The 56,849-nt window shown below is 68.6% G+C and carries 57 protein-coding genes (2 of these 57 cut by a window edge); 32 read left to right on the top strand and 25 right to left on the bottom strand.

Annotation, left to right across the window (positions count from 1 at the left end):
- Positions 1-253, top strand: partial view of a hypothetical protein gene (locus tag AOM45_RS01410; protein WP_030465724.1) — the 3' portion only. It extends 188 nt beyond the left edge of the window; only the last 253 of its 441 coding nucleotides appear in the window; the start codon falls outside the window, past its left edge; the stop codon is at positions 251-253.
- On the opposite strand, the gene AOM45_RS01415 is transcribed toward AOM45_RS01410, so the two are convergent.
- Entirely contained in the window at positions 238-606 is a 369-nt protein-coding gene (locus AOM45_RS01415; RefSeq protein ID WP_030465723.1) for a GntR family transcriptional regulator, read from the bottom strand. The genes AOM45_RS01410 and AOM45_RS01415 overlap by 16 nt on opposite strands.
- Entirely contained in the window at positions 603-1,277 is a 675-nt protein-coding gene (locus tag AOM45_RS01420; RefSeq protein WP_051782835.1) for a hypothetical protein, read from the bottom strand. The genes AOM45_RS01415 and AOM45_RS01420 overlap by 4 nt, the downstream gene beginning before the upstream one ends.
- Positions 1,278-1,392: 115 nt before the next feature.
- Between AOM45_RS01420 and AOM45_RS01425 the strand changes: the two genes are divergently transcribed.
- Both AOM45_RS01425 and AOM45_RS01430 read left to right on the top strand, forming a co-directional pair.
- Positions 1,393-2,568: a sensor histidine kinase gene (locus AOM45_RS01425; protein WP_308202591.1), complete on the top strand. Its 1,176-nt coding sequence runs from the start codon at positions 1,393-1,395 to the stop codon at positions 2,566-2,568.
- 9 nt (positions 2,569-2,577) lie between these two features.
- Positions 2,578-3,234: a response regulator gene (locus AOM45_RS01430; protein ID WP_030465720.1), complete on the top strand. Its 657-nt coding sequence runs from the start codon at positions 2,578-2,580 to the stop codon at positions 3,232-3,234.
- A 399-nt stretch (positions 3,235-3,633) separates the two neighbouring features.
- On the opposite strand, the gene AOM45_RS01435 is transcribed toward AOM45_RS01430, so the two are convergent.
- Genes AOM45_RS01435 through AOM45_RS01445 form a run of 3 tightly spaced genes read right to left on the bottom strand, consistent with a single transcriptional unit; the run spans position 3,634 to position 5,544 of the window.
- On the bottom strand, positions 3,634-4,530 hold the full coding sequence (locus AOM45_RS01435) for an SDR family oxidoreductase (RefSeq protein WP_030465719.1): 897 nt from the start codon (positions 4,528-4,530) through the stop codon (positions 3,634-3,636).
- A 7-nt stretch (positions 4,531-4,537) separates the two neighbouring features.
- The gene (locus AOM45_RS01440; protein WP_030465718.1) at positions 4,538-5,017 is read right to left on the bottom strand and encodes a pyridoxamine 5'-phosphate oxidase family protein; all 480 of its coding nucleotides are present in this window, start codon (positions 5,015-5,017) and stop codon (positions 4,538-4,540) included.
- Positions 5,017-5,544 carry a TetR/AcrR family transcriptional regulator gene (locus AOM45_RS01445; RefSeq protein ID WP_030465717.1) on the bottom strand — a complete coding sequence of 176 codons (528 nt, stop codon included), beginning with the start codon at positions 5,542-5,544 and terminating at the stop codon, positions 5,017-5,019. Before AOM45_RS01445 ends, AOM45_RS01440 begins: the two co-directional genes overlap by 1 nt.
- Before the next feature lie 47 nt (positions 5,545-5,591).
- Here AOM45_RS01445 and AOM45_RS01450 point away from each other — a divergent pair, with 47 nt between their 5' ends.
- A complete protein-coding gene (locus AOM45_RS01450; RefSeq protein WP_156093595.1) occupies positions 5,592-6,380 on the top strand; it encodes an HAD family hydrolase in 789 nt (262 codons plus the stop codon).
- Here AOM45_RS01450 and AOM45_RS01455 read toward each other — a convergent pair.
- Positions 6,377-7,243 (bottom strand): LysR family transcriptional regulator, encoded by an 867-nt coding sequence (locus AOM45_RS01455; protein WP_030465715.1) that lies wholly within the window; start codon positions 7,241-7,243, stop codon positions 6,377-6,379. The two genes, AOM45_RS01450 and AOM45_RS01455, sit on opposite strands and share 4 nt — an antisense overlap.
- A gap of 75 nt (positions 7,244-7,318) precedes the next feature.
- On the opposite strand from AOM45_RS01455, the gene AOM45_RS01460 reads away from it, so the two are divergent.
- On the top strand, positions 7,319-7,669 hold the full coding sequence (locus AOM45_RS01460; protein ID WP_030465714.1) for a darcynin family protein: 351 nt from the start codon (positions 7,319-7,321) through the stop codon (positions 7,667-7,669).
- On the opposite strand, the gene AOM45_RS01465 is transcribed toward AOM45_RS01460, so the two are convergent.
- Entirely contained in the window at positions 7,666-8,100 is a 435-nt protein-coding gene (locus tag AOM45_RS01465) for a PPOX class F420-dependent oxidoreductase (protein WP_030465713.1), read from the bottom strand. The two genes, AOM45_RS01460 and AOM45_RS01465, sit on opposite strands and share 4 nt — an antisense overlap.
- A 130-nt stretch (positions 8,101-8,230) precedes the next feature.
- Between AOM45_RS01465 and AOM45_RS01470 the strand changes: the two genes are divergently transcribed.
- The 3 genes from AOM45_RS01470 (at position 8,231) to AOM45_RS01480 (ending at position 10,899) form a co-directional block, all read left to right on the top strand.
- Positions 8,231-9,142 (top strand): ABC transporter ATP-binding protein, encoded by a 912-nt coding sequence (locus AOM45_RS01470; protein WP_030465712.1) that lies wholly within the window; start codon positions 8,231-8,233, stop codon positions 9,140-9,142.
- A 5-nt stretch (positions 9,143-9,147) separates the two neighbouring features.
- On the top strand, positions 9,148-9,903 hold the full coding sequence (locus tag AOM45_RS01475) for an ABC transporter permease (protein ID WP_030465711.1): 756 nt from the start codon (positions 9,148-9,150) through the stop codon (positions 9,901-9,903).
- 93 nt (positions 9,904-9,996) lie between these two features.
- On the top strand, positions 9,997-10,899 hold the full coding sequence (locus tag AOM45_RS01480) for an ABC transporter ATP-binding protein (protein ID WP_030465710.1): 903 nt from the start codon (positions 9,997-9,999) through the stop codon (positions 10,897-10,899).
- Here AOM45_RS01480 and mycP read toward each other — a convergent pair.
- Positions 10,865-12,013: a type VII secretion-associated serine protease mycosin gene (mycP, locus tag AOM45_RS01485; protein ID WP_051782834.1), complete on the bottom strand. Its 1,149-nt coding sequence runs from the start codon at positions 12,011-12,013 to the stop codon at positions 10,865-10,867. The two genes, AOM45_RS01480 and mycP, sit on opposite strands and share 35 nt — an antisense overlap.
- A 293-nt stretch (positions 12,014-12,306) precedes the next feature.
- Here mycP and AOM45_RS01490 point away from each other — a divergent pair, with 293 nt between their 5' ends.
- The 4 genes from AOM45_RS01490 to AOM45_RS01505 all read left to right on the top strand — a co-directional run bounded on the left by AOM45_RS01490 (position 12,307) and on the right by AOM45_RS01505 (position 16,090).
- Entirely contained in the window at positions 12,307-12,678 is a 372-nt protein-coding gene (locus AOM45_RS01490) for a hypothetical protein (protein WP_236703043.1), read from the top strand.
- A gap of 68 nt (positions 12,679-12,746) precedes the next feature.
- Positions 12,747-13,391 carry a tRNA (guanosine(46)-N7)-methyltransferase TrmB gene (trmB, locus tag AOM45_RS01495; RefSeq protein ID WP_236703096.1) on the top strand — a complete coding sequence of 215 codons (645 nt, stop codon included), beginning with the start codon at positions 12,747-12,749 and terminating at the stop codon, positions 13,389-13,391.
- 132 nt (positions 13,392-13,523) lie between these two features.
- On the top strand, positions 13,524-14,630 hold the full coding sequence (locus AOM45_RS01500; RefSeq protein WP_269083622.1) for a nitric oxide synthase oxygenase: 1,107 nt from the start codon (positions 13,524-13,526) through the stop codon (positions 14,628-14,630).
- 302 nt (positions 14,631-14,932) lie between these two features.
- On the top strand, positions 14,933-16,090 hold the full coding sequence (locus tag AOM45_RS01505; RefSeq protein ID WP_030465705.1) for a sensor histidine kinase: 1,158 nt from the start codon (positions 14,933-14,935) through the stop codon (positions 16,088-16,090).
- Here the strand turns inward: AOM45_RS01505 and AOM45_RS53400 are convergent.
- The gene (locus tag AOM45_RS53400; RefSeq protein ID WP_269083623.1) at positions 16,087-16,218 is read right to left on the bottom strand and encodes a hypothetical protein; all 132 of its coding nucleotides are present in this window, start codon (positions 16,216-16,218) and stop codon (positions 16,087-16,089) included. The genes AOM45_RS01505 and AOM45_RS53400 overlap by 4 nt on opposite strands.
- Positions 16,219-16,516: 298 nt before the next feature.
- Between AOM45_RS53400 and AOM45_RS01510 the strand changes: the two genes are divergently transcribed.
- A complete protein-coding gene (locus AOM45_RS01510) occupies positions 16,517-17,824 on the top strand; it encodes an amidohydrolase family protein (RefSeq protein WP_030465704.1) in 1,308 nt (435 codons plus the stop codon).
- Here the strand turns inward: AOM45_RS01510 and AOM45_RS01515 are convergent, their stop codons facing one another.
- Positions 17,825-18,502, bottom strand: a complete 678-nt coding sequence (locus tag AOM45_RS01515; protein ID WP_030465703.1) for an SDR family oxidoreductase — start codon at positions 18,500-18,502, stop codon at positions 17,825-17,827.
- Between the two features lie 14 nt (positions 18,503-18,516).
- Between AOM45_RS01515 and AOM45_RS01520 the strand changes: the two genes are divergently transcribed.
- Positions 18,517-19,692, top strand: a complete 1,176-nt coding sequence (locus AOM45_RS01520; RefSeq protein ID WP_051782833.1) for an MFS transporter — start codon at positions 18,517-18,519, stop codon at positions 19,690-19,692.
- Here AOM45_RS01520 and AOM45_RS01525 read toward each other — a convergent pair.
- The 4 genes from AOM45_RS01525 to AOM45_RS01540 form a co-directional block, all read right to left on the bottom strand.
- Complete coding sequence (locus tag AOM45_RS01525) at positions 19,665-20,204, bottom strand: DUF3455 domain-containing protein (protein ID WP_030465701.1); 540 nt, start codon at positions 20,202-20,204, stop codon at positions 19,665-19,667. The two genes, AOM45_RS01520 and AOM45_RS01525, sit on opposite strands and share 28 nt — an antisense overlap.
- A gap of 124 nt (positions 20,205-20,328) precedes the next feature.
- Entirely contained in the window at positions 20,329-22,422 is a 2,094-nt protein-coding gene (locus tag AOM45_RS01530) for a PhoX family protein (RefSeq protein ID WP_030465700.1), read from the bottom strand.
- 129 nt (positions 22,423-22,551) lie between these two features.
- Entirely contained in the window at positions 22,552-24,570 is a 2,019-nt protein-coding gene (locus tag AOM45_RS01535; protein ID WP_030465699.1) for a PhoX family protein, read from the bottom strand.
- Positions 24,571-24,634: 64 nt separating this feature from the next.
- Complete coding sequence (locus tag AOM45_RS01540) at positions 24,635-25,801, bottom strand: MFS transporter (RefSeq protein WP_030465698.1); 1,167 nt, start codon at positions 25,799-25,801, stop codon at positions 24,635-24,637.
- 65 nt (positions 25,802-25,866) lie between these two features.
- On the opposite strand from AOM45_RS01540, the gene AOM45_RS01545 reads away from it, so the two are divergent.
- Positions 25,867-26,496: an HAD family hydrolase gene (locus AOM45_RS01545; RefSeq protein ID WP_030465697.1), complete on the top strand. Its 630-nt coding sequence runs from the start codon at positions 25,867-25,869 to the stop codon at positions 26,494-26,496.
- On the opposite strand, the gene AOM45_RS01550 is transcribed toward AOM45_RS01545, so the two are convergent.
- Positions 26,445-27,026: a hypothetical protein gene (locus tag AOM45_RS01550; protein ID WP_051782832.1), complete on the bottom strand. Its 582-nt coding sequence runs from the start codon at positions 27,024-27,026 to the stop codon at positions 26,445-26,447. The two genes, AOM45_RS01545 and AOM45_RS01550, sit on opposite strands and share 52 nt — an antisense overlap.
- A gap of 121 nt (positions 27,027-27,147) precedes the next feature.
- Here AOM45_RS01550 and AOM45_RS01555 point away from each other — a divergent pair, with 121 nt between their 5' ends.
- Complete coding sequence (locus AOM45_RS01555; RefSeq protein WP_030465695.1) at positions 27,148-27,882, top strand: SDR family NAD(P)-dependent oxidoreductase; 735 nt, start codon at positions 27,148-27,150, stop codon at positions 27,880-27,882.
- Positions 27,883-27,952: 70 nt separating this feature from the next.
- Here AOM45_RS01555 and AOM45_RS01560 read toward each other — a convergent pair whose 3' ends face one another.
- Both AOM45_RS01560 and AOM45_RS01565 read right to left on the bottom strand, forming a co-directional pair.
- The gene (locus AOM45_RS01560; protein ID WP_030465694.1) at positions 27,953-29,038 is read right to left on the bottom strand and encodes an inositol-3-phosphate synthase; all 1,086 of its coding nucleotides are present in this window, start codon (positions 29,036-29,038) and stop codon (positions 27,953-27,955) included.
- A gap of 30 nt (positions 29,039-29,068) precedes the next feature.
- Positions 29,069-29,605 (bottom strand): PadR family transcriptional regulator, encoded by a 537-nt coding sequence (locus tag AOM45_RS01565; protein ID WP_030465693.1) that lies wholly within the window; start codon positions 29,603-29,605, stop codon positions 29,069-29,071.
- A gap of 164 nt (positions 29,606-29,769) precedes the next feature.
- Between AOM45_RS01565 and AOM45_RS01570 the strand changes: the two genes are divergently transcribed.
- The 3 genes from AOM45_RS01570 (at position 29,770) to AOM45_RS01580 (ending at position 34,872) form a co-directional block, all read left to right on the top strand.
- Positions 29,770-30,168: a DUF5318 domain-containing protein gene (locus AOM45_RS01570; protein ID WP_162185611.1), complete on the top strand. Its 399-nt coding sequence runs from the start codon at positions 29,770-29,772 to the stop codon at positions 30,166-30,168.
- A 386-nt stretch (positions 30,169-30,554) separates the two neighbouring features.
- Positions 30,555-33,017, top strand: a complete 2,463-nt coding sequence (locus AOM45_RS01575) for a transglycosylase domain-containing protein (protein ID WP_082157626.1) — start codon at positions 30,555-30,557, stop codon at positions 33,015-33,017.
- 166 nt (positions 33,018-33,183) lie between these two features.
- Positions 33,184-34,872 carry a glycosyltransferase family 87 protein gene (locus tag AOM45_RS01580; protein ID WP_081901861.1) on the top strand — a complete coding sequence of 563 codons (1,689 nt, stop codon included), beginning with the start codon at positions 33,184-33,186 and terminating at the stop codon, positions 34,870-34,872.
- On the opposite strand, the gene AOM45_RS01585 is transcribed toward AOM45_RS01580, so the two are convergent.
- Genes AOM45_RS01585 through AOM45_RS01595 form a run of 3 tightly spaced genes read right to left on the bottom strand, consistent with a single transcriptional unit; the run spans position 34,784 to position 37,981 of the window.
- On the bottom strand, positions 34,784-35,791 hold the full coding sequence (locus tag AOM45_RS01585; RefSeq protein WP_030465689.1) for a GDSL-type esterase/lipase family protein: 1,008 nt from the start codon (positions 35,789-35,791) through the stop codon (positions 34,784-34,786). The genes AOM45_RS01580 and AOM45_RS01585 overlap by 89 nt on opposite strands.
- Before the next feature lie 19 nt (positions 35,792-35,810).
- On the bottom strand, positions 35,811-37,187 hold the full coding sequence (locus AOM45_RS01590; protein WP_236703044.1) for a glycosyltransferase family 87 protein: 1,377 nt from the start codon (positions 37,185-37,187) through the stop codon (positions 35,811-35,813).
- Positions 37,188-37,210: 23 nt separating this feature from the next.
- Positions 37,211-37,981 (bottom strand): deoxyribonuclease IV, encoded by a 771-nt coding sequence (locus AOM45_RS01595; RefSeq protein ID WP_030465687.1) that lies wholly within the window; start codon positions 37,979-37,981, stop codon positions 37,211-37,213.
- Positions 37,982-38,115: 134 nt separating this feature from the next.
- Between AOM45_RS01595 and AOM45_RS01600 the strand changes: the two genes are divergently transcribed.
- The 8 genes from AOM45_RS01600 to AOM45_RS01635 all read left to right on the top strand — a co-directional run bounded on the left by AOM45_RS01600 (position 38,116) and on the right by AOM45_RS01635 (position 45,156).
- Positions 38,116-39,042: a hypothetical protein gene (locus AOM45_RS01600; RefSeq protein ID WP_035909155.1), complete on the top strand. Its 927-nt coding sequence runs from the start codon at positions 38,116-38,118 to the stop codon at positions 39,040-39,042.
- 101 nt (positions 39,043-39,143) lie between these two features.
- Complete coding sequence (gene rpsF / locus AOM45_RS01605) at positions 39,144-39,452, top strand: 30S ribosomal protein S6 (protein ID WP_081901884.1); 309 nt, start codon at positions 39,144-39,146, stop codon at positions 39,450-39,452.
- 29 nt (positions 39,453-39,481) lie between these two features.
- Positions 39,482-39,985 (top strand): single-stranded DNA-binding protein, encoded by a 504-nt coding sequence (locus tag AOM45_RS01610; RefSeq protein WP_059362156.1) that lies wholly within the window; start codon positions 39,482-39,484, stop codon positions 39,983-39,985.
- Positions 39,986-40,043: 58 nt separating this feature from the next.
- Positions 40,044-40,283 (top strand): 30S ribosomal protein S18, encoded by a 240-nt coding sequence (rpsR, locus tag AOM45_RS01615; RefSeq protein WP_030465683.1) that lies wholly within the window; start codon positions 40,044-40,046, stop codon positions 40,281-40,283.
- 18 nt (positions 40,284-40,301) lie between these two features.
- The gene (gene rplI, locus AOM45_RS01620; protein ID WP_030465682.1) at positions 40,302-40,760 is read left to right on the top strand and encodes a 50S ribosomal protein L9; all 459 of its coding nucleotides are present in this window, start codon (positions 40,302-40,304) and stop codon (positions 40,758-40,760) included.
- A gap of 857 nt (positions 40,761-41,617) precedes the next feature.
- A complete protein-coding gene (gene dnaB, locus AOM45_RS01625) occupies positions 41,618-43,576 on the top strand; it encodes a replicative DNA helicase (RefSeq protein ID WP_372497456.1) in 1,959 nt (652 codons plus the stop codon).
- A 54-nt stretch (positions 43,577-43,630) separates the two neighbouring features.
- Complete coding sequence (locus AOM45_RS01630) at positions 43,631-44,554, top strand: hypothetical protein (protein ID WP_063756977.1); 924 nt, start codon at positions 43,631-43,633, stop codon at positions 44,552-44,554.
- Positions 44,555-44,571: 17 nt separating this feature from the next.
- Positions 44,572-45,156, top strand: a complete 585-nt coding sequence (locus AOM45_RS01635; RefSeq protein ID WP_030465679.1) for a GNAT family N-acetyltransferase — start codon at positions 44,572-44,574, stop codon at positions 45,154-45,156.
- On the opposite strand, the gene AOM45_RS01640 is transcribed toward AOM45_RS01635, so the two are convergent.
- On the bottom strand, positions 45,153-45,749 hold the full coding sequence (locus AOM45_RS01640; protein ID WP_030465678.1) for a TetR/AcrR family transcriptional regulator: 597 nt from the start codon (positions 45,747-45,749) through the stop codon (positions 45,153-45,155). The genes AOM45_RS01635 and AOM45_RS01640 overlap by 4 nt on opposite strands.
- 118 nt (positions 45,750-45,867) lie before the next feature.
- Here AOM45_RS01640 and AOM45_RS01645 point away from each other — a divergent pair, with 118 nt between their 5' ends.
- Genes AOM45_RS01645 through AOM45_RS01660 form a run of 4 tightly spaced genes read left to right on the top strand, consistent with a single transcriptional unit; the run spans position 45,868 to position 48,320 of the window.
- Entirely contained in the window at positions 45,868-46,722 is an 855-nt protein-coding gene (locus AOM45_RS01645; protein WP_030465677.1) for an SDR family oxidoreductase, read from the top strand.
- Positions 46,723-46,739: 17 nt separating this feature from the next.
- Complete coding sequence (locus AOM45_RS01650; RefSeq protein ID WP_035909152.1) at positions 46,740-47,210, top strand: GNAT family N-acetyltransferase; 471 nt, start codon at positions 46,740-46,742, stop codon at positions 47,208-47,210.
- A complete protein-coding gene (locus AOM45_RS01655; RefSeq protein WP_030465675.1) occupies positions 47,201-47,917 on the top strand; it encodes an MBL fold metallo-hydrolase in 717 nt (238 codons plus the stop codon). Before AOM45_RS01650 ends, AOM45_RS01655 begins: the two co-directional genes overlap by 10 nt.
- Positions 47,918-47,963: 46 nt before the next feature.
- Positions 47,964-48,320, top strand: coding sequence for a nucleotidyl cyclase domain-containing protein (locus AOM45_RS01660; protein WP_051782829.1), 357 nt, complete (start codon positions 47,964-47,966; stop codon positions 48,318-48,320).
- Positions 48,321-48,404: 84 nt separating this feature from the next.
- On the opposite strand, the gene AOM45_RS01665 is transcribed toward AOM45_RS01660, so the two are convergent.
- The 3 genes from AOM45_RS01665 to AOM45_RS01675 all read right to left on the bottom strand — a co-directional run bounded on the left by AOM45_RS01665 (position 48,405) and on the right by AOM45_RS01675 (position 54,672).
- On the bottom strand, positions 48,405-51,413 hold the full coding sequence (locus tag AOM45_RS01665) for a chaplin family protein (protein WP_030465674.1): 3,009 nt from the start codon (positions 51,411-51,413) through the stop codon (positions 48,405-48,407).
- Between the two features lie 190 nt (positions 51,414-51,603).
- Positions 51,604-52,356: a hypothetical protein gene (locus AOM45_RS01670; RefSeq protein WP_030465673.1), complete on the bottom strand. Its 753-nt coding sequence runs from the start codon at positions 52,354-52,356 to the stop codon at positions 51,604-51,606.
- A gap of 138 nt (positions 52,357-52,494) precedes the next feature.
- Positions 52,495-54,672, bottom strand: a complete 2,178-nt coding sequence (locus tag AOM45_RS01675) for a translocation/assembly module TamB domain-containing protein (protein ID WP_030465672.1) — start codon at positions 54,670-54,672, stop codon at positions 52,495-52,497.
- A gap of 78 nt (positions 54,673-54,750) precedes the next feature.
- Between AOM45_RS01675 and AOM45_RS01680 the strand changes: the two genes are divergently transcribed.
- On the top strand, positions 54,751-55,902 hold the full coding sequence (locus tag AOM45_RS01680; protein ID WP_030465671.1) for an AI-2E family transporter: 1,152 nt from the start codon (positions 54,751-54,753) through the stop codon (positions 55,900-55,902).
- Here the strand turns inward: AOM45_RS01680 and AOM45_RS01685 are convergent.
- On the bottom strand, positions 55,899-56,849 hold the 3' portion of the coding sequence (locus AOM45_RS01685) for a GGDEF domain-containing protein (protein ID WP_030465670.1). It continues 246 nt past the right edge of the window; 951 of the gene's 1,197 nt are visible here — the last part of the coding sequence; the start codon falls outside the window, past its right edge; its stop codon occupies positions 55,899-55,901. The two genes, AOM45_RS01680 and AOM45_RS01685, sit on opposite strands and share 4 nt — an antisense overlap.

Genomic DNA, 56,849 nt, shown 5'->3' on the forward strand with positions numbered 1-56,849 from the left:
GGTGTCGATCATCAACATCGAGACCGGCGACGCCGTGAAGAACGTGGTCGTGAAGCTGGGCATCGTGCTGTTGCTGCTGGCACTGGCTCACGGCGTCACGATGGCGATCCTGGCCAGGATTCGGGATCGCCAGCTCCAGCAGCAGCTCGCGGACCAGATGGCCGAGGAGCACCGCATCTACGAGGAACGCCACGCGCACGTAGGCGAACCGCGACCCGCGCCCAAGATCGAGTCGCCTTACTCAGCCCCGTAAAGGGCACGCACGGCGTTCAGTGCCTCCCCCTCACTGGCGCCGAGCGACCGAGCGACGGCGACGAACTCCGCCGCGGCGGCGGAGAGCGGGTCCGGTGCATGCGAAGGCAGGGCAGCCACCACGGTGCCCTGCCTTCGTCCTGTCGTGAGGACCCCCGAGGTCTCCAGCTCCCGGTACGCCCGCGCGACCGTCCCCGCCGCGAGCCCGAGGTCCGCGGCGAGCTGCCGGATGGTCGGCAGCCGCGACCCGACGGGCAGCACACCACCGCTGATCAGCAGGACCAGCTGGTCGCGAACCTGACGCCAGGGCGCGACGCCGTTGTCGACGTCGACGACGATGCGGGGACCGGTCACTGGTTGATCTTCGTCGACCGCGGCTTGGTGTGCGCCATCGCGATCCACGCGAGGAGCCCGAAGAACCCGTACTTCCCCGGTATCAGCACAGCGGCCACCGCAGCCCCGAGACCAGCCGAGACGTGCACGCTGCGGGTGCGCAACGCCATGTCGACGCGCCCGTCACCGGTGGCAGGACGGGCGACCGCCGCCCAGGTGACCACCGCGACCGCCGCCACGGACGCTCCGAGCCACGACATTCGTTGCCACTCCCGCTCGATGCCGAGGTGGACCAGAACGCCGAGGACGATCACGGCGTACGAACCCAACACGGCCTTCGACGCGATGTCGAAGAGCCCGCGCGGGACGAGTGACGCCACCCGCTGGGCACTGCGAGACGGCCGCAACGCGATCAACTCGGCCAGCAGCGCACCACCGAGCACGATGATCACGAGGTGAGTCATGTCGTCGTCGAAGTCCGGGCCCAACCCGCCCGCCAGGTAGATCCAGGGGTAGAGCAGCCGACGCTTCCGCAGGTATCGCACGGCGTCCGTGACCTGCGCCTCCGTGGGATCAGCCACCTCCCACTTCTTCAGCAGACGCTTGCCCGTCGACGGCGTCGGCCAGAGCATCATCGTCAGCACCAGGCCGGCGGCACCCATGATCACAGCGGTCAAAGCCCACTCGCGCATCGAGCCCCCAAAGCTTTGTATCAACCCCTCGGCACAATAACTCACACTCAGGTAGTACGGTGCGTCAACCCGTGGCGCGACGCGCAGAAGTTCGACCCGCACCTAACCTTGTCCGGTGCGGCGGTTCAGCCTGTGGATGAAGGCTCATCCGGCGTTCGGGGACTCCCTGATCGCCGGGCTTTTGCTGATCTTCGACATGGGCGTCGGCCTCAGCACAACAGACCGCGGAGTGTCGTTCTCCGCGTTCTTCGCCGTGACGCTGCTGATGCTCGGCCCCCTGCCGTTCCGCCGCTACCACCCGATGGGCACCAGTTACCTGATCCTCGCGGGCGGGTTCCTGCAGCTGTTCACGCACGGCGGCGAGGCAGGCATCCCCGTCCGGATGTCCGACTTCGCGCTGGCCATCGCCCTCTACACCCTCGTCGCCTACATAGGCCGCAGGTCTGGCCTGATCTACTCGGCCTGGCTCCTCGCGGGCACGCTGCTCTGGGCGATCTTCCAGGTGGGCGAGATCCAGGCCGTGTTCCTCGTGTTCATGGTCTTCGTGATCTTCGGCTTCAGCTGGGCCATGGGCGAGTTCGTAGGAGCCCGCCGCGCCTACCAGAGCGAGCTGGAACAACGCCTCAAGCTCCTGGAAACCGAACGCGACCAGCAAGCCAAGATCGCAGTGGGCGAGGAACGCTCCAGAATCGCCCGCGAACTCCACGACGTGGTCGCCCACGCGGTGAGCGTGATGATCGTCCACGCCGACGGCGCCGCCTACACCATCAGGTCCCAGCCAGAAGTGGCCGAGAACGCGGTCCGCACGATCGCCGAAACCGGCCGCCTCGCCCTGACCGAGATGCGCCGCCTCCTGGGCGTCCTGCGCAGCGAGGACGCAGAAACCCAGTGGGCTCCCCAACCAGACGCCCGAGGGGTCGTCGAACTGGCGGAGAACACCAGAGCAGCAGGCGTCCCGGTCCGTCTGGAGATCAGCGGCGACGTGGACGACCTCCCAGCAGGCGTGGGCCTGAGCATCTACCGGATAGTGCAGGAAGCACTGACCAACACCATCAAGCACGCCGGAGCCGGCACCACAGCGATGGTCAAACTGGCCCGCACACCGGAAGAACTCCGTCTGGAAGTAACCGACAACGGCTTCGGCACACCACACGACGTGGTGAAAATCTCCGGCGGCAACGGCCTGATCGGCATGAGGGAAAGGGCAGCGGTCCTGGGAGGAGAGTTCGAGGCGGGCCCCAACCCAGGCGGTGGCTGGCGTGTCCGCGCGATCTTCCCCCTGGCCGCATAGGGTGATCGAGTGATTCGGGTGCTGCTGGTCGACGACCAGGAACTCATGCGCATGGGCTTCCGCATGGTGCTGGGAGCCCAAGAGGACATCGACGTCATCGGCGAAGCAGCCGACGGCCTCGACGCCGTTCAAATGGCAGACAAACTCCGCCCCGACGTAGTCCTGATGGACGTCCGCATGCCCGTCCTGGACGGCGTGGAAGCAACCAAACGCATCACCGAAGCCGACACGGCCAAGGTCCTCGTCATGACCACCTTCGACATGGACGAGTACGCCCTCTCGGCCCTGCGCAACGGCGCCAGCGGCTTCCTCCTGAAGGACACCCCACCGTCAGACCTGGTCTCAGCGCTGCGCGCGGTGGCTTCCGGCGACGCGGTCGTCTCGCCGTCGGTGACCAAGCGACTGCTGGGCCGCTTCCTGGGCGACGGCGGCGGCGAACTGCGCGACGCCACCGTCCTGGACGTCCTGACCGAACGCGAGCGAGAGGTGCTAGTGCTGATCGCGAAGGGCCTTTCGAACACAGAGATCGCCCGAAAGCTCTTCCTGTCCGAGGCAACGGTGAAGACCCACGTCGGACGAATCCTGGCAAAGCTGGAACTGCGAGACCGCGTACAAGCAGTAGTACTCGCATACGAAACCGGCCTGGTCCGCCCAGGTGACGCCTGATCAACCCGATGCCGAAGGCGAGGCGACCGTCAGTGCCGAGGCCGAAGGCGAGCCGACGCGAGGCCGAAGGCGAGCAGTCCTTGCCCTAAACGCAAGGTTCCGGCGGTGTGGTCCCGTCACGAGTCGTGCCACAGCCCTTGTCGCGCCCGAGGGGAGAGGTCAAGTCGCGAAAAGCGTGCGACTTGACCTCTCCCCTCGGGTGTGACCAGCTCCTGGTACGGCTCGTGACGGGACCACACCGCCCGAACCGCACCACCTACGCAACCGCAAGCCGCCGAAAGCAACCGGCGTGCCATCAACCCGCAGACGGCGCTGGCCGGTCTTTGATCAGATTGGCGGGGTAAGGGCAGAGCCCCAATCTTGAAACCGGCACCGAACACGGCGACGCAACCACCACAATCACCGATACGCCAACGGATCAGCCTCCACGACGACGCCGGCGATCCGAGGCTTCACGACGTCATCCCACCACCGCCCCCAGTCAGGCTGAGACCCGTCCAGGTCGGTAAACCCGTACTCCCTCTTCAACCGCCAAGAAGACAAACACTGCCCAGCAAACCGCCGCCGATCAGGATCCGCCGCCAGGTGGACAATCCCCCGCCCGAGATAGTGCGGCGTCTCAGACAACGCGTAGTCCGGCACCTTCTCGCACGCGTCCCGCCAATTGGCCTCAGTAACCCCGAACGTCTCCAACATCTGCTCAGACCGCAAAAACCCAGGCGTAGCAGCCACAGCAGTGACGTTCGGAACGTCACGAAGATCCTTCGCCAACACCTCCCCGAACCGCCGCACAGAGTTCTTCACAGCGTCATAGGCGAGGTTCACAAAATAGGCCTCGCCGTCCTCGCCATCAGTCACCTCAACGACAAGCCCGTCCGAGGACTGCACGACGAGAGGCATCAACCGGTGCAGCGCAACGAGATGTGACTCGACCCCGTTCCGCCACATCCGCAACTGCCGCTCCAGGTCGTGCTCCCAGAACTTCCCCCACTCGACGAGGTTCTCCCCGCCCCAAGCGTTGTCCACAAAGATGTCGAGCCGATCGAGCCGCGCCACCAAAGCGTCCACATCGGACGGAACGGTGAAGTCGCACCGAACCGCGATCCCCTTGCCCCCAGCGGCATCCACCAGTGAGGCAGTCTCTTCAATCGTCTCCGACCGCCCAACCGGCGACTGCTGAGCACGCGTAGTCCGCCCCGCAACGAACACCGTCGCCCCAGCCGCCCCCAACTCGACAGCGATCGCCCGCCCAGCCCCACGCGTGGCCCCGGTGACCACAGCGACCTTCCCGCTCAGATCGGGCTCACTTCTTGGCGACACGCTTGGTTCCCCTTCCCTCGTGCCAGGACAGGACGACCATCTCGTCCCCTTCGACGGTCAGTTGCACGACCTCGGTGACGTCGAACCGGAACAGGTCGAGCTCACCACCGTCCGGCATCCACCCGGTCCGGTCGTACAGGTCCTTCAGGTAGTCCGTCTTGTCGGCCCAGAACTCGGCAGTCCCGCTGATCTTCGCGTCCCCCGCCTCCGTGACCGACGCGGTGGTGCTCATGCAGTGCAACGCGAACCGCGGATCCCTCCGCAGGTCCCGCGACTTCAGCGAGTCGAGCATCATCCCCGCCCACAGCTCGCCGCGCGTGAAGTCCGGTTCCACACCGCTGATCCGCGGTGAGCCGTCCTTGCGCAGCGTCGCGATCAACGCGTGCCGGTCCGCGGCGAACCTGCCCTGCACGAACGCGGCCATGTCCGGCTGTTCCGCCGCGAACTCCGCCCAGGTAGCCATCAGCGCATCCCCTTCAGCACCAGATCGATGTCCTCCGTCATGCGTTTCACCAGCTCGCCCCGCGGCCGGACCGACCAGTCCATCGCGGTCCCGTACACCAGCGCGGCGAGGACGCGGGCCGCGTTCGGCGGCAGGTCCTCCGCCGCGCACAGGGTCTCGAGCTCCGACTCCAGCACCGCGTAGTGCCTGGCGAGCAACGCGCGCAGTTCCGGGTCGATCAGGTCGACCCCGAGTTGTGCCAGGTTGTTGGTCGCCACCACCGGATCCGCCAGCCGGTCGAACCACGTCAACAGCGCGTCGCGGACGGTGCCGGCCTCGCGCATCCGGCGCGTGACCTCTTCCGTGCCCGCTCTCGTCAACGCTTGCAGCAGCCCGCTCTTGGAACCGAACCGCTTCGCCACCGCCCCCACGGACACCCCCGCCTCCGCCGCCACGTCCGCGACGGTGAACTCGGGTCCGCGCCGGTCGATGACCGCGGCCACGGCGGCCAGGATCCGTTCGTCGGTGATCGTGCGAGGTCGTGCCACGTCATTAGTGAACCACAATTCACTAACCTTCGCATAGGGTCGTGCCAGTGAACTGGAGACCGCGCCTGGTCGCGTTGGACATCGACGGAACCCTGACCCCTGTCGGCTCGAACGACATCGCACCCGCCGTGAAAGCGGCGATCACGCGCGTGACGGAACACGGCTCGCACGTCGTGCTGTGCACCGGCCGCAGCCTGATCGGCACGACCCCGATCGCCGCGCAGCTGCCCGCCACGTTCGCCGTGTGCTCGAACGGCGCCGTGTGGTGGGACCCGGTGAAGAACGAGGTCACCAAGCGCACGACGTTCGATCCCGGCCCGACGGTCAAGACGTTGCAGGCGCTGCTGCCCGGCGCCGTGTTCGCGGTCGAGCAGACCGGTGTCGGCAACCTCTCGCTCGGCGACTTCCTGCCCGGCGACCTGTGGGGCGTGACGAGCAGTGCGACGTTCGACGAGATCGCCGCGACCCCGACGCCGCGGCTCGTCATGCGCTGGCTCGACCGCACGCCCGCCGAGCTGTCGTTCGCGGTCAAGGACCTGGAGCTGCCCGGCATCGAGTGGTCCGTCGACCACACCGAGGCGTGGCTGACCGCGGTGCCGCAGAACGTCACGAAGGGCTCAGCGCTCGACGAGCTCACGCGGGAGCTCGGCATCGGCGCGGAGGACGCGCTCGCGATCGGCGACGGGTCCAACGACGTCGAGATGCTGAAGTGGGCGGGTCTGGGCATCGCGATGGGGCAGGCGCCCGCGCACGTCCAGTCGGAGGCGGACTCGGTCGCGCCCACCGTGCTGGAGGACGGTGCGGCACAGGTGCTGGAGCGGTTCTTCCCCTCTTAGACGCAGGCCTGGATCGTCTCGCGGAGCCAGCGCTGCGCCGGGTCGGCGTCGAGGCGCGCGTGCCAGCGCATCCGGATCTCGACCTCCGGCAGCTCTGCCCTGATCGGGAACCAGCGCAGACTCGCCGGGTACTGCTCGGCGAGGCGTTGCGGGATCAGGCCGACGTGGTCGCTCGACGCCACCAGCTGGGCAGCGGCCGAGAAGAAGGGGACGACCGCGGCGACGTGTCGTTGCAGGCCGGCGGCTTGCAGCGCCACGTCCAGCGGTCCGCGCACCCGGCCTCGGCGCGACGCCGAGACGTGCGGGTACCGGCAGAGCTGCTTGAGCGTCGGGCGGTTCGGCAACGGGCTGTCCGCGCGGACGATGCCGACCAGCCGCTCGGAGAACAGCACGACGGACCTGATGTCGGCCTCCGTGTCGTGACCGGCGCCGATGTCGAGGTCGACCGACCCGTCCCGCAACGCCTCCACGCTCTCTTCGCCCTCGGCCACGAACCGCAGCACCACGCCGGGTGCCTGCGCGGCCACCGCGGTGACCAGCGGCGTCACCACGCCGTCGCTCACCCTGATCGTGAACGTCCGCCGGAGTTGTGCGGGGTCCAGCTCGGCGGCGTTGACCAACGCCGCGGCCTCGTCCAGCAGCGAACGGACTCGCGGCGCGATGCGGAGCGCGAACGGCGTCGGCACCATCCCCCGTCCCGCGCGGACCAGGACCGGGTCGCCCATCGCTCGTCGCAACCGCGCGAGCGCCCTGCTGGTCGCCGGGATGGACAGGTGCAACCGCTCGGCCGCCGCCGTGACGCTGGAGTCCTGCAGCAGGGCGTCGAACACGCGCAGCAGGTTCAGATCGAGCTGATCAGGCACCTTTGCATCGTAGGCAACTCTGCCTTGCAAAAGTTGCGTCGCACGAAACAGTCGCGGCCTTTTAGCGTCCCCACCATGACTTTCGAAACGAAGCTGACCGCGTTCATGCTCATCAAGGCCACCCCGAAGTGGCTGTCCCTCACCGTCCCGCAGCGGTTCGAGGCGTTCGAGACCGAGATCCTGCCGGTGCTGCGGGAAAAGGTCGACGGCGTGCGATCGCGCTTCTACGACACGGAGTTCTACTCGGTGCGCGTGAGCGACATCTGGGTGTGGGAGGCGCGCGACCACGAGTCGTACGAGCGGCTCGTGGACGCGCTGCGGGAAACGCCGTTCTGGGACAACTACTTCGAGGTGGTCGACCTGCTGATCGGTGTCGAGGACGCGTACGCGAAGAACAACGACCGCGAGCCCGTCGCCACCTTCTAGTCGGACACGTTCGTCTTCGCGACGATCTTGTCGATCTTGACCCGGACCACCATCTCGCCGGGCACGCCGTTGCGTTCGGCGTAGTGGTCGGCCTGGTCGGCGCCCATGTAGCGGGCGGCGGTGCGACCGGCCCAGTACTTGAGCTGCTCCGGGTCCTCGTCCACCTGCGCGCGGCCGGTGATGGTCACGAAGTTGAACGGCGGCGTCTCGTCGTCGAAGCACAGGGCCACCCGGCCGTCGCGCAGGATCGACTTGCCCTTGATCGTCTCGCGCGAGGTCAGGAAGACGAGATCAGGACCGTCGAGGTCCACCCACACCGGTGCGACGTGCGGCGAGCCGTCCTTGCGGGTGACGGCGAGTTTTCCGGTGCGCGCGGGCGTGGCGAGGACGAACTCGCGCCACCAGCCTTCGGGAGCTTCCGTGTATCCCATGCGGCTCATTCAACTACGACGGAGGTAGCACCACAGAACAACGGAAGTTGACGGGTTCGCAGACCGCAGAGCGATGTGCCCGACCCCCTCGGAGCAGGACAGTTGTCGCACCACCGAGAGGGGAAAGCTGATGATCGAGGCGATCGGCCTCACCAAGAGATACGGCAGGACGGTCGCGGTCGACGACCTGTCGTTCACCGTCCAACCTGGACGGGTGACCGGATTCCTCGGTCCCAACGGCGCAGGCAAGTCCACCACCATGCGGATGATCCTGGGGCTCGACCGTCCGACGGCAGGCCGCGTGCTGATCGACGGCAAGCCCTACACCGAGCTCGACCGTCCACTGCGGACGGTCGGTGCGCTCCTCGACGCGAAGTGGGTGCACCCCAACCGTTCCGCCCGCGCACACCTGCGCTGGCTCGCCAAGTCCAACGGACTGCCGGATAACCGCGTGGACGCGGTGCTCGACGCCGTCGGCCTCACGCAGGTCGCGGGCAAGAACGCGGGCGGATTCTCGCTCGGCATGTCGCAGCGGCTGGGGATCGCCGCGGCACTGCTCGGCGACCCGAAGGTGCTGCTGTTCGACGAGCCGGTCAACGGCCTGGACCCGGAGGGCATCCTCTGGATCCGCACGTTCATGCAGAACCTCGCCGCGGAGGGCCGCACGGTCCTGGTGTCGAGCCACCTGCTGTCGGAGATGGCGCTGACGGCGAGCGAGCTCATCGTGATCGGCAGGGGGAAGCTGATCACCCAGAGCAGCACGGCGGAGTTCATCGACCGCTCAACGGGTAACTCGGTTCTCGTGCGCAGTCCACACCTGTTCAAGCTCGGCCCGCTGCTCGTCGACAAGGGCTTCACGGTTCGTGACGGCGACGACGGCGCGTTGTCCGTATCGGGTGCCACGAGTGACCAGATCGGTGACATCGCGGCAGCGAACGGTGTCGTCCTGCACGAGCTCAGTCCGCAGCGCGGTTCGCTCGAAGAGGCGTTCATGCAGCTGACCGGCGATGCTGTCGAGTACCACGCAGAGATCGGGAAGTGAGTGCGATGACCCTGTTGGCAGTTGAGAGAATCAAGCTCTTCTCGACCCGTTCGCCCTACTGGTGCACGGCGCTCGCCCTGGTCCTGGGTGTCGGTCTCACCGCGATCATCACGGGGACGTCGGAGAAGGGCCAGATGTCCATCGGCCTGACGCAGCTCGGCAGCAGCCAGCTCGCACTCGCCGTCGTGCTGGTGATGTCGGCGCTCGCGGTCACCACCGAGTACCGCTTCAACACGATCCGCGCCACGTTCCTCGCGGTGCCGGGCCGGACGTCCGCGCTCATCGCCAAGACCGTCGTGGTGGCGTTCATCGCCGGTGTCCTCGGCGAGATCATCGCGTTCGGTTCGTGGGGCCTCGCCAAGGTGATGTCCCCGACCTCCGACCTCGCGATCAACACGGGCGCCGAGTGGCGGCACGTCGCGGGCGTCGGGCTGCTGTACGCGGTCGGCGCGGTCCTGGCGATCGCGGTGGGCATCCTGGTCCGCCAGACCGCCGGTGCCGTGGCGATCCTGCTCGTGTGGAACATGCTGCTGGAAGGCCTGATCGGGATCATCCCGAAGGTCGGCATCAAGATCCAGGCGTGGCTGCCGTTCCAGAACGCCAACCACTTCCTCGCCCTCGGCGGTGGCAACGCGGCCGACCAGCCGGGAGCGGGCATCGACTTCAAGCTGAGCCAGTGGGGATCGCTGGCCTACTTCGCCGGCATCGCGGTCGCACTGCTGGTGGTCGCGCTGGTCGTCGCCAAGCGCCGGGACGCGTGACCGGTCCGGGAAAAAAGGGGGAGCGGGACGCAGGTCATCCATCGGGGGGATGACCTGCGTCCCGGTCGGTTCTTCTAGCGAACGGGAGAGGCCATGATCCAGGCAGTGCGGTTGCGCAAGCACTACGGCAGGACGAAGGCGGTCGACGACCTGTCGTTCACCGTCAAGCCCGGCCGCGTCACGGGCTTCCTCGGCCCGAACGGCGCCGGCAAGTCCACGACCATGCGGATGATCCTCGGCCTCGACACCCCCACCGGTGGCGACGTCACGATCGACGGCAAGTACTACACCGAGCTCAAGCAGCCGCTGCGCAAGGTCGGCGCGTTGCTCGACGCGAAGTGGGTGCACCCCAACCGTTCCGCGCGTGCGCACCTCAAGTGGATGGCGGTCTCGAACAAGATCCCGGCCAGCCGCGTCGACGAGGTGCTGGAGATCGTCGGTCTCACCGAGGTCGCGCACAAGAAGGCCGGCGGGTTCTCACTCGGCATGTCGCAGCGGCTCGGCATCGCGGGCGCGTTGCTCGGCGACCCCGAGGTGCTGCTGTTCGACGAGCCGGTCAACGGTCTCGACCCCGAGGGCATCCTCTGGATCAGGCAGTTCATGCACCGGCTCGCGGACGAGGGCCGCACGGTGTTCGTGTCGAGCCACCTGCTCTCGGAAATGGCGCAGACGGCCCAGGACCTCATCGTGATCGGCAAGGGCCAGCTGATCTCGCAGACCACCACCGAGCAGTTCATCAGCGACGCCACCCAGGACCACGTCCGCGTGCGCTCCCCTCACGCCGTGAAGCTGCGCGAGATCCTCGCGGCCAACGCGACGGTCACTGAGGACGCGGTCGACGGAGCCCTTGTGGTGCACGGCATTCCGGCACCGCAGATCGGTGAGATCGCGGCGGAGAACCAGATCGTGCTGCACGAGCTCAGCCCTCAGCGCGGGTCGCTGGAGGAGGCCTTCATGCAGCTCACCAAGGAGTCGGTGGAGTATCACGCGCACTGACAACGGGTTTGGGCCGCCGTGACCTGATGGCGGGCAGCGCGATCAGCAGCCCGGTCATCACCGCGGTCCCGCCCGCGACGGCGGCGACGAACGGCAGCCGGTCGGAGATCTTCGCGGCCGGCTGCACGGACCGTTGCGCGGTGCGGGCCGGAGTCGGTTGCGCCGTCGACGGTTTCGGGGGCGGCAGCAGCGGGTTTCGTTCCACCGGAGGGAACTGCGCGGTGAGCGCGCCCATCGGGTTGACCAGGCCGAAACCGGTCGTCGCGTCGCGGCCCGGCTCGGCCAGGTCCTTCGCGGTCTTGATCAACGCGTTGACGACGTCCTTGGCCGGCAGGTCGGGGTGCTTGGCGCGCACCAGCGCCGCGACCCCGGACACGATCGCCGACGCCGCGCTCGTGCCGTCCATCTCGGCGTAACCGCTCGAGTAGACGCTCTGCGGCGCGGTGGTGACGACGCCCTGTGCCGGTGCCGCGAGCACCGTGTCCGCGCCGACGTTGGAAGACCCCCACGGCTTGCCCTCGCGGGTCGTGCCCGCGACCGCGATCACGCCACCGATGTTGGCGGGCGCGGAGACCTCCTTGCCCTCGTTGCCGGTGGCGGCGACGAGGACGACGTCCTTCTCGATCGCGTAGTTCACGGCCTTGACCAGCGACGGCGTCATCGTGCTCGAGAAGCCCAGCGACATGTTCACGACCTTGGCGCCGTGGTCGGCCGCCCACCTGATGCTCTGCGCGACGACGTCGAGCGAGAACTGCTCCTTCTCCGCGCTCGCGATCGGGAGGATCTTGGCGGCGGGCGCGATGCCGAGCGCACCGCCGTTGCGGCCGGTCGCGGCGATGATCCCGGCCATCCCGGTGCCGTGACCGTCGGTGTCGGTCGTGCCGTCCGTGCCCTTGGAGCTGCCGAAGCCGGTGCCGGGTAAGACCTGACCCGCGAGGTCGGGGTGTTTGGCGTCGACCCCGGAGTCGATCACCGCGACGACCACGCCGTCACCGCGCGCCTGGTCCTGCGCGGAGTACACGTCGAGCGCGTCGAGGTGCCACTCCTGCTCCTCGATCGTCTGCGCGGCGAGCAACAACGGCAGCGCAACGGCGAGCGCGGGAAGCAGGGCCACGACAGCTACATCGTGTTTCCATCTCGCCGCGCAACGTGCCTGGCGTCACACGTTGCGTAAGGGTGTTGTTAACAAGCCGTGAAACACCACTTTCTGGACATCTTCGGCGTTTGGCTTCCCGTTCAATGGGGATATCCCCGCTGCGGAGGTGGCCAGTGGTCCGTGTCGAAGCAATGCTCGGCCTCGAGTGGGCAAGCGCGCTCGAGGCTCCAAACCCTGCCGAAATCGCCCTCACCCCTGCAGAGGCGCGCCGCTCCTGGGTGAACCGCGCCAACGAGACCGAAGTTCTTACGATGTACCGCGCGGTGCGCTCCGTCGAGGACGCTCCCGCGCCGTGGTGGCTGCGCGCGCTCGATCGCGGCCGGCTGCGCTCCCGTGCCGAAGGTCACGCCGTCGAGGACGCCGTGAGCGAGTTGCTCTCGTCACGTCCCGGCTGGGTGTTCGTGCCCTGGGTCGACCTCGGCGAGGTCGGGTACTGGGAGTACGTGCCGTCCGAAAGCGGTGTCTACGGGCCGGCGACGCCCACGACGGTGCAGTTCACCGACTCGCACCGCGGGTTCGTGCACCTGGTTCCTGCCCACCACGGGCCAGGCCAGCCTCAGCCCATCGACTTCACTGTCGCTGACCTGCGTGCTCAGATCGAGGACATCGAACTGATTGCGTAGGCTGTCCGGTCGTGACCCGGCCTGAGTTCCACCGTTCCATCGTCAGCTTCGTCCAGCGCGGCGAGCGCATGACCGTGGGGCAGGAGCGTGCCTGGGACACGTACTGGGAGAAGATGGGCAACGACGTGAAGTCCTTGCCCGAGGGCACGCTGGACTTCACGTCGTGGTTCGGCCGTTCCGCGCCCGTGCTGCTGGAGATCGGTTCCGGCATGGGCGAGACCACCTCGCAGCTCGTGGCCGCCGCGCCCGAGCTGAACTACGTCGCCGTCGAGGTCTACAAGCCGGGACTCGCCCAGCTGCTGCTGCGCGCCGAGCACCTCGGCGGGCTGGACAACCTGCGCGTGCTGCGCGGTGACGCCGTCGACCTGTTGACCGACCACGTCGCGCCCGCGTCGTTGCACGGCGTGCGGATCTTCTTCCCGGACCCGTGGCCGAAGAAGAAGCACCACAAGCGCCGGCTCGTGCAGCCGGAGTTCGTGGCGCTGCTCGCGTCGCGGCTGGAGCCCGGTGGCGTGCTGCACCTCGCGACGGACTGGGAGCACTACGCGGAGCAGATGCTCGAGGTGTGTTCCGGCGAGCGGCTGCTGACCAACATGTACGACGGCTGGGCGCCTCGTCCCGACTGGCGGCCCGTCACGAAGTTCGAGCAGCGGGCCGTGAACGAGGGCCGCGTTTCGCACGACCTGATGTTCAAGCGGAACGACCTCACCTGATCGAGGTCTCAAGCTGGGGGTTACGCCACTGCGGGTCTAGGTCTCACCCGTTCGGGTGGCGGCTGTTGATCACCCGAAATGCCCCGAGTGGCAGTGACGCGTGAAGCCGTTCCGGCCTTAGGTTTCCGCTCCGTGACCCCCGACGTCCTCCCCGTCGCGGAGGAGTTCGTCCGCATGTTCCACGCGGCGCACTCCGACGCAGGCTCCCTGTCCGCCCGCATCGCCCAGGTGCGCGCCGAGATCGCCGAGACCGGAACCTACCGGCACACCACCAACGAACTCGCGTACGGCGCGCGGATCGCGTTGCGAGATTCCGGTTGGTGCACCTCGGGTGTGCCGTGGCGTCGGCTCAAGGTCCGCGATCTGCGCGGCTACCGCAACGCCGCCGCCGTCGCCGGAGAGTGCGTCGAGCACCTGCGGCTCGCGACCAACGGCGGCGAGATCCGGCCGCTGGTAACGGTTTTCGCACCGGACGCGCCCGGCTCGCCCGGCCCGGTGATCTGGAACGAACAGCTGATCCGGTACGCCGGGTACGCCGACGGGACGGGGGACCGGCGGTACACCCAGTTCACGGAAACCATGCAGGGCATGGGATGGCGTCCGCCCGTGCGTCGGTCACGCTTCGACCTGCTGCCGTTGGTGGTGGAGACCCAGCACGAAGGACCGCGGCTGTTCACGCTGCCGTCCGAGGTCGTGCACGAGGTTCCGCTGGAGCACCCGACCCTGCCGTGGTTCGGCGAGATGGGCCTGCGCTGGCACGCGGTCCCGGTCATCTCGAACATGAGACTGTCCATCGGCGGCGTGAACTACCCCGCCGCGCCGTTCAACTCCTGGTTCGTGGGCGCCGAGATCGGCACGCGTTCCCTGGCTGAGGAAGGCGCTTACGGTGTGGCGCGCCAAGTCGCCGAAGCGTTGGGTTTGGACACGACGTCCGAACGCACGCTGTGGCGGGACTTCGCGACCGTTCACCTGAACGCTGCAGTGCTGCACTCGTTCGACAAGGCGGCCGTCACCATCACGGACCACCACGCGGAAGCGTTGCACCGCCTCGCGTGGCTGCGTTCTCGCCAACGTCCGTCGGCCGCGCGTCCCGCGTTCCGGTTGGACACCGCCGCCGCGGCGCGCGCACGGACCGGTGCTCCGGCGCGCTTCACGGCCGCGTTGGACGAGACCCGTCCACAACCGACGAGCAGGCTGGCGGAGTTGCTCCGCCAGCAGAACTCCCTGACCAGCGTCTGACTTCCCCATCACACGCTGGCCCGCCGCGTGGGCCCTAGCTCTGAGAGTCGATCATGACTCCCGACAGGGCCATCAGCGCAAGGACCAACAGGCCGACCACAGCGGCGGCCCAAGTGAACACAACTGACAACATGGCGTCCTCCGTTTCCCCGACTTCCGCTCCTCCAGAGTCCGTTACCGGGGCGTGATCCGGCATCCGCCGTGAGGGTATTTCCGCAGGTCGCCCACTCAGCCTTCTGGCTGATGCCGGGTGAGCCTCCGGTCGGACGCGGGGTAGCACTTCCGGCTTTACTGTGTGTCGGGTGGAGAGCACGGACTTGAACTGGCGGTTGCTCGCCAAACGCCAGTGGCCGCTGGCGCTCTCGCTCACCGGAATCGCCGTCGCGGAACTGGGGTCGATCGACACCGCGCTCGGCTGGTGGCAGGTCCCCGGCGTGCTGGTCATCTGCGCCATCTCGGTGCTGGCACCGCGCAGACCGTTCGACGCGGCCCTGGCGGTGGCGTTCGCCATCGTCTGTGTGGCGCTCTACCTGCGGTTTCTCGGCGTTGCGTTCGAGCCGCACTTCTTCCTCAGCGGTGCCAACGTCTCGGTCACCGGTGCCGCGATGGCGACCATCGCGGTCCTCGTCCGCGAGTCCTCGCGCCTGCGCGCGCTGTCCGGCACGGTGCTGGTGCTGACAGCGATGATCACCGCCGAGGTCCTCGGCTGGCCGATCGTGTCGGCGCGCGAGTACCGCGAATGGGAACCGGACACCACGTCGTACCTGTTCGGCGCGTGCATCATGCTCGTGCTGGCGGTCGGCAGCGGGCTGTACTTCCGGGCACGGGACAACGAACGCGCGTCCCAGCTGGCGGCCTCCGTCGCGGCGGCCCAGAACGCCGAACGGATGGCGTTGGCGCGCGAGCTGCACGACGTCGTCGCCCACTACGTGACGGCGATCGTGGTGCACGCGCAGGCAGGCCAGCTCAACCGCGAGGTCGACGTGCTGCCGGCCATCGCCACGTCCGGCACCGAGGCGCTGACCGCGATGCGCCGTCTCGTCGGAACCATGCGGGACGGCACGGCGGCAGGACCGGCCGCGTCCTCGTCCCTGATGGACGACGTGCGGGAGCTGGCCGCGGAGTCCGGGCTGCCGGTGCGGCTGTCGTTCGAGCTGGAGGACGCGGTGCCGCAGGAGCTCGCCCGCTCGGTGCTGCGGCTGGTGCAGGAATCGCTGACGAACACCCAGAAGCACGCGGCTTCGGTGTCCTCAGTGGACGTGGCGCTGTCCTCGAGCGACGGTGTGCTGCGACTCGCCGTCGACGACGACGGCATCGCCTCCGGAGTTCCCGTTGGCGGCTCTGGAGGTTACGGGCTCGTCGGCATGCGCGAGCGCGTGGAACTGCTGGGCGGAACGTTCTCCGCAGGCCGACGCGAACCGGCTGGGTGGACGGTCCGCGCCGATCTGCCTCTTGCTTAACGCTCGTCGCGAATGACGTCGAACTCCTGCGTCATCTCGACATCGCTGAACTGGTCGTCGTTCTGTGGGTCGATGTCGGCCACTGATGCCTCCGCGTGATCACGCCCGTACCGTGCGGTTGTGATCATGCCAACTCAGCGGCGAGTCGGCGGCTTGGGGGTAGCGGGCTTCTGCGCGCGGCGGAACGATCCACTGGAGGTGCACGGCTTCTTCGACATGATCTTGTGACGTCCCTGCTCTCGTGAAGGTTGCCCGGGAAGCACAAAGGGCCCGCCGGTTCGTGCCTGGCGAGCCCCTTGGTCAGGGAGAAGTTTTGGCCGGGGCGCGGACCCTGGGGGTCGGCCCGCGCCCGACAGAGCGAGGATTCCCGCGTGTTCCGGATCCATGCATGCTTGTGATCGTCATCACAGTGGCAGGATTCTCCGCATGTCACTGCGTCTGCACGCCCCGGTGGTCCTGCCCTGCGACGAGTCCTGCTCCGTGTTGCGGGACGCGGTCGTGGACGTCGTCGACGGCCGGATCACCTACGTGGGCGAACTCGCGTCCGCGCCCGCATTCGACGGCGAGGTCCGGCGGCTCTCCGGAATCCTGCTGCCCGGCCTCGTGAACACCCACGCCCACAGCCCGATGACGGTGCTGCGCGGTCTGGGTTCGGACCTGCCGCTGCTGCGCTGGCTGCAGGAGCAGATGTGGCCGAACGAGGCCAGGATGACCGCGGCCGACGTCGGCACGGGCATGCTGCTGGGCGCGGTCGAGATGCTGCGGCACGGCGTCACCACGTCGGCCGAGATGTACTTCCACGGCCCGGAGCTGGTGTCCTCGGTGCTCGCGGCCGGGTCACGGGTGGTGTTCGGCGGGGCGATCCTCGACGTGCCGGGCATGGACTGGCGGGCGTTGACCGACGACATCTCGGCGTGGATCGACGCCGACGGAATGCGCTTCGGCCCCGGTGAGCGGGTCGAGCTCGCGTACGGCCCGCACTCCGCCTACACGCTGTCGGCTTCCCAGCTGACCGCGGTGGCCGTCGAGGCACGGGCTCGCGGCGCGCTGCTGATGGTGCACGTCGCCGAGTCGCCGTTCGAGGACGAGGCGCAGCGGGCGGAGTTCGGCTCGGTGCCCGCGTTGCTGAAGGCCTCGGACGTGCTGGGCGGTCGCGTGCTGTCCGCGCACTCCGTTCACCTCTCCGACGACGACATCGCGCTGTACGCGTCGTTCGGCGTCGGCGTGGCGCACTGCCCCGGCTCCAACGCGAAGCTCGCCTCGGGCATCGCACGCGTGCCGGAGATGCTGGCCGCAGGCGTGTCGGTCGGACTCGGCACGGACGGACCGGCGTCCAACGACGACCTCGACCTGTTCGAAGAGGCACGACTGGCAGGGCTGTTCGCGCGCGTGTCCAAGATGGACGCCACGGTGCTCGGCGCCGCGCAGGCGTTGCTGATGGCGACCCGTGGCGGTGCCGCGGCTCTGGGACGCGACGACATCGGCGCGCTGGAAGCCGGGCGGTGGGCCGACGTCGTGCACATCGACGCGGACGACCCCGCGTTCGCCACCGGCCTGGACGCGCCGGACCCGCAGCTGCTCGCGAACCTCGTGTGGGCTTCCGGAGCGCGCCGGGTCACTGACGTCTGGGTGGCCGGTGACCACGTCGTCTCCGGTGGGGAGTCGACGCGGGTCGACCGGCAGGAGGCCCAGGCAGGGGTCACCGCGGTGGCCCAGCGGCTGCGGAACGCCTGATCAGCGCGGCCGAGGCCGCACCACGACCTCGGTGATGTGCGCGTCCGGCGTCGCCAGCACGGCCGACGCCACGGCGCGCCCCACCGAGGCCGGGTCCAGGTACTGGGTGGCGTCGTACTCGCCGCCCTCCTGGCGCCGCACCTCGTGCTGCATCGGCGTGTCCGTCCGGCCGGGGAACACCGAGGTCACGCGCAACGACGGCTCGTCGGCGCGCAGGGAGTCCGCGTAGGCCCGCAGCGCGAACTTCGAGGCCGCGTACACGCCCCAGCCGGGGTTCGCGTTCTTGCCGGCGCCCGAGTTGATCAGCACGACCTGACCAGAGGCCGCGCGCAACGCCGGGAGCAGCAGCTTGGTCAGCGACGCGACGGCGAAGACGTTCACCTCGAACGTCCTGCGCCAGTCCTCGTCGGTGGCCTCGCCCAACGGTCCGAGCAGGGCCACTCCCGCGCTGTGCACGACCACGTCCAGGCGCGACACGCTGCTCAGGTCGGCCGACGCGACGTCCGTGAGGTCGAACGGCCAGCCCTGGGCGCCGGGGAGCTCGGCGGCGAGCACGGAGAGGGACGTTTCGTCACGTCCGCCTAGCAGCAGATCGTGAGTCGGGGCCAGACTTCGGGCGATGGCCGAGCCGATTCCACTGGATGCCCCGGTGACGAGGGCGACCGGACGATCACTCATGGGGGAACCGTAACGTGCCGAAGAAGCTGATCCTCCCGTATCTCTGCCTGCTCTACTTCATCAACTACCTCGACCGCGTGAACATCGGGTTCGCCGGACCGAACGGCATGTCGGAGGAGCTGAAGCTCTCGGCGACGGTGTTCGGGTTCGCGTCCGGGGTGTTCTTCATCGGGTACCTGCTGCTGGAGGTGCCCAGCAACCTGGCGCTGCACCGGTTCGGGGCGCGGAGGTGGATCGCCCGGATCATGGTCAGCTGGGGGATCGTCGCCACCGCGATGGCGTTCGTGCCAAACGGGACCGTGCTGATCTCGCTGCGGTTCCTGCTCGGTGTGGCGGAGGCCGGGTTCTTCCCCGGGATCATCCTGTACCTGACGTACTGGTACCCGGAGAAGGAACGGGCGCGGATCGTCGCGCTGTTCATGGTGGCCGTGCCGATCTCGACGGCGCTCGGGGCCACGTTCAGCGGGTTGCTGATCCAGTGGACCGACTGGCGCACGATGTTCCTGATCGAGGGCCTGCCGGCGATCGCGCTGGCGTTCGTGACGTGGTTCTGGCTGCCGGACCGGCCCGCGGAGGCGATCGAGGAGCCGGAGAAGGAGCACTGGCCGTTGCGCAAGGCCCTCACGCACCCGCGCGTTCTGGCGTTGAGCTTCGTGTACTTCGGGATCGTGTACGGGTTGTACACGCTCGGGTTCTTCCTGCCGACGATCATCAAGGAGCTCGCGCCGGGAGCGGGGATCGTCCAACGTGGACTGATCAACGCGGTCCCGTACGCGCTCGGCGCGGTCGCCATGGTCCTGTGGGCCAGGCACGGCGACCGCACCGGGGAACGGAAGTGGCACGTTGCCGCGCCGATGTTGCTCGGTGGAGCGGCCATTCCGGTGGCGCTCCACCTCGAGAACCCCGTCGCGGCAATGGTCGCGGTCTCGGTGTGCGCGATCGGTGTCTGTGCCGCTCTGCCCACGTTCTGGGCGCTTCCGACGAGTTTTCTGGGTGGTACGGCTGCTGCGGGCGGGATTGCGTTGATCAACTCGCTGGGCAACGTGAGCGGGTTCGCCGCTCCCTACGTCACCGGGTGGCTGCGCGACCTCACCGGGACCCAGAAGACCGGCCTCTGGGTCGTCGGCGTCACGATGATCAGCGCGGCCGTGGTGGCTCTGGTTCAGCGGGCTGGTGCGGAAAAGGTGTAGAGCGCCTCGTAGTGCACGGACGTCTGGGCGCCTTCGGTGCATCCGCCTGCCGGTGCGACACCACCCTTGGTGGCGAGGCGCTGGACGTAGCTGACGCCGGCGAACACGCCGGAACCCCTGGTCGACTTGGCTTTCAGCAGGAGCTCGGGAACCGCTCCCGGAACTTCGTTGCGGGCACCGTCCACAGGGGCGGCCTCGACGGCGCTCCCGTCGACAGTGGACACCCAGATCGGACCGCGCGTGTGCAGCGCGACCGACCTGCCGAGCCGGTCCGCCAGGGTGGCGGCGGGTTCCAGCAACTTCCACGCCCCGGTCGTGCAGGTGTAGGTCTGCACGCCCTTCGCGTAGAACTTGGCGACGAGCTTGTTGCCGGGTGGAACCTTCACAGCGGATGCGACCTGCGTGTCAGGCCCGTTCATGGCCTCCGGGGTCGGTGCGGCGGTGGAGGCGGCGCCACCTGCCACGAGGCCTAGTAAAGCTGTAGCGACGAACACGAGCCGGGCTCGTTTCATGACTCACTCCCATGTGGACAGACAGTGCGACGTGTCTTCGTTGTCCGCGGTGCAGCCATCAGGGCATACGGCCTGATGGCTGCACCGGTTCAAACGACTTCCCGGAGTGAGCGGGCGGGCGCGGTCAGTCGCAGATCTTGCGACGGTCCTTGCGCCACACCGCGGCGACGGCCGGGCGCGGCTGCGAGGCGCCGCCGTCCGGCCAGTGCGAGAGCGGGTTGTTCGCCGACGCGCCGTCGATCTCACCGGGGTGCTGCACCGACACCAGCACGAAGTCCTCGGTGATGACCGGGCCGCAGGTCTCCGCACCCCTGGGCACGGTGAGGAACTGCTTCACCTGGCCGCGGCGCTTGCCGGCGACCGGCACCGCGAACAGGCCGTCGTTGGATCCCAGTGCATTGCCGTCCGTGGAGATCCACAGGTTGCCGTGCGAGTCGAACGCGACGTTGTCCGGGCACGAGATCGGGCTGACCTGCGACTTGTCGAAGCCGCCGAAGTACGTGCCGGGATCCTTCGGGTCGCCGCAGAGCAGCAGCAGCTTCCACGAGAACGTGGTCGCCGTGTTGTCGCTGCGGCGCTCCTCGATCTCCAGGACGTGGCCGTGCTTGTTGCCGTTGCGCGGGTTGATCTCGGTCGGGCCTTCCTTGCCGGCCTTGCCGCGGTCGGTGTTGTTGGTCAGCGCGGCGTAGATCCGGCGGTTGTGCAGCGAGGGCTCGACGTCCTCCGGGCGGTCCATCTTCGTGGCGCCCATCTTGTCGGCGGCCAGGCGCGTGAAGACGTAGACCTCCTCCGCGGTGAAGCCGGGGACGAACGACTTGTCGTTGTGCGCGAGGGCGATCCACTCGCCGCTGCCGTCGAACTCGCCGTCCTTGGGCAGCGTGCCGTCACCGGTGATCTCGGCGGCGGGGCTGTCGCCGGTGAACTTGGCGACGTAGAGCGTGCCCTTGTCCAGCAGGCGCTTGTTGTGCTCGCGGGCGCGCTTCGAGTTGCCCTTCATGTAGCGCTCGTCGGTGACGAACTTGTACATGTAGTCGAAACGCTCGTCGTCACCCATGTACGCGACGACACGGCCGTCCTTGGCGACGATGACGTTCGCGCCCTCGTGCTTGAAGCGGCCGAGCGCGGTGTGCTTGACCGGCGTCGACTTCGGGTCGAGCGGGTCGATCTCGACGATCCAGCCGAAGCGGTTGGCCTCGTTCGGCTCCTGCAGCAGGTCGAAGCGCTTGTCGAACTTCTCCCACTTGCGCGTGGTCGCGCCGCCGGTGATGCCGTAGCGGGCGAACTTGGCCTTGGTGTCGGGGTCGGTGACCTGGCCGCCGTTCGCGAAGTACTGGTTGAAGTTCTCCTCGCCGGACAGGATCGTGCCCCACGGCGTGACGCCACCGGAGCAGTTGTTCTGCGTGCCCAGCACGACCTTGCCCGTCGGGTCGGCGGAGGTCTTGAGGTACTTCGAACCGGCGGCGGGACCGCGCACCTCGAACGGCGTGGTGAGCGTGATCCGGCGGTTGTACTTCTCCATGTCGTCCGGGCAGACGAACAGCTTGCCCGTGCGGGGGTCGCGGTCGACCATCACGATCGACAGGCCGTGTGCGGCCCACGCGATCTTGGCGTGCTTCTCGGTGACCTTGTCCGCGGCCCAGTCCTTGAACATGAAGGACTCGGACGTGTACTCGTGGTTGCTCACCATGAGCCAGCTGTCGTGGTAGCCGGGCACCGGGACGAGACCGCAGAAGTCGTTGTTGAAACCGAACTGCTTGGCCTGCGCTTCGGGGGTTTGGTTGTCGAAGTCGAACTTCGGCGCGTCCGGCAGCACGGGGTCGCCCCAGCGGATCACGACGTTCTGCTGGAAGTCCTTCGGCGTGACGATCTCGTCGAGGGTGTTGGGCTGCACCGGCTCGAAGTTGAGACCGCCGGGGTCGCGGCCGGCACCGAGGTCCAGGTCGACGTCGACGTTCACCGGAGCAGCGGCGGCCGAACCGGACAGCGCGAGCGCACCGGCACCCGCGACCGCGACGACAGCGCCGGCCTTGAGCATGCCGCGGCGGCTCACGACCTCCTTGACGACGTCACCGAAGTACGCGTTCTGCGTGGTGTTGGGCGCCTCGTGCGCACAGGCGTTGCCGCAGCGGAACTCGCAGGTGACGGCCTGACGCCCGAGCGGGTGGTTCGTCGGGAGCAGGGGCAGCAGGCGGCGGCCCCGATCGGTGGATGAAGACACGCAGGCCTCCGAGATCGGTCAGTGTGGGAACTGGCCGAACCTAAGAGCCCAACGAGATCGCCTGCCGTCCAAGAGATGAACGGCAGGCGAACTCGTTCTACTCCCGAACGATCACAGCACGCAGCGTGATCAACCGATTTCGCCCAGCTGACGACGGCCCTTGCGCCACACCGCGACGACCGACGGCCGGGGTTGCGACGTGCCGCCGTCCGGCCAGTGCGAGACCGGCTTGTCCGCGGTCGCCCCGTCGATCTCGCCGGGGTGCTGCACGCACACCGTGATGACCCTCTCGCCGATCACCGGCCCGCACGTCTCGCCGCCGCGCGGCACGGTGAGGAAGAGCTTCAGGTGCCCGCGTTCCGGTCCCTCCAGCGGCACGCCGTAGAGGCCGTCGTTGAGCCCGTCGAGCTTGCCGTCCGCGTCCGTGGAGATCCACAGGTTGCCGTGGCGGTCGAACGCCACGTTGTCCGGACTGGAGATGGGGCTGACCTGCGTCTTGTCGTAGCCGCCGAAATAGGTGTTCGGGTCGTCCGGGAAGCCGCAGACGAGGAAGAGCCCCCAGTTGAACGTCAGCGCGAGCGCGTCGCCGCGCCGTTCGGTCAGTTCCAGCACCTGGCCGTGGCGGTTGTTGATGCGCGGGTTCGGCTCGGTCGGGCCCTCCTTGCCCGCGACGACGCCGCGTTCGACGTTGTTGCTGAGCGCGCAGTAGACCGTGCCGGTGCGCGGGTGGCACTCGATGTCCTCGGGACGGTCCATCTTGGTCGCACCGACCTTGTCCGCGGCGAGGCGCGTGAAGACGTACACCTCCTCGGCGGTCATGCCCGGCACGAACGACTTGTTGCCCGCTGCCAGCGGAATCCACTCGCCGGTGCCGTCGAACTTCCCGTCGCTGGGCAGCTTTCCGGTGCCGTCGATCTCGGACGCGGGGCTGTCGCCCTTGAAGCGCGCGACGTAGAGCGTGCCGTCGTCGAGCAGCGTCATGTTGTGGCGGCGCGCGGCTTTGCTGTTGCCGTGCTTCATCTTGCCGTTGGAGATGAACTTGTAGATGTACTCGAACCGCTCGTCGTCACCGGAGTACGCGACCACGCGGCCGTCGTCGGCGACGCGGATGTTCGCGGTCTCGTGCTTGAACCGGCCCAGGTGCGTGTGCTTGACCGGCGTCGAGTCCGGGTCGTGCGGGTCGAGCTCGATGACCCACCCGAACCTGTTGACCTCGTTGGGTTCCTGCGCGAGGTCCCAGCGCTTGTCGAAGCGCTCCCACTTGCGGGTGGTGGCGTTGCCGACGACGCCGTAGCGGGTCAGGCGCGGGTCGTTGCGGCCGGCGGCGTTGGCGAAGTACTGGTTGAAGTTCTCCTCGCCGGACAGGATCGTGCCCCACGGCGTGACGCCGCCGGAGCAGTTGTTGATGGTGCCGAAGACCTTCTTGCCCGTGGGATCGACGGACGTCTTCAGCAGGTCGCTGCCCGCGGCCGGACCGCGCACCTCGAACGCCGTGTTGAGGGTGATCCGGCGGTTGTACCTGCTGAACCTGGGCCGGTAGTGGCCGGAGAACAGCGAGCGCTTGATCATGAACACCGACAGGCCGTGCGCGGCCCAGCCGATCTTCGCCTGCTCCTCGGTGGGGTTGTTCGGGTCGTAACCGCGGAACATCAGCTTCTCGCTGGTGTACTCGTGGTTGGTGATCATGAGACCCGTGAGCTCCAGCGGGTCGAGCGGCAGGATCGCGGCGAAGTCGCAGTTGTAGCCGAACTGCTTCTCCTGCTTCGCGGCCGTCTGGTGGTCGAAGTCGAACTCGGGGACGCCGGGGAAGAGCGGGTCGCCCCACCGGATCACGACCCCCTGCTCGTACCCCTCGGGGATGACGACCTCGTCCTTGGTGTTGACCTCGACGGGCTTGAAGTCGAGCCCCCTGGTCGGACGCCCCTTGGCCTCAGGTTCGGCAGCGGCGGCGGTCGCCGGCATCGACACGGTGGCGGCGGCCGCGACGACCGCACCGGCCTTGAGCGCGGTGCGACGGCTGACGAGGTCGCCGAAGTAGGGGTTGTCCGACGTGTTCGGGACGTCGTGGAAGCACGCGTCCCCGCAGCGGTACTCGCAGGTCATCGCTGCTCTGCCGATCCGGTGGTTGACGAGCGGCAGGGGGATCATGGTGGTGGCCTCCTACGGTCGGTGCGGGAACCGCCACCGACCGTATGCGGCCGTTCATGCTTTGTTAACCCACAAGTTGTTCACCCGCGAGGACAGCTTCGGACGGAACGTCCCTTGTGTCCGTCCGGTTGAGCGTCAACAGTCCCGCCGCGACCAGACAGAGGATCGCCGCCACGACGAACGGCTGCGCGAGGTGGCTGACGAACGTCGCAGCCAGCGCGCCACCGAGCCAGCGGAGGAAGTTGTACCCGGCGCTGGCGACCGGCCGCGGCGCGTCGCTGACGCTCATCGCGGTGCCGGTGAAGAGCGTGTTGAGCAGACCGGAGACGAGGCCGCTGACGACGACGGCGACCACCAGCAACGGCTTGCTCGGCACCGCCATCAGCAGCATGAGAACGGCAAACGCCAGCACAGATCCGATGATTGCGGTCTTCTCACCGACGCGGTCCGCGAGCCGCGGTGCGAGGAACACGCTGGAGACCGCGACGCAGACGCCCCAGCCGAAGAAGATCAATCCGATCTCGACGGCGCCCCACCGCAGGACGAACGGCGACCAGGCGAGCACCGTGAAGAAGGCGGCCGTGTAGAGCGCGGCACCGGTCGAGGTGCGCAGCAGGACCGGGTGGCGGAGCGCCCGGAGAGGGTCGAGCAGGCGAATCCTCGGACGTTCCTCGTGCGAGTCCTTGGCGAGGAATGTTGCACAAAGGATCAGCGCGATGGCCATCAGGATCGCCGTGCCGAGGAACGGCCCGCGCCACGAGAAGCTGCCGAGCAACGCGCCGAGCAGCGGCCCGACGCTCAGGCCGAGACCGAGCGCGGCCTCGTAGAGCAGGATCGCGCCCTTCTGCCCACCGCTCGCCGCACCGACGATGACGCTGAGCGCGGTGGCGATGAAGAACGCGTTGCCGAGCCCCCAGACGGCCCGCAGGCCGACCAGCTGGCCGATGCTCCCCGCCGCCGAGCACGCCAGCGTGGCGACGACGATCAGCGCGAGCCCGCCGACGAGCGTGCGCTTGGCCCCGAACCTCGCTGTGGCGGCACCCGTGAAGAGCATCGCGACGACCTGGACGCCCAGGTAGGAGGAGAAGAGGAGGGTGACCTGCGCGGGTGTTGCGTGCAGACCCTCCGCTATGGACAACAGGATCGGGTCCACGAGCCCGATCCCCATGAAGGCGATGACCGCGGCGAACGCCGTGATCCACACCTGCTTGGGCTGAGCCTTGAAATTCACTTAGCTAACCTAACAGATTTTGATTAGCATGGCGAAGTATCATGCGCCACAGGTACGGTTCAGGGGTGGCAGCGGTGATCTTCGACCTCGACGGCGTGCTGATCGACTCCGAGCAGGTGTGGGACGAGGTGCGCCAGTCGTTCGCGGCGTCGCACGGCGGTGTCTGGACTCCCGAGGCGACTCGCGCGATGCAGGGCATGTCGACGCCGGAGTGGGGCGCGTACCTGGTCGAGGCCGTCGGCGTTCAGCTCGCGCCTGCCGAAGCGTCGGCCGGCGTGATCGCGGAGATGGAGAAGGCGTACGCCGCTCATCTGCCGGTGATTCCGGGCGCCGTGGACGCGGTTCGTGCCGTGGCCGACCGGTTCCCGGTGGCGATCGCGTCCTCTGCACCGGCCGTGCTGATCAAGGTGTTCCTCGACGTGACCGGGTTGCCGGTACCCGTCGCGGTGTCCTCGGAGGAGTGCGCCGCCGGCAAGCCGTCGCCGGACGTCTACCTGCTGGCGGCGTCACGGCTCGGGGTTGTTCCCACCTCTTGTTACGCCGTCGAGGACTCCACGAACGGGCTTCGAGCCGCCCTGGCAGCCGAGATGACCGTGCTGGCCGTGCCGAACCCGCACTTCCCGCCCGCTCCCGACGTGCTGGCTCAGGTGCGGGTGCTGTCCTCGATCGCCGACCTGCCGGACGCGCTGGCGTAACTGGTCGCGGCCAGACCGATGGCGATGCAGGTGCAGGCGATGACGCCCTTCGGCCAGTAGATGTGGCTGTCGAGGAACAGGTAGCTGCCGAAGAGCAGGAAGGCGGCTCCGGGGATCGCCTTGAGCCTGTGCTTGAGCAGTGCGCACACCGCGATCGCGGCGCTCGCCGCCAAGAAGCACCACGCGCCAACGGTCCCGAGCTGGTTACCGATCTTGAAGATCGGCGCGTCCGCGTCACTGCGCCCGCCGTTCGCCAACGTCATCGCACCGCCGCCGATGCCGGCCAACGCGTCGAGCGCGCCGTAGAACACGGCATAACCGAACGCGGCCAGCCTGGCGGGGTAGCGCACGAGCTTCGGGGCCTCGTCGAGCAGAACCCATTGCGCGGCAGCGAGGAGCGGGAAGATCACCGCCAGGATGATGTGCATGTTCTGCCACCACTGGGCGGTGGACGCGTCGAGATAGTGCGGGTGGGTCAGGCCGATGGCGGCGAGGACCAGGCCGGGGAGGGCGACGAGGAGCGTGCGCACCGCGCGACCATAGCGCCCGTCACACGTGTTCGATGTGAAGATCGCGCAGGGCGGTCTCCGCCACCTCGGCGCAGGCCCGCGCGCTGCACGAACACCTGAATGAACCCTTAACGTGGCGCGCATGACGCAACGAGTTGCTGTGGTCACCGGCACGGCGCAGGGCATGGGACTGCGGATCGCCGACGTGCTGCGCGAGGACGGGTTCGCCGTCGTCGGGTTCGACCTGCAGGAGAGCAAGAACGGGATCGTCGGCAACGTCGCCAGCGCCGAGGACGTGCGGCGGCTGACCGATCACGTCGTGGACACCCACGGCCGGGTCGACGTGCTGGTCAACAACGCGGGGATCGCCGGCATCGTGCCGTTCGAACAGACGTCGCTCGACCAGTGGGAACGGGTCATGGCGGTCAACCTGACCGGACCGTTCCTGCTCACCCAGGCACTCGGCAAGGTCATGCTCGAGCAGGGCAGCGGCTGCGTCGTCAACATCGCGTCGGTCGCCGGGCTGCGGGGCGTGGCGGACCGGGCGGCCTACAACACGACCAAGCACGGGCTGATCGGGCTCACCCGCACGCTCGCCGTCGAGTGGGGCGGGCGCGGGATCAGGGTCAACGCGGTGTGCCCCGGCTGGGTCAAGACCGAGATGGACGTCGAGTCGCAGGCCGGCGGCTACTACGTCGACCAGGACATCACCGACCACGTGCCCATGGGCCGGTTCGCGGCGCCCGACGACATCGCTCAGGCCGTGCGGTTCCTGGCGAGCGACAACGCGCGGTACGTCAACGGCGTCGCGCTGCCCGTCGACGGCGGGTGGACCGCGGACGGCAGCTGGCAGAAGCTGCGGCTCTCGAAGCGCTGACCGGTTTTGGCGCGAAAAGCACGTTCTGGCCCATCTAGCGGCCCGAACGTGCTTTTCGCGCCGATCAAACTCAGGCCTCGCCGCGGATGAACGCCTCGACGGCCTCGTGGGCCTCGGAGTCCGAGTACTGCACGGGCGGGGACTTCATGAAGTAGGACGACGCCGAGAGGATCGGGCCGCCGATGCCCCGGTCGAGGGCGATCTTCGCCGCGCGCACCGCGTCGATGATGATGCCCGCCGAGTTCGGGGAGTCCCAGACCTCCAGCTTGTACTCGAGGTTCAGCGGCACATCGCCGAACGCGCGGCCCTCCAGGCGCACGTAGGCCCACTTGCGGTCGTCGAGCCACGCCACGTAGTCCGACGGACCGATGTGGACGTTGCGCTTGCCCATCTCGCGGTCGACCTGGGAGGTGACGGCCTGGGTCTTGGAGACCTTCTTGGACTCCAGTCGCTCCAGTTCCTTCATGTTCAGGAAGTCCATGTTGCCGCCCACGTTCAGCTGCATGGTGCGGTCGAGCTGGACGCCCCGGTCCTCGAAGAGCTTCGCCAGCACGCGGTGCGTGATGGTGGCGCCGACCTGGGACTTGATGTCGTCACCGACGATCGGCACGCCGGCCGCGCGGAACTTCTCCGCCCACTCCGGGTCCGACGCGATGAAGACCGGCAGGGCGTTGACGAACGCCACACCGGCGTCGATGGCGCACTGGGCGTAGAAGCGGTCGGCCTCTTCGGAACCCACCGGCAGGTACGACACGAGCACGTCGACCTCGGCCTCGCGCAGCGCCGCGACGACGTCGACCGGCTCGAAGTCCGACTCCTCGATCGTCTCGCGGTAGAACCGGCCGAGACCGTCGAAGGTGTGACCACGCTGCACGACGACGCCCAGCGGGGGCACGTCCGCGATCTTGATCGTGTTGTTCTCGCTGGCCACGATCGCTTCGGCCAGGTCGACACCGACCTTCTTCGCGTCGACGTCGAACGCTGCGACGAACTCGACATCGCGCACGTGGTAGTCACCGAACTGCACGTGCATCAGGCCGGGCACGCGGGTGCTCGGGTCGGCGTCACGGTAGTAGTGGACGCCCTGCACCAGCGACGCCGCGCAGTTGCCAACCCCGACGATGGCCACTCGAACGGTGCGGCGGTTTTCGCCCATTGCCGAGTCCTCCTTGATCAACGATGAGTACTACTCGTCCTGCTCGGACTGTTCGTGCGCGATGAGCTCGTTGAGCCACCGCACCTCGCGCTCCGTGCTCTCGAGCCCCTGCCTGTGCAGCTCGCGGGTGTAGCGGTCGATCTGCTCACCCGTCTTCGCGAGCCGCTCGCGGAGTCCCTCCCTGCGTTCCTCGACACACCTCCTCCTGCCTTCCAGGATTCGCATCCTGATCTCGGCCGGTGTGCGCGAGAAGAACGCCAGGTGGACTCCGAACGAGTCGTCGTCCCAGGTCTGCGGCCCCGCGTTGGCCAGGAGGTCGGCGAACCGCTCCTTGCCCTCGGGAGTCAGCTTGTAGACCTTGCGAGCCCGACGTCCCCAAGAAAGAGCCGACTCCTCCGGCCCCTCCTCCACGATCAGGCCCGCACGTTGGAGTCGCCGCAATGTTGGGTACAGCGATCCGTAGGAGAACGCGCGAAACGCTCCGAGCAGGTCGTGCAAGCGCTTGCGCAGCTCGTAGCCGTGCATGGGCGCCTCGTGCAGCAGGCCGAGCAGCGCGAACTCGAACACGAGTCACCTCCTCGCACCTGCACCGATAGGTGAGGTGATTATATCGCCGCGATACATCGATGGCCCCTTCTCACTGTGGGATGTGGCACACCGTCATATCGCGCCGAACGTTGCTGCCCTGAACGGCCCATCATCGGAAAGCGGTCGGCACGTACTCTGGTCACGTGTTGACCCAACGGCAGGTGGTGGACTACTCGCTGCAGCGGCGTGCGCTGCTGGCGGAGGTCTATGCCGGCCGCACGGGCACCATGGAGGTCTGCGACGCGTCCCCGTACCTGCTGCGAGCTGCGAAGTTCCACGGAACGGCGACCGAAGTGCCATGCCCGGTGTGCCGGAAAGAACCCCTCACGAACGTGTCGTGGGTCTACGGCGACGAGCTCAAGCACGCGACCGGCTCAGCGCGCGCGCCTGAAGAACTGGTGAAGATGGCAACCCTCTTCGACGAGTTCACGGTGTACGTCGTTGAAGTTTGTCGCACGTGCAGTTGGAACCACCTGGTGCAGTCATACGTCCTGGGGAAGCGTGGGCTGGAAAAGCCACGCAGGAGGACTGCGGCGGAATGACCCACAGGTGACACTGCTCCGAACGAAGTACGACCACCGAACCGCGTGCTGATGCACGCCGGTCTGGGAGGCCTTTTCACGTGAACGACCAGCATGATGACCGGCAGCGCGGAGGCGAGCCGCAGTGGCCGACCGGGGACGACCCGGACGGCGGCGGCACGAGGCGCGATGTCCCGAATCAGCCACGACCGGGCACTCCACCCGGTGGTTTCGCACGCCCTCCCCAGGGTGGCACGCCACCCGGTGGTTTCCCACAGCAGCAGCCCCCAGGCCGCCCGAACGGACCAGGCGGTCCCCAGGGCGGCCCAGGGCGGCCGCAGGGGCCCGTGAGCGGTCCCGGTGGGCCGGGCGGGCCGGGTAACCGGCCTCCGACACCTCCCGGTGGCGTGCCTATCGCACCGCCTCCCGGCGGTCGTCGTCCCGGTGGCCCGAACGGTCCCGGCGGCGCCCCGCAGGGCGGTCCCGGCCGCCCCGGCGTGCCCCCGCGCAGGCCGGGCGAGGAGCGGACCACGCAGCTGCCACCGGTCAACCGGCCGCCGCAGCGCGAACCCGACCTCCTCACGCACCGCGAGCCCGAGGACGAGTTCCTGCTCGCGGGTGGCGTCGACGACGAGGACGAGTACTACGACGACGAGCCGGAGCTCACCGAAGAGGAGGAGCGTCGTCTGAGGAAGAAGAAGATCTGGAAGCGCGTCCGGATCGGTGCGTTCGTCGCGCTCGGCCTGATGCTTCTCGGCCCGGTGATCGCGGTCGCGATCGCGTACCCGCTCGTCGACTGGCCCAAGCCCGAGGACATCGCGGCTGACCAGAACAAGACGATCACGCTGCAGTACGCCGACAACAGCGAGATGACCAAGATCACCGCGCCCGGCGAGAACCGCACGATGCTGACGTACGACGAGATCCCCGAGACCGTCAAGCACGCGGTGCTGGCAGCCGAGGACGCGGACTTCTACGAGAACCCCGGCTTCGACGCCAAGGCCATCCTCCGTGCGGCCTGGTTCCAGGTGACCAGCGGTTCCGGTGGTGGTTCCGGTCTGACGCAGCAGTACATCAAGAAGGCCACCGGCAAGGAGGACCCGACTCTCGCCCGCAAGTTCACGGAGGTCGTCAAGGCCTTCAAGATGAGCAACGAGTCGGACCACAACACGATCCTCACGGCCTACCTCAACACCGTGTACTTCGGACGTGGCGCGAACGGCTTCAAGGCCGCGGCGCAGGTCTACTACAAGAAGGACATGAAGGACCTCACTCCTTCCGAGGCGGCGCTGATCGCGGCGATGATCCAGACGCCCTCCTGGTCCGAGGACAAGGAGCACTCGCAGAAGCAGTGGAAGTACGTCATGGGTCAGATGCTCCAGAAGAACTGGATCGACCAGGCGTACTACGACGCGCAGCAGTGGCCGCAGCCGCTGGCGTTCGCCGAGACGCAGCCGAAGTCGCTCGACGGCCCGCGCGGTCTGATCGTCGACCAGATCCAGGAAGCCCTCGAGCTCGAGAAGACCAACGTCACGTTCGAGCAGGCGCAGAAGACCGGCGTCACGATCCAGACCACGATCGACCCGAAGATGCAGACCGCGGCCGAGGAGGCCGTGGACGAGATCATGGTCAAGGGCGGTCAGCCGGAGGCGTTGAAGACGTCGCTCACGGCCATCGACCCGACCTCGGGTGCGGTCCGCGCCTACTGGGGCGGCCGTGACGGCCGAGGCAGCTTCGACTACGCGAAGGGCACGCTCCAGGAGCCCGGCTCGTCGTTCAAGGCGTTCGACCTCGTCGCGGCGCTGCAGAACGGCAAGGGCCTCGGCACGACCTACGACGGCACGTCGCCCCGCAAGTTCCCGGGTGTCTCGACGCCGATCCGCAACTCCGGCAACGACAACTCGTGCGGCAAGGAGTGCCCGGTCCGCACGGCGATGATCAAGTCGTTGAACACCGTGTTCTACGACATGGTCGTCAACGACGTCGGCGTCGCGAAGACCGTCAAGGCCGCGCACCAGGCAGGTATCCCGGAGCAGGTCAACATCGGCAACGGTCCGAAGAAGCTGCTGGTCGGTGAGGACGGCGGCACCCCGAACGGTGGTATCGCCCTCGGTGGTGACCAGGCGGTCGTCCGGCCGTTCGACATGGCGTCGGCGTACGCGACGTTCGCAGCCCGCGGTGTCTACCGCGCGCCGTTCTTCATCGTGAAGATCACCGGCCCGGACGGTTCCGTGCTCTACCAGCACGCGGACCAGCCGATCTCGGCGTTCGACCCGGACCAGACGAAGAGCCAGGACATCGCCGACAACGTCACCGACGTGCTGAAGGAGATTCCGAAGAGCTCCAACATCCCGTGTGCGGGCGGTCGTGAGTGCGCCGGCAAGACCGGTACGCACGAACTCTCCGAGAGCGCGGGTCAGGGTGCGGGCCTCAACTCGAAGGCGTGGATGGTCGGCTACACGCCGTCCATCTCGGCCGCCGTGTGGGTCGGTCGCAACGAGGGCAACCTGCCCATCCGCGACAAGTCGGGTGCCAACATCTTCGGTTCCGGTGTGCCCGGCAGGATCTGGCAGGCGTTCATGAACAAGGCGCTGGCCGGCACGCAGATGGAGCGGTTCGCGAAGGCCAAGCCGCTGAACCAGTACAACCCGCCGGCGAAGTCGAACCCGCCGTCGTCGAGCCAGCCGGCCAACAACCAGCCGACGCAGCCGACGGACGAACCGACGAGGCCGACGAGGCCGACGCAGACGGACCCGAACGAGCCGTGCACCGGCTTCCTGTGTCCGCCGACGACGGGTGGCAAGACCACGACCACGACCCCCAAACCGAAACCCGGTGATCCGCCGCCCGGTGACGGGACAAGCCCATGAGTGAAGGGGCCCTGGTGCACATCGCACCAGGGCCCCTTCGTTTTTCTGCGCTTTCACTTCTTGCCGGACACGACCTCCGTCGCCCTGCTCTCGCGGGGCCAGCGGGGAAGAAGACGGTCCGGGATGTTGACCACGGCGAAACGGTCTTGGCCGTAACATCCGCCACGTGCCCAGCAGCCCTGCCGAGGTTCCCGCAGAGTCGTCAGCCGCGGAGTCGTCAGCCGCAGAGTCGTCAGCCGCAGAGTCGTCAGCCGCAGAGTCGTCAGCCGCAGAGTCGTCGACCGCGGACCTCTCCGAGGACACCGACTCGCTCACCCACTCCGAGCGGGTCGCCCCGACCTGGACCGAGTCGCTCGCACGCTCCCTGAGCAGACCCTTCGGCGGCCCGCTCGGCGAGCACGCGCAGGTCGGCAGGAACTACTTCTGGACGGCCGCGCGGGTGATCCTGCTGCTGGCCGTGCTGACGTTGCTGGCCGGTTGGGTGCAGAAGTCGCCGTGCATCCAGCAGTACGTGGACGACAAGGGTGTCGTGCAGCTGGACTGGCGCGGCAGCAGGCAGTTCACCGCCCTCTGCTACTCCGACACCGTGCCGCTCTACACCGCGGAACGGCTCGACCAGCGCGGTGCCTTCCCGTACATCACGTCGTGGAAGGACGACGAGGGCAAGCCGACCGAGCACATCAGGTACATGGAGTACCCGGTGGTGACCGGGCTGTTCATGTGGCTCAACGCGCGGGTGGCGCAGGGGCTCGTGGCGCTCGTGCCGGGGCTGCCGATGACGGTGATCGTGTTCTTCAACGTCACGGCGTTCTGGCTGGCCGTGGCGTGGCTCGTGACGGTGTTCTCGGTCGCCCGGATCGCGCGGCGGCGGATGTGGGACGCGGCGTTGGTCGCGGTGTCGCCGTTGGTCATCGTCCACGCGTTCACCAACTTCGACACGATCGCCACAGCGTTCGCCACGGCTGGTCTGCTGGCGTGGGCGCGGAAGAAACCCGCGCTCGCCGGTGTGATGCTGGGGCTCGGTGGTGCGGCGAAGCTCTACCCGTTGTTCCTGCTCGGGCCGTTGCTGTTGTTGTGTTGGCGTTCCAACCGGATGAAGGCAGGGCTCACCACCACTGCGTCGGCCATCGGCGCGTGGGCGCTCGTCAACGCGCCGATCGCCCTGAACCCGGCCTCGCAGACGGGGTGGCGAGAGTTCTTCCGCCTCAACACCGAGCGCAACGCGGACCCGGACACGCTCTACAACGTGCTGGTGCAGTGGACGGGGTGGCCGGGCTTCGACCCCGGACTCCAGCAGGGGCAGCCGCCGACGGTGCTCAACACGGTCAGCATGGTGCTGTTCCTCGTCTGCTGCGCCGGCATCGCGTACGTGGCGCTCTCTGCTCCGACGCGGCCGCGGCTCGCCCAGCTCGGGTTCCTCGTCGTGGCGGCGTTCCTGCTGACGAACAAGGTGTGGAGCCCGCAGTACTCGTTGTGGCTGGTGCCTCTGGCCGTGCTGGCGTTGCCGCGCTGGAAGCTGCTGCTGGCGTGGATGGCGGTCGACGCGCTCGTGTGGGTGCCGCGGATGTACTTCTACCTCGGCGTGGACAACAAGGGGCTGCCGATCGACTGGTTCCTCGGTGCCGTGTTGCTGCGGGACGTCGCCGTCATCCTGCTGTGCGTGATCATCCTGAAGGAGATCTACCACCCGGAGCGGGACCTCGTGCGCATGACGGGCGAGGACCCGTTGGCCGGCGTTCTGGCCGATGCACCGGACCGGCAGGTCGTCACACCCGCACGAGGCGAGCCATCGCACCGAATGCGGCCGCGTTCGGATGCAGGTGATCACCGGAGTCGAACTCCGGACGCAGTCTGAGCGGATCGGCGGGGTCGCGCACCGCGGCGTCGAAGTCGAAGGCACCGGGGAAGGTGGCGCGGATCCACGCGTTCACCTTCTGCCGTTGCTGCTCCCTCTCCTCGGTCCAGTTCACCCAGCCCCGCCACGGCGTGATGGTGCCGACGAAGAACCGCGCGTTCTCCTTCTCGCACCGCAGCTGGACGGTGCGGATGCCCGCGATGACGTTCTCCGCGCTGACGCCGCTCTGGATGTCGTTGATGCCGCCGAGCAGCACGACCTTGCGCACCTCGTCGCTGAACAGGACGTCCCGGTGCACGCGGGTGATCATCGGCGCGTCGCCGAACACCACGCCGTTGCCGTTGATGCCGGCGTTGAGCACCGCGTGGTCGGTCTGGACCAGCGACGGCCAGTTGTCCTCGTAGAACCCTTCGGTGATCGAGTCACCGAACGCCACGACCGCGCCCGGCGCCGTGAAGCCCGCGACCTCGACCGCCGAGACGAGGCAGATCTGCTGCCGCGTCGACGTGATCGTGCGGTGTGCGCGTGCCTGGCACGGTGTACCGGCCGGGGCGTACGTGCTGATCTCCAGCGTCTTCGTGACGGTCAGCTGCACCGCGTCACTGCGGACCTCGTCGCGGGCGGGGATCGTGACGCCGCGGGAACGCCGGAACGTCAACTGCCGCGTCTCGCCGTTCGCCGTCACGCTGACCTGCTCGACGCGGACCGGCTTGACGCCCATCAGGTTCGACAGGCGCACGCGGACCGACGTTCCGCCCGCGCCGAGGTCGACCGTCGTCCGCACGCTCTGGTCGGGCACCGACGCGGACAGGGTCGGCACCGCCTGCCACACGGGCAGCCAGCGGATCACCGCCGACGGCTCGTGCACGCCGGAGGCACCGCAGGCCAGCAGCAGCGCCAGCACGATGATCACCCTCACGGGGTGAGTCTGCGGCCGGTCAGCTCTTCGCGGCTACGGCCCCGCGGATGAACTTCAGATCTTCGTGGTCGTCCTCGGTGACGTCCCTGGCCTTGAGGAACGCCACGAACAGCGCGACGAGCAGCGCCGCACGACCCCACACACCGATCATCACGGCCTGCGCGGAGAAGCTGTCGTAGATCCCGGCGGGCTGACCGAACTCGATCGCCCAGAACCAGCGGAAGATCCCGATCCCCATGGCCAGGTCGACCGCGAAGTAGGCGAAGGCCCACATCAGCCGCACGCGCAGCAGCACCAGGAACGGCACCAGCCACAACGTGTACTGCGGCGAGTGGACCTTGTGCAGCAGCATGAAGCCGCACAGCATCGCGCCGGACACCGCGATCCACGGGTACGAGCCCTCGCGCCTGAACCGCAGCCAGCCGTAGCCCGCCGCGATCGCGAACGACACCAGGATCGTGATCGGCGAGACGACACCGACCAGCGACTGCATCGCCTCGTCGCCGATGAACGGGCGCAGGCCCCAGTACCAGATGGAGTTCGTGGTGATGTCGACCCGGCGCAGCTGCTGGAACTCGAACGACGCGAGCCAGCCGTCGTAGCCGGCGATCGCGAACGGCAGGTTGACCAGCACGACCGTGATGATCGACGCGAACCCGACCTTGAGCGCGCCGACGACGTCGATCTTCTTGCCCTCCGGCAGCTCCTGGCCGCGCCAGCCGCCGGTGGCGACGAAGAGCATCAGCGGCAGCACGAACGCCGCCGGGTACACCTTGAACGCGAACCCGAGCCCGAGCAGGACCGACGCGACCGTCGCCCGTTCGACCAGGGGCCGGTTCCAGCGGTGCACCACGTAGACCGCGGCGGCCGAGCACAGCACGACCGGCAGGTCCCAGTTGTGGAACGCGTAGAGGATCAGCGGTGGCCCGATCGCCCACAGCAACGCGCGCCAGCGGGCGAGCTTGCCGAGCAACCAGCCCGTGAGCAGGCCGAACGGCGCCATCAGCAGCGACGAGTAGAGCAGGTACTCCGCGTCGTTGTGCGCGAAGATCGCGCCCGCCCAGATGATCAGGCCGGAGAGCACCGGGTACTCGACCGAGCCGCCGACGAGGACGCCCTTGTCGTTGATGCCGCCGTCGACGTACGGGAAGACGTGCCGGTCGATGTCGCGCCCGATCCAGAGGTGCTGGATGTCGGAGTAGCAGACGTCTTCCTTGTTGCGCTCGTCGTAGTCGGGCTGCGTGCGGCCCCACTGGTCGAACGCGGGACCGGTGCAGCGGTCCTTGTTGATGAAGCCCAGCAGCAGCGTGAGCCCGCACAGCAGCACGAGCACGGCAGCGGCGGACCTGCCGAAGCGGTTCACGACACGCCCGGCGTCGCCTCGCTCGGGCGTCACGCTCACCACCTCGTGCACGGTGTTCACCGGCCGGCGCGGTCGCGCAGGAAGGTGATGTCGTCGGCCTGACCCTCGTCCGGTGTCTCCACCACGACGGGGCATCCGGCGCCGGCGGCCACGGCCACCAGCTGATCGGCGTCGATCGTGCCAGTCTTGATGTTGTCGTGCCGGTCGCGCGAGGAGCCGAACTCGTCGCGCGAGCTGTTGAGGTGCACGAGGTCGATCCTGCCGGTGATCGCTTTCACCCGATCGACGATGCCGACGAGGTCCTCACCGGCGGCGAACGCGTGGCAGGTGTCGAGGCAGAAGCCCGCGCCGAACTCGCCGACCGCGTCCCAGAGCAGCTTGAGGGAGTCGAACGAGCGGGCCATGGCGTTGTCGCCGCCCGCCGTGTTCTCGATCAGGATCGGGACCGCGAAGCCGCCCTCCGCGACCTGGCGCTCGAAGAACTTGCGCCAGTTCGCGAAGCCCTCCGTCGGGTCCTCGCCCTTCGTGACGTGTCCGCCGTGGACGATCAGGCCCTTCGCGCCCACCGTCGCGGCGGCCTCCGCGTGCTGGATCACGTTCTTCCTGGACGGAATTCGGATCTTGTTGTTCAGCGACGCAATGTTGATCATGTACGGGGCGTGGATGAACACCTCGAGCTCGGAGGCGAGCAGGGCATCCGTCTGCGGATGAGGTTTGGGCTTCTTCCAGCCCTGGGGATCCGACAGGAAGAACTGGACGACGTCGGCCCCGCGTTCGGCCGCGGCGCCGACCGGGTCGTCGTCGCGTACATGGGCCCCGATGCGCATGAACAGGAGGGTAGTCGGCGTCCATAACGCCATCGCAGCCGCCGCCGATAGGAGTAATTGAAAAAACTGGGGATGGTCTACGTCACGACCAGGACCTACGGTCGTTACTACTAGGGAGTAGGAAAGGAGTTCACATGCGACTGCTGAGCGTCACCGCCGCGACGCTGCTGGCGCTGGTCTCCGCCTCGGTCGGCCTCACCCCGGCCACCGCCGCGGCGCCCATCGTCGTGGGCAGTTGCGCCACGTCCGTGCAGGGCGCGCCCGGCACCCCGGTCTCACTCAGCCCCGGCGCGGTCACCCAGCCCATCACGGACCTGATCCGTGCGATCCCCCTGCTCGGACCGCCGCTCGCGGACCCGTTCAGGCAGACGTTCTCGCAGCTCCCGCCCATTCCGATCGGCGCGGTGCAGGCGGGCACCACGACCATCAGCGGCGGCACGATCGCGAACGCCGTGGTGGCGGAGCTGTACAAGATCCCGTTGCTCGGGCCGATCATCGGCACGCTCGACAAATCCGTGCGTTCGACGCTGACCAGCACCTGCCAGGTGACCGTGACCGGCGTGAACCAGGTCGCCGCGCCCGTTCAGGACGGCGCCAAGGCCGTCGCCGACGCGTCGCAGCAGGCCGTTGGGCAGCCGGGCCAGACCAAGCCTCCCGTTCAGCAGCCGCAGCCGGGCACCAACCCCGGAACGCAGCCCGGCACGTCCCCCGGCCTCCCCGGCACGGGTGCGGGCGCGCCGAGCAACCGCGACTTCTCGCTCTACCCGCTGGGCACGAACTTCGGCCGGGTGCCGTTGTTCACCTACGGCTCGCTGCCGTTCGCGATGCCCGGCACGTACTCGCCGTCACCCGGCGTGCGCTACGGCTCGCAGGTGCCGCGCGCGTCCAACGGCAACGGCCTCGAGGGCGACTCGGTGCAGGCGGCCGGCCGTGCGACGGCGCTGCCCAGGCTCGGCGGTCCCGGTGGCGTCGGTGCTCCGGTGCTGGTCGCGGTGCTGATGCTCGCGCTGGTGACGGGCGCGCTGGTGCGGACCTGGGTACTCCGCCGCACCCCTGCGTAGTCGCCGGACGCGCTCTGTTAACCTTCTTCAGTTGCTGACGCGACGACCCTCCTGCCACGGAAAGCCCGTGGCCGCGAGTCCACAGGAGGTGAGTGGTCCTCATGCGTCATTACGAAGTGATGGTCATCCTCGACCCCAGCCTTGACGAGCGCACGATCGCGCCGTCTCTCGACACGTTCCTCAACGTCATCCGCACCACGGGCGGCAACGTTGAGAAGGTCGAGGTGTGGGGCAAGCGCCGGCTGAGCTTTGAGATCAACAAGAACACCGAGGGTATCTACGCGGTGCTCGACCTGACCTCGACTCCCGACGCGGTGAAGGAACTGGACCGCCAGCTCGGTCTGCAGGAGACGGTGCTCCGGACGAAGGTCCTGCGCCGCGAGCCCGCCAAGTCGGCCGTCAAGGCCTGACGAACCTCGATTAGGGGAGCTCCCAAGACATGGCTGGTGAGACGACGATCACGGTGGTCGGGAACCTGACCGCCGACCCGGAACTCCGCTTCACCCAGAGCGGTGCCGCGGTGGCGTCCTTCACGGTCGCCTCCACGCCCCGCACCTTCGACCGCCAGTCCGGCGAGTGGAAGGACGGCGAAGCGCTGTTCCTGCGGTGCAACGTGTGGCGGCAGGTCGCCGAGAACGTGGCCGAGTCGCTCACCCGCGGTTCGCGAGTGCTCGTCTCCGGACGGTTGCGCCAGCGTTCCTTCGAGACGAAGGAAGGCGAGAAGCGCACTGTCGTGGAGCTGGAGGTCGACGAGATCGGCCCCTCGCTGCGCTACGCGACCGCGAAGGTCAACAAGGTCAGCCGTGGAGACGGCGGTGGCGGCGGCTTCGGCGGCGGCGGCCAGCAGTCTCGCGGCGGTGGCGGCGGTGCGCCCGCAGACGACCCGTGGGGTTCCGCCCCGCCGGCCGGCTCGGGTGGTTTCGCCGACGAGCCCCCCTTCTAGACCGACTGCACCGGTCATCCAGAACCTGATCACTGCGTATTCCAGGAGTTAGAGACACATGGCCAAGCCGCCTGTGCGCAAGCCCAAGAAGAAGGTCTGCGCCTTCTGCAAGGACAAGAGCGCGAACCTGATCGACTACAAGGACACGACGCTGCTTCGGAAGTTCATCTCCGACCGCGGCAAGATCCGTGCCCGCCGTGTCACCGGCAACTGCTCGCAGCACCAGCGCGACGTCGCTGTTGCCGTGAAGAACGCCCGTGAGATGGCGCTGCTGCCCTACACCTCGACCGCCCGCTAAGAGAAGGGAACCTTCGCGATGAAGCTCATCCTCACCGCTGACGTTTCCGGCCTTGGCGCGCCCGGCGACATCGTCGAGGTCAAGGACGGCTACGGCCGCAACTACCTGCTCCCGCGCGGCCTCGCGATCGTCGCGACCCGCGGTGCGCAGAAGCAGATCCAGGTCATCACCCGCGCGCAGGACACCCGCCGCGTGCGCGACCTGGACCACGCCAAGGAGCTGAAGGCCGCTCTCGAGGGCCTCGGTGGCGTGACCCTGACCGCCAAGGCGGCCGCGGGTTCGAAGAAGCTGTTCGGCTCGGTCACCTCGTCGGACGTGGCGGCTGCCGTCAAGTCCGCCGGTGGTCCCGTGCTGGACAAGCGCGCCATCGAGCTGCCGGGTCACATCAAGACCACCGGCAAGCACTCGGTGACGGTTCGCCTCCACCCGGAGGTCACCGTGGCCCTCCCGCTGGTCGTCACCAGCTCCGCCGAGTAACGAGCCCTGTTCGCCCCGAGGCGGCGAACGCTGCTCGCTGCTGAAGCAGCTTCGCCGAGGCCTGCAGGGTCTGTTGCGGGGGCCAAGCCCCCGCAGACCACACGGGCAGTCCTCGGGCTGCTGGTCGTGACCGCGGACGAGTAGCTCGCTCGTTGCTGAGTACGCGGGGAGCTTTCGTACTCTCCTGGAGGACGAAGGGGCCCCGCGTGCTGCGAAGTCTGGCGTCGGCGTTACCGCCGGCGAGTGACACGCGCAATGCGAACCTCGTGACGTGACCCCCTCGGGGGCTCTTCACGAGGGTTCCGATTGCTGAAGCGCCGCCCGCCCGGAATGCTCCGGGCGGGTGGCGCTTTCGCTCGTTCGGACCAGTGCCGCTCTGTCCACGTCCTGTGGATAAACAGTGCGGGCAACGTGTCTGCGACACGCCGAAGAGGGTGTTTTTCGCGACACGCCGAGGGTGTGGCGCACAACTTCTTCCACAACTTGTGCACAGCCTCTGAGCTGGGGTTATTTCTGTCACTCCACCGGTTGTCAACAGGTTGTCCCCAGCACCTCCACCCCTGTGAGCAACCATCCACAGGTTGTCCCCCAGTTGTCCACAGGGCGATCCACACGCTGGTTTGCTTGCTCCGGACGGGGCCCTCTAGCGTCGCGGCACGGGCGATGGTCATCGCACAGCGTGGCCGCCCGGAATTGTCGGTGCCTCGCTGTACAACTAGGGGAGACGACACCGGCTCTCGACTCTTCGCAGGGGTGATTTGGCAGTGGCGCTGGTGGACGACCGGGGTATGGCGGAGCCCTCATTCGAGCGTCAGCCGCCCCAGGACCTCGCCGCCGAGCAGTCCGTCCTCGGCGGAATGCTGCTGTCCAAGGACGCCATCGCGGACGTCATCGAGGCGCTCGCGCCGAACGACTTCTACCGTCCCGCGCACCAGGCGATCTACGACTGCATCCTCGACCTGTACGGCCGCGGCGAGCCCGCCGACCCGATCACCATCTCCGCCGAGCTCGATCGACGCGGCGAGCTGCTGCGCGTGGGTGGCGCGCCGTACCTGCACACGTTGATCGCGACGGTGCCGACGGCCGCGAACGCCGGCTACTACGCCGAGATCGTGGCGGAGAAGGCGGTGCTGCGCCGCCTGGTCGAGGCAGGCACGCGCATCGTGCAGCTCGGGTACAACGGGGCGGAGGGCGCGGACGTCGACGAGGTGGTCGACCGCGCGCAGGCCGCGATCTACGAGGTCACCGACCGCCGCACGACCGAGGACTACGTGGCGCTGGAGGACCTGCTCCAGCCGACGATGGACGAGATCGACGCGATCGCGTCGCGAGGCGGCATCTCGCAGGGCATCCCGACGGGCTTCGCCGACCTCGACGAGCTGACGAACGGCCTGCACGGCGGCCAGATGATCATCGTCGCCGCCCGTCCCGGTGTCGGCAAGGCGCTGGCCCTCGGCACGCCGCTGCCCACGCCGTCGGGCTGGACCACCATGGGTTCGGTCGCGGTGGGCGACTTCCTGATCGGCGCCGACGGCCGCCCGACGCGGGTCGTAGCCGCGACCGAGGTGATGACCGGCCGCCCCTGCTTCGAGGTGGAGTTCTCCGACGGCACGGTGATCGTGGCCGACGCCGAACACCAGTGGCTGACGGAGTCTTGCAGTGAGACCGGCGGCTTCTGGGCGATCCGCACCACGGCGCAGCTGTTCGAGCGCGTCGGCCTCTGCCGCGTGTTCGTGCGCATGTCCGCGGCGTGGGAGCTGCCGACGGCCTCGCTGCCGCTCACGCCCAAGGCGCTGGGCCTGTTCCTGTCCGGCCTCGGCGACCTGGAGCTGACGGACGACGAGCTGCGCGTGGCCAAGGACCTCGACCTGGCCGACGACCCGCACATCCCCGCCGCGTACCTGCGCGCCTCCCGCAGGCAGCGCGAGGAACTGCTGGCAGCGCTGCAGATCGACGGCCGGTTCGCCCGCCTGCGCCGCGACGTCGACGAGCTGATCGCGGGCCTCGGCAGGCACGACCAGGTGGAGATAGTGGCGGTGCGCCCGGTCGCGTCCGTGCCGGTGCGGTGCGTGGAGGTCGACAACCACGACCACCTGTACCTCGCGGGCGAGACGATGATCCCGACCCACAACTCGACGCTGGGCCTCGACTTCGCCCGCTCCGCCTCCATCAAACACGGCCTGACCAGCGCCATCTTCAGTCTGGAAATGAGCCGCACCGAGATCGTCATGCGCATGCTCTCCGCCGAGGCCCGCATCCGCCTCGGCGACATGCGCGGTGGCCGGATGAGCGACGACGACTGGACCCGCCTCGCCCGCCGGATGAGCGAGATCAGCGAGGCACCGCTGTTCGTCGACGACAGCCCCAACCTCACGATGATGGAGATCCGCGCCAAGGCCCGCCGCCTCAAGCAGCGCCACGACCTCAGGCTGGTGGTCGTCGACTACCTCCAGCTGATGAGCTCCGGCAAGAAGTCCGAGTCCCGCCAGCAGGAAGTCTCGGAGTTCTCGCGAAACCTGAAGCTGATCGCCAAGGAGCTCCACGTCCCGGTCATCGCGATCTCCCAGCTGAACCGCGGTCCGGAACAACGCACCGACAAGAAGCCGATGCTCTCCGACCTCCGTGAGTCCGGCTCGCTCGAGCAGGACGCGGACATGGTCATCATGATCAACCGCCCGGACGCCTGGGAACGCGACGACCCGCGCGCGGGCGAGGCCGACCTGATCATCGCCAAGCACCGTGCCGGCCCGACCGCCACCATCACCGTGGCGCACCAGCTGCACTACTCGCGCTTCACCGACCTGGCCCAGGCCTAGCCGAGTGCGTTCGGGCGTGACACTCCGCTCGACGCATGCGGCGGGGTGGAGTCGGTGCGACGAACGCTCAGCCAGGCCTCACCGCTCGGCTACCGTGCGAACGTGATCACCCCGGCCAGGTACAGCGACGGCGCCATCCACGCGCCCGGCGGCGTCACCTTCCCCGTCGCAACCACGCCGAGGGAGAAGGCGGTCTCGCCAGACCTCACGAGCGCGGTCTACACGACGGACAACGAGCTGGTGTGCGTGGACCGATCCGGTGTGGAGCGGTGGCGGCACGCGTTCGGCGTGTTCCAGGAGAAGGTGCGGAACGTCCGGGCGGGCTGTGCTTTCTCGCTCGACGGGAAAGCGGTGTGGCTCTTCCGGCCGGACGCGATGGGGCGCTGGAACGACGGCGACGACACCTGGCACGTGCTGGACGCGAGCACCGGGGCGGTGCTCGCCGGCGCCGAACTGGGCACCGTCGGCCACGGCGGGAACCAGCACGTTCACCCCAACGGCACCGACGTGCTGGTCGACGTGGGCGAGGGGCAGGACGGGTCGTTCCTGTTCCGCGGCAGGCTCAACGGCACCGCGCTCGAGGTGGTCCCGTACCCGTGGGACGACCGGGTGCTGGTGGCGTTCGCGGCGGACGGGCACCAGTTCATGACCGTCCACCACGAACAACACGACGTCGCGTTCCACACCTACCCGGACGGCGAAGTGGTCATCCGGGTGTCCGCGACCGACCTCGGGTACGACGAGGACGCGTGGCTGGAGTGGGCGGGTGGCTACCTCGACGCCGACACCGCGTTCGTGGTCGCCGGTGGTGAGAGCGATGACGAGGAGTGGTTCCGCCACCACCTGGTCGACGTGCGCACGGGCGAGCACCTCGGCACCTTCGACGCACACACCGAGGACGCGTACGGCGTGATTCCGGCCGGTGGTGGCGCCTGGCTGACGTTCGACGACGGCGTGTTCCGCCGCCACGTTCGCTGACCCCGGAGGATCCGACCATGCCGCTTCTCGTCAGCCCCGCTCACCCCGCCGGAATGCTGAAGAGCCTGCGACAACCCACCATCGACGGCGACGGCCTGGTGCTGCGGCCGTGGCATGCGAGCGATGCCGAGGTCGTGAAGGCGGCCTTCGACTGTCCTGACATCCAACGCTGGCACGCGCGGCGCATGGACTCCCGCGACGAAGCCCTCGCCTGGATCGAAGGGTGGGAGTCGCTGTGGGACGACGAGACGGATGCCAGTTGGGCGATCGCCGTCGAGGACCGGGTGGTCGGCCAGGTCGGGCTGCGCAGCGTCTCGCTGTTCGAGAGTTCGGCGGAGTTGTCGTACTGGGTGCTGCCGGCAGCGCGTGGAGCTGGGGTCGCTGCACGGGCGGCGTTCGCCCTGACCAGGTGGTCCTTCGACGTCGTGGGCCTGCACCGGATCTTCCTGCGGCACTCGACGGGCAACCTGGCGTCGTGCCGCGTCGCCACCAAACTCGGGTTCAGCGACGAAGGCACGCAACGCGGTGTGCTGCTGCACGCGGACGGATGGCACGACGCCCACACCCACGCCCGCCTGCGCACCGACCGCTCGAGCCTCTAACGCGGCTGGAGACCACGCAGTGCGGTGTCGACGACCTGGCACGCGTAGTCGCTGGTCAACGGCGCGGTGCGGTGCAGCCAGCGGTTGAGGACCGGGCCCCACACCAGGTCGACGGCGACGTCGAGGTCGACGTCCTCGGCCAGTTGCCCGGCTCGTTGGGCGGAGCGCAGGCGTTCCTTCTTCAGCTCGCGCATCGGGCCGTCCAGCCGGGTCGCGTAGTCGGCGGCGAGGTTCGGGTCGTGGACGATCTCGGTGTGCAGGGCGCGCATGGTCTGGTCGAAGCGCGGGTCGTTGAGCTCGTCGACGGTCGCGCTCAGGACGAGCTTCAGGTCGGCCGCCAGGTCGCCGGTGTCGGGTAGCGCCGCTGCCTCGCCGTCGCCGGCGAGCGTGAGGAAGGCGTCGAAGAACAGCGGGCCCTTGGACGGCCACCACCGGTAGATCGTCTGCTTGCCGACTCCTGCGGCCTGCGCGATGCCCTCGATGGTGAGTTTCGCGTAGCCCACCTTCCCGACCAGGTCGAGGGCGGCGGCGAGGATGGCTCGCCGCGCGGTCTCGCTGCGGCGGCTGGGGTCCGGGGCGACCTTCGTGGGCACGGGGGCAATCTAGCGCAAGAAGAGACGAGACGGTCCGTCTTGACAAGCCGGGCCATCTCCGGGCAAGCTCTGCCGCAAGACGAGACGGTCCGTCTCGTCAATGTGATGGGGGAACAGCGTGGAAATCTCATCCCAGGTCTGGTTCGTCACCGGCGCCAGCCGCGGTCTCGGCCGAGCCTTCACCGAAGCCGCACTGGAGGCAGGTCACCGGGTCGTCGGCGCTGCTCGTGACGTCTCGCCGCTCGAAGATCTCGCCATCGAGCACCCGGACCGCCTGCTGGCTTTGCGCCTCGACGTCACGGATCGAGCGGCGGTGTTCAACGTCGTCGCTCAGGCAGTCGAGCACTTCGGCCGGCTCGACGTCGTCGTGAACAACGCGGGTGCACTGTTCACCGGCATGGTGGAGGAGTTCTCCGAAGCCGAGGCGCGCGCTCAGATGGAGGTCAACTTCTTCGGTGCGCTGTGGGTCAACCAGGCCGTGATGCCGCACCTGCGAGCGGGCGGCGGCGGACACGTCCTGCAGATCTCCAGCATCGGGGCGCTCGGCGGCTTCTCCAGCACCGGCCTCTACAGCGCCAGCAAGTTCGCACTGGAGGGCATGAGCGAGGCACTCGCCGCCGAAGCCGCCCAGTTCGGCGTCAAGGTCACGATCGTCCAGCCGGGCGGTTACTGGACCGACCTCTACACCAGCAGCAGGGCAACCAGCCCGAACCCGGTCTACGACCCGCTGCGGGCCGAGCTCGAGAAGCAGTGGGCGGAGGGCTCGATCGACAGCGAACCGGAACTGGCCGCCGAAGCGGTGATGAAGCTGGTCGCGAGTGACGACCCGCCGCTGCGGCTCCTGCTCGGCAGCATGGTCTACGACGTGGCGTTCGACATCTCGCGGCGGCGCATGGACACCTGGGCCTCGTGGGAGGAGGTCAGTCGCGCCGCCGAGAAAGCCGTCCCCGCTCCGGGCACGCAGGCGACCTGATCATGCAAGATCGACAGGTGACCCTGATCCGGCCGGCCGAGCGCGGGGACGTGGCCGCTCTCGTCCGCCTGCGCCTGGCCAACGCCGAACGCCACGTCCAGCTGGCACCGGACCTCTTCCGCATCCCGGACGAGGTCGCGGTGCGGCGGCACTTCGAGGACGCCGTCGGGCACGCGTTGATCTCGGTCGCCGAGGTGGACGGCGAGGTGGTGGGCATGGTGGAGGTGGTTCTGCTGCTCGCGGACCCTCCGGACCACCAGATCCTGGTGCCTCGCCGCGCGGCCGACGTCCACACCGTGGTCCTGGACGGCCACCGGGGTCGTGGCATCGGCGCGGCTCTGGTCGCGGAGGCGGAACGTGTTGCCGCAGCTCATGACGTGTCGATCGTCTACGCCAACATCTTCGCCACCAACGACGACGCCGTCCGGTTCTACTCGTCGGCCGGTTTCGGGCCGCGCGGCATCCTGCTGAGCAAGCCGTGCGGCTGACGGTCCTCGGCAGCTGCGGCGCGTATCCCGAACCGGGCAGGGCGTGCAGCGGGTTCGCGGTCGAGGAGTCCGGCTACCGGTTGGTCCTGGACCTGGGCTACGGCACGTTGCCGCGGCTGTTGGAACTGTGGCCGGCGGGACCGGACGCCGTGGTGATCACCCACGAACATCCCGACCACTGCGCCGACCTGCACGGCCTGTTCCGGAGGTGGCACTACGGGCGGCGCGGCCGGCTGCCGTTGTACTGCCCGCCGGGTGTGCTGGACCGCCTGCAGGGCCTCGAACCCGACGTGTCACTGCTCGAGGTCTTCGACGTCCACCCGCTGCCGGGCGCCTGGGAGGTCGGTCCTTTCACGCTGTCCGGTGTGGACCTGCCGCACTTCGTGCCGAACGCGGGTGTCCGGCTGGAGGCTTCGCGGGTCCTCGCCTACACCGGCGACACCGGGCCCTCCCCGGCACTGGCGACGCTCGGTCGGGACGCGGATCTGTTCGTCGTCGAGGCCACCGACCGGCCCGGCGACACCTCGGGTCTGCTGATGACGTCCGCCGCGGCCGGGTCGTGGGCCCGGCAGGCGGGAGCGCGGCGCTTGATGCTCACACACTTCTGGCCGGGCAACGATCGTTTCGCCGCGGTCGCTGCTGCTCGTGCGACGTTCTCCGGCGAGGTCGTGGCCGCGTCGGAGGGTGACGTCTACGCGCTCGGATGACGTGGCGGTGCTGGTCAACGGGCCGCACCTCGGCTAGACACGGACTGTGCTGCACGACCCGCTCACGGGCCTGCCCGGACACGCGCTGCTGCTCGACCGCCTGGAGCAGTCCCTGATCCGCGCCCGCACGCGCGGCACCCTGGTCACTCTCGTCCTGATCACCGCACCGGACTCGCTGCTCGACGCGGCGCGGGTGCTGCGGGCGGGACTGCGCCCGGACTTCACCGTCGCCCGGTACCACGAGACCGTGCTCGCGGTGCTCGCCGAGCACGACTTCGGCGACGGCTCACCGATCTCGGCGCTGATCAGGCAGCTGGTCGGGGAGAGTCCGCGGATCCACTGGGTGACGAGCGACGGCGACACCGATCCGGACGACGTGATCGCGACGGCCGAGAACAGGTGAAGACGGCACTGAGCCCCGGCGACACCGTCGTGTCGCCGGGGCTCAGCTTCTTACCGGAGGGAGGGTGTTACAACCTGCGGGGTGTTACAGCGAGCCGGTCACGCGCTCGAACACGTTGGCCGGGTCGATCAGGGCGATCGCCGGAGCGTTCACCGGGAGCTGCGGCAGCGCGCGCTCCTGCGGGGCCAGGCCCTGGGTCGGGTTCAGGTTGAGACCCGAGACGGAGGCCGGGCCGTCGAGCGGCAGCGTGGGCAGCGAGCGCTCGGTCGGCAGGGCCGGCACCTGCACCGGCAGGGCCGGGGCGGTCACCGGCAGGGACGGAACGGCCGGCAGCGAACGCGCGGTGGCGCCCGCCGGGAGCAGAGCCTTCGCGGCCTCCAGCACCTCGTTCAGGGGCAGGCCCTGGACGTTCGGCGTGATGCCCGCGGTGCCACCGTTGACCGGCAGAGCGGAGCGCTCCTGCGCGACGGCGGGCAGCGCCGGGGTGGGCAGCTGACCGGCCAGCGCGGCCACGTCGGCCGGGTTCGGCAGCGCGTTCACGGGCAGCTTGTCGAGGCCGTGGAACGCCGGGATCTCGTCGGCCTTCATCAGGCTGTCGACACCCTTGGGGAGCTCGATGCCCTTGAGCTGCGTGGCACGCAGGACGCCGGCAGCCTCTTCGCCGGTGAGCTGGGTGTCCTCGTCCGTGCCGGCGGTGGTCGCCTGGCCGAGAACCTCCACGGGGACGTACGTGACCTTGGCGAGCGCCTCGACCGGGACGGTCATCTCACGGGCGGTCAGCGGTCCGCTGCCCTCCGTGAACATGTTGCCGCCGGCCTGGGTGAACGACTCCTTGTCGGTGACCGTGTTCGCCTGGCCCGCGGCCGCGATCGCGTCCGCGTACACGCCGGCGATGGCGTTGGCGGGCACGTTGATCAGGTTGCCGGAGACCGAGGCGTCCTGGGCGGTGGAGGCGCTGTCGCCACCCGCCACCGTCTTGGTGTCGGTCAGCGTGTCGGAGTTGGTGATGCCCGCGGCCGAGACCGAGTTGCCGGGCACCGGCACGAACGGCGTGGCCTGCGCGCCGATCAGGTTGCCGGAGACCGAACCGCCGTCACCGTTGCTGTCGACGTCGCCGCCGGCGACCGAGTCGAGGTCGTTGGTGGCCTTGGCGTCGACGTTGCTGCCGCCGCCGACCGCCCAGCCCGCGACCTGCGTGGCGGACGCGACCGGGGTGGAGATGACGTTGCCGGCGATCGAGCCGTCCTCACCGGTGGTGAGAGCGTCGCCGCCCGCCTTCATGTCCGTGGCGTTGTCGGCCGTGGACGAGTTGTTGCCCACCAGGGTGACGCCGTCGCCGAAGACCTGGGCCGGCGTCGAGGTCGGGACCTGGACGATGTTGCCGGAGACCGAGCTCTTCTTGCCGGACGCCTTGGGGTCGCTGCCCGCGATGACCGAGGTGTCGTTCGACGAGTCGGTCGTGGTGTTGCCCACCAGACCGGCAGTGAACCCGAAGACCTGGGCCGCAGCGGCGGTCGGCGTGGTCACGACGTTGCTCGAGACCGTGCCGCGGTCGTCCACCGCGTTCGGCTGACCGCTGGAGCGGACGACCTTGGTCTCGTCCGCCGAGCCGCTGGCCTGACCGGCGAGCGTGCCAGCGACACCGTAGGCCTCGACCGGAACGGCGACCGGGGTCTGCGCGATGTTGCCGGAGCCGACCGAGTCGTTGCCGACGGTGCCCTGGTAGCCACCGGTGGTCGACTTGACGTCGTTCTCGCAGGTGCCGGCGGCCTGGCCACCGAGCGAGGCACCGTTGCCGCACGCGTCCACGGCCGTGGCCGGGGGAACGTCGGCGATGTTGCCGGACAGGACGGACTTGTCGCCCAGCGTGTAGGTCTCGCCACCGGCGTTCGACGTGGCGTCGTTCTCGTGGTCGGTGAGCGCGTTGCCCACGACCGCCGCACCGTTGCCGCCCACACCGGTGGGGAGCGAGACGGGCGCGCCCGCGACGTTGCCGGAACCGGTGGACCCGGTGCCGTTGGTGTGCTTGGTGCCACCGGCGTTGGAGTCGTTGATCGTCTCGCTGACCGCGGTGGCGTTTCCGCCCGCGGCACCGGCGTTGTCGTCGACCGAGATCGGGCCGGCGACAGCGGGCTCGGCGATGTTGCCCGCGAGCGTGGCGGGGTCACCGTCGGTGTCGGTGTTGCCACCGGCGTAGGCGGCACCGGTCTGCACCGAGTCGGTGGTGGCGTTGGCCGCACCGGCGACCGCGTTGCCGTTGACCTCGGCCAGCGGGGACACCGGGATCGGCACCGCGTTGCCGGAGATCGAGCTGTTCCTGCCGCTGGTCTTCGTGTCGCCCTCGGAGGAGGCGAACGTGTCGGCGGTCGACTTGGCCTCGGCGATGCCGGCCGCGCCCACGCCGTTGCCGGTGATCTGGACCGGGGTCGCGCCGTACTCGGCCACGACGTTGCCGGAGCCGGCGCCCTTGTCACCGTTGGTGGTGATGTCGCCGCCGGTCGTCGAGACCTGCTCGGCCGTCGTGTTGGTGGCGGCGTTGCCGCCTGCCGCGATCGCGTTGCCGGTCAGCTGGACCGGGAGCACGTGGTTGACGGCGACGACGTTGCCGGCCAGAGCCTGGCCCGCGCCGTCGGTGACGATCGTGCCGTCGCGGTGGGTCGCCTGCGTGCAGTCGCCGGCCGCCTCTGCGTTCGCGAGGACCGCGATCGCGTTGCCGCAGATCTGGATCGGCACATCGACGTGCGCCTGGACCGTGTTGCCCCGCACCACGTTCTGGAGGGCGGTGCCCTGGAGGCGCTCGCCTGCCTGGCGGATCAGCGGGTGCGCGACCGGAGCGGCCGTGCGGGTGGGCACCGCGCTGGTGACGCGGTCCGTGCTGATCGTGCGGTCGATCTTGGGAACGTCCAGGTTCTTGACGGGGGTGCCCAGGTTGTTCTGGTCCACCTTCACCGGAACCGAGACGCCCGCGTCAACGGGCGACGGCGCTGCGTCGGGGTTGACGTTCTCCTGGGCAGAAGCGATGCCCGTACCGAGCATCAGCAAACCACCAGTGACAAACGCGGACTGGATTCCGCGCTTTGCCCAGGTCTGCATTGGATCTCCTTTTCCACAATCCCCTGCTGTCAGGGGAGTTCAAGGGGGTGGGGCCGAGACGCGCAGGGGAAGGCGCGTCATCACCGGGGGAGTCGCACGCGGTGATCGACCGGAAGGAGCGCAAGAAAAAGCGCGACGGTCGACTTCCGGACAGCCGGGGGAGATGGCTGCCGCGGACCGCGCGCTGAAATCAGTCGGGGTTGATACCGGGCTGCTTGCCCGGCGTCACGGTCACCTCGTCGGTCGACGGCGCGAGGGCGCGCGTCACCGAGGTGCCGTGGGCGTTGCCGGACGCAGCGAGAGCAGCGGTCGTGCTGCCCTTCGCAGCACCAGAACCGTCGGAACCGCAGCTGCACTGCACCGGCGCGGGGACCGGGACGGGCAACTTGGGCAACGGGCTGGTGGGCAGGGACGGACGCTGCTCGGAGGGCACGACGAAGTCGTTGTGCTCCAACAGTTCCGTCCACGAGACACCGGTCGGGCCGGCGATCTGCGAGACCTGCGCGACCGGCGACTGACCGGTCTCGGAGGCCGGGATCTCCGGGAACGTCACGTCCAACGACCGCGCCGTGGCGGGGGCGTCGGACTGACCGATCCTGGTGACCTGAGGCAGGATCTGCTCGGCGATCTGCTCGACCGCCTCGGAGACCTGCACCTCGGGCAGGGCGGCGCGAGCCTTCTCCTGCTCGGCGCGCAACGCCTCGTCGATCTTGTGCACTGCGGTGGCAGCGGGAACGACGACCGGCAGCTTCTCGTCCGCAGAGACGATCTTGGTGACGACGTCGAACTGCTGCACGTCTTCGGCCGCGTTCGCGGAAGACGTGGTCAGCGCCCAGGCAACGGCCGTACCCGCGATCGCACCACCGACGGCGAGCAGCGCTCGGGTGGCGAACCGGCGGATGCCGTTCGCTCCCGTCTTCGCTCGCAGATCGGCGGAGAACAACGCAGGAAACCTCGCTACTCGGTGGCGCTCAAGGGATTCGCCGACGATCAAGTGATCAAGTCGACGTCGGCGACTCTGCCAGTCCCACGGCCCCGAATGCACGCCCAGAGCGCTCGGTTAACTACATCGTGTGAACGCTCAGACCCGCTTCAACACCCGTGCCGCACCCGCCGCCGCGGTCGACGCGAGCACCCATCCCACGGCCACGAGCAGCGAAGAGATCCACTGCGACGCCCCAGTGAACTGCCACTTCCCGTCGTGCCCGAAGTCGATGATCGGGATCAGCAGGTCCAGCGCGAGGAGCCAGGCGTTCCACACCGGGTCCTCGTCCTTGTTGAGCTTGACCATCGGATGCCACTGGAACCACAGCGCCCCGCCGAGCCAGAACACGCCGAGCCAGCAGATCGCGAGCCACGGCCGGTAGCCGTAACCGACGGTCCAGCGCTGCACGCCACCCCACACCCGGCCGGCCCTGCCGAGCTCGGAGAAACGGCGACGTTGCTTCTCCAGCTGGACCTTCTGCGCGAGCTCCTCCTCGCCGCCCTGCTGGTAGACCGCGGCGAGCTGCTCGTACGGCCCCGGCGCGAAGTCCGGCTGCACCTTGAGCAGCCACCTCAGCCGGGTCTCGACCGGCACGTCCGGATCAGCGGTGATGCCGGCGAACTCGAAGTCGTCGACGGCGACGCCGCCCTCCGCGTCCCACAGGCCTGGCCCGTCGGTGACCGACACCGCCTTCAGCCTGCTCAGCACGATCTTGCCCTTGGGCTGCTGGCCCTCGGGGATGTGCAGCCGGAACTGGTGCACCGTCAGGCCGTACGCGTTGAGCGCGATGTCCGCGGCGGTCGAGCCGAGGTGCGAGTCGCTGAACGTCGCCATCTTGCCGACCTCGCCCAGCCGGATCCGCACGCCGCCGACCGCGGTGAACCCGCGGCTGCACAGGAGGTCCTTGCCGATCGTGATGGCACGGGCGTCGAGCGACGGCTTCTGCGTGCCGTTCGCGCGCAGCCTCGGCAACGTCAGCTCGGCGCCCGACATGTCCAAAGTGGACCCGATGTTCGCGTTCTGGAGCCGGACCGAGCCCTTGGCCCTGAGCTCCCGCAGGAACAACGTGCCGCCGACCTGGAGGCGGTCGGCGAACAGGACGTCGATGCCTGGCCCGTGCAGCGAGACGCCCGACATGCTGGCGCTGCCCATGATGTGCGCGTTCGACAGCCGGACCTGGCCGTAGGTCTGCAACGGCAGCGACCGGGTGCCCGCGCCGTTGACCGCGCTGCGGGCCTCGACGTCGCCGCGCACCTGCATGCCGTCCGCGTGCACGGCGACGGGGATGCGGTTGGTGACGTCACCGGCGAGTTCCTCCGCGACGTCGCGCGGCCCGATCACCGCGCCGGACAGCCGCAGGTACCCGCCGATGCTCGCGTTCGGCAGCCGGACGGTGCCGGTGCTCGTGAAGCCGTCGTCCAGTTCGACGTTGCCCTCGACCCGGATGCGGTCGGCCACCAGCGTCGCGGCCTCGTCGGCCAGTCCGTGCGGCAGTACCAGCACCTGGTTGTCGACGCGGTGGGCCGAGTGCAGGCGGGCACCGGTGAACTCCAGGTTGCCGCCGACGCGCGCGCCGTCGAGCAGCACCCGGCCCTCCGCGGTGAAGCGGCCGCCCTCGGCGTTGCAGAAGACGTTGCCCGCGACCACGATGCCGGACGCCTCCAGCGCGTCGCGGCCGACGTTGCTCAGCCGGGCGCCGCCGAGGTGGACGCTGCCGCCGATCGTCGCACCGCGCAGGCGCACCTCCCCGTGGGCCCGCACCGCTATGGCCTGGACGGATCCGCTCACCCGCAGACGGGCGCCGAGGAACGCGTGGTTCGTGTCGCTCTTCAGAACCGCGCCGGCCAGCCGCAGGGTCCCGTCGACGGCGGCGTCGGTGAGGTCGACGGTGCCGGTGCAGGTGAAGCCGGCCTCGAGGACGAGGTCGCTGAACACGCGGAGGTTGCGGCCTTGCAGGCCCGGCACGCGGGTGCCGCGCAGGCGCAGCCCGATGAGGCGGGCCATGCGGAGGTCGAGCGGCTCCTCGAACGTGCAGTGGGTCAGGTCGATGACGCGGGTGACGCGAGTCCCTTCGAGCTCGAACCTCCCGGTGATCCGGGTGTTTCGCAAACGCAGTGCTGGCAATCCCTTGCGCGGCACCCGGTACATGCCGGTCAGCAACCCGGTGAGCACCTCGCCGCGCACGCTCTGCCCGGTCAGATCGATCTCGGTGCCACCCGCGTAGGCACCTGTGACCTGGCGCTCGACCTCGGTCAAGTCTTCCGGCTTGATCACTTCGCCCTCCCCTGACGAATCGGATCATCCCCATCAGGTTCCGGCTTGACCAGGGTCTGAACAGTTAACGTGAGGCACGTGAGCACACCGGAGTCGGAGATCAGCGGCCGCGTTCCTCTGCTGCTGCGGGTGAGTGCCGCGCTGAGCTGGCGGTTCGTCGTGGTGGTGGCCGCGTTGTACGTGGTCGCGTACGTGCTGGGCTACATCGCGTCGATAGTGATCCCGGTCGCAATCGCCCTGCTGCTGGCGGCACTGCTGTCGCCTGGCGTGGCGAAGCTCGTCGAGTGGCGGGTGCCGCGCGGCGTGGCCACGACCGTGATGATGATCCTCGGCATCGGCGTGCTCGGCGGCGTGCTGACGTTCGTGATCAGCGAGTTCTCCCGCGGCCTGCCGGAACTGCAGTCGCAGGTGGGGGCGTCGCTCGACACGATCCAGCGGTGGCTCAAGGACGGGCCCGCACACCTGTCCGACGCGCAGCTGCAGAACTACCTCAACGAGATCGTGAAGACGATCAAGGAGAACCAGGCCGAGATCACGTCCGGCGCGCTGACGACCGCCGCGACCCTCGGCGAGGTGCTGACGGGCCTGTTGCTCGCGCTGTTCACGCTCATCTTCTTCTTGCACGACGGCGACGGCATCTGGCGCTTCGTGATCCGTGGCGTCCCTCGCGACGTGCGTCAGCGTGTGGACGTGGCGGGCCGCAGGGGGTTCGGCTCTCTCGTTTCTTACGTGCGCGCGACGGCGGCGGTCGCGGTCGTCGACGCCGTCGGTGTCGGCATCGGCCTGGCGATCATCGGCGTACCGCTCGTGGTGCCGCTCTCGGCGTTGGTGTTCCTCGGTGCGTTCATCCCCATCGTCGGTGCGGTGTTCACGGGCGCAGTCGCCGTCTTGATCGCGTTGGTGACGAACGGCCCGATCGCGGCGCTGGTCGTCCTGGCCGTGCTCATCGGCGTGATGCAGCTGGAGTCGCACGTCCTCCAGCCGTTGTTGCTGGGGCGCGCGGTGAAGCTCCACCCGTTGGCGGTCGTGCTCGCGATCGCGGGAGGGTTGGTCGTGGGTGGCATCGCCGGCGCGTTGCTCGCGGTGCCGTTGCTGGCGGTGCTGAACTCCGGGATCCGGTCGCTGGTGTCCGACGCGGACGCGGTGCAGAAGCCGGAGAAGGTGGACGTGCTCAACCCCCAGGACACGGCGCCGAAGGACGACAAGAGCGAACGGGTCGAAGAGCTCTAGGCCATCGAGACGAGGTTGCGGCCGTACGCCTTGGCCGCCAGCAGCGCCGCGTCCGCCGCCACCAGCAGGTCCGGCAGCTCGTAGCCGAACCGGGTCGTGGTGGCCACGCCGATCGACACGGTCAGGCCGCTCAGCTCGTGCGGCTTGCCGTCGGTGGCCATCGTGGGCACGCGGAGGTCTGCCACGGCCTGGCGCACGCGTTCGGCGACCGACTCGGCCTGCTCCGGCGTGGCGTCCGGGAGCAGGACGACGAACTCCTCGCCGCCGAACCGGCCCACCAGGTCGCCGCCGCGGACCGTGCCGCGCAGCAACAACGACACAGCGGCGAGCGCGGCGTCGCCCGCCAGGTGGCCCACCTCGTCGTTGACCCGCTTGAAGTGGTCGAGGTCGAGCAGCATCACCGCCATCGGGCGGGTGCGGTCGGCGCCCTTGGTCAGTTCGTAGCGGGCACGGCTGTCCCAGTGCACGGCGTTGGCGAGGCCGGTCTTGGCGTCGCGCTGGGCCGAGCGGCGCCACTGCGGGAGCTGGGCCGCGCGTTCCAGCAGGGCCAGTGCCGGGCCGGCGATCAGGGCGTGGACGGCGTTGTTCTCCGCGACGCAGCCCATCAGGCCGCCGATCGACACCGCGACGATGCCGAGGATGACGTCGATGGGTTCGCCGACGTTCTCCTCGAAGCTCGCGGACGGGTTGCGCAGCTTCAGTCCGTACGCGATCAGGGCCGCGCGCAGGGTCAGCAGGACGGTGGCTCCGAACACCATCATCAGCAGGTGGGCGCGCGGATCCGCCCAGCCGAGCAGGAAGCGGGTGGCGAAGACTGCGAGGGTCGTGGCGCTGAGCGTGTACAGCCAGCGGTACATCTCGGGGCGTTGCGCCAGCAGGCAGTGCAGTGCCGGGCCGAAGAGCAACAGGACCATCAGGTTCGGCGGCAGGGCGAGGATGCCCGCCGT

This window comes from Lentzea aerocolonigenes (assembly GCF_000974445.1).
Taxonomy (GTDB): domain Bacteria; phylum Actinomycetota; class Actinomycetes; order Mycobacteriales; family Pseudonocardiaceae; genus Lentzea; species Lentzea aerocolonigenes.

Coding starts and splice junctions, on each gene's coding strand:
- AOM45_RS01510 (WP_030465704.1), top strand. CDS start 16,517: ATGTCACTGCGTCTGCACGCCCCGGTGGTCCTGCCCTGCGACGAGTCC.
- AOM45_RS01480 (WP_030465710.1), top strand. CDS start 9,997: ATGATCCAGGCAGTGCGGTTGCGCAAGCACTACGGCAGGACGAAGGCG.
- AOM45_RS01535 (WP_030465699.1), bottom strand. CDS start 24,570: ATGATCCCCCTGCCGCTCGTCAACCACCGGATCGGCAGAGCAGCGATG.
- AOM45_RS01610 (WP_059362156.1), top strand. CDS start 39,482: ATGGCTGGTGAGACGACGATCACGGTGGTCGGGAACCTGACCGCCGAC.
- trmB (WP_236703096.1), top strand. CDS start 12,747: ATGACCGTGGGGCAGGAGCGTGCCTGGGACACGTACTGGGAGAAGATG.
- AOM45_RS01555 (WP_030465695.1), top strand. CDS start 27,148: ATGACGCAACGAGTTGCTGTGGTCACCGGCACGGCGCAGGGCATGGGA.
- AOM45_RS01460 (WP_030465714.1), top strand. CDS start 7,319: ATGACTTTCGAAACGAAGCTGACCGCGTTCATGCTCATCAAGGCCACC.
- dnaB (WP_372497456.1), top strand. CDS start 41,618: ATGCTGCTGTCCAAGGACGCCATCGCGGACGTCATCGAGGCGCTCGCG.
- AOM45_RS01560 (WP_030465694.1), bottom strand. CDS start 29,038: ATGGGCGAAAACCGCCGCACCGTTCGAGTGGCCATCGTCGGGGTTGGC.
- rplI (WP_030465682.1), top strand. CDS start 40,302: ATGAAGCTCATCCTCACCGCTGACGTTTCCGGCCTTGGCGCGCCCGGC.
- AOM45_RS01475 (WP_030465711.1), top strand. CDS start 9,148: ATGACCCTGTTGGCAGTTGAGAGAATCAAGCTCTTCTCGACCCGTTCG.
- AOM45_RS01515 (WP_030465703.1), bottom strand. CDS start 18,502: ATGAGTGATCGTCCGGTCGCCCTCGTCACCGGGGCATCCAGTGGAATC.
- AOM45_RS01490 (WP_236703043.1), top strand. CDS start 12,307: ATGTACCGCGCGGTGCGCTCCGTCGAGGACGCTCCCGCGCCGTGGTGG.
- AOM45_RS01600 (WP_035909155.1), top strand. CDS start 38,116: ATGCGACTGCTGAGCGTCACCGCCGCGACGCTGCTGGCGCTGGTCTCC.
- AOM45_RS01440 (WP_030465718.1), bottom strand. CDS start 5,017: ATGGCTACCTGGGCGGAGTTCGCGGCGGAACAGCCGGACATGGCCGCG.
- AOM45_RS01465 (WP_030465713.1), bottom strand. CDS start 8,100: ATGGGATACACGGAAGCTCCCGAAGGCTGGTGGCGCGAGTTCGTCCTC.
- AOM45_RS01420 (WP_051782835.1), bottom strand. CDS start 1,277: ATGCGCGAGTGGGCTTTGACCGCTGTGATCATGGGTGCCGCCGGCCTG.
- AOM45_RS01665 (WP_030465674.1), bottom strand. CDS start 51,413: ATGCAGACCTGGGCAAAGCGCGGAATCCAGTCCGCGTTTGTCACTGGT.
- rpsF (WP_081901884.1), top strand. CDS start 39,144: ATGCGTCATTACGAAGTGATGGTCATCCTCGACCCCAGCCTTGACGAG.
- AOM45_RS01525 (WP_030465701.1), bottom strand. CDS start 20,204: ATGAAACGAGCCCGGCTCGTGTTCGTCGCTACAGCTTTACTAGGCCTC.
- AOM45_RS01635 (WP_030465679.1), top strand. CDS start 44,572: ATGCCGCTTCTCGTCAGCCCCGCTCACCCCGCCGGAATGCTGAAGAGC.
- rpsR (WP_030465683.1), top strand. CDS start 40,044: ATGGCCAAGCCGCCTGTGCGCAAGCCCAAGAAGAAGGTCTGCGCCTTC.
- AOM45_RS01470 (WP_030465712.1), top strand. CDS start 8,231: ATGATCGAGGCGATCGGCCTCACCAAGAGATACGGCAGGACGGTCGCG.
- AOM45_RS53400 (WP_269083623.1), bottom strand. CDS start 16,218: ATGATCACAACCGCACGGTACGGGCGTGATCACGCGGAGGCATCAGTG.
- AOM45_RS01595 (WP_030465687.1), bottom strand. CDS start 37,981: ATGCGCATCGGGGCCCATGTACGCGACGACGACCCGGTCGGCGCCGCG.